This is a genomic window from Glycocaulis sp., from assembly GCF_050485565.1.
Taxonomy (GTDB): domain Bacteria; phylum Pseudomonadota; class Alphaproteobacteria; order Caulobacterales; family Maricaulaceae; genus Glycocaulis.
Genome location: NZ_JBJHBQ010000005.1, coordinates 163,421 through 217,696, shown reverse-complemented (window position 1 = coordinate 217,696; position 54,276 = coordinate 163,421). Strand labels below are relative to the sequence as shown.

Annotated in this window: 57 protein-coding genes and 2 tRNA genes (2 of these 59 only partly in view); 36 read left to right on the top strand and 23 right to left on the bottom strand. The window is 64.2% G+C overall.

Annotation, left to right across the window (positions count from 1 at the left end; all coding sequences use genetic code 11):
• Positions 1-1,036, top strand: partial view of a long-chain-fatty-acid--CoA ligase gene (locus tag ACQ5ID_RS07815; protein ID WP_429911890.1) — the 3' portion only. It extends 536 nt beyond the left edge of the window; the window shows 1,036 of its 1,572 coding nt (coding positions 537-1,572); its start codon lies beyond the left edge, outside the window; the stop codon is at positions 1,034-1,036.
• Here the strand turns inward: ACQ5ID_RS07815 and ACQ5ID_RS07810 are convergent.
• From ACQ5ID_RS07810 to ACQ5ID_RS07785, 6 genes are all read right to left on the bottom strand, one after another.
• Complete coding sequence (locus ACQ5ID_RS07810; protein WP_429911889.1) at positions 1,033-1,779, bottom strand: SDR family NAD(P)-dependent oxidoreductase; 747 nt, start codon at positions 1,777-1,779, stop codon at positions 1,033-1,035. The two genes, ACQ5ID_RS07815 and ACQ5ID_RS07810, sit on opposite strands and share 4 nt — an antisense overlap.
• 51 nt (positions 1,780-1,830) lie before the next feature.
• Positions 1,831-2,256: a response regulator gene (locus ACQ5ID_RS07805; RefSeq protein WP_429911888.1), complete on the bottom strand. Its 426-nt coding sequence runs from the start codon at positions 2,254-2,256 to the stop codon at positions 1,831-1,833.
• A 46-nt stretch (positions 2,257-2,302) separates the two neighbouring features.
• Positions 2,303-3,214, bottom strand: a complete 912-nt coding sequence (locus tag ACQ5ID_RS07800) for a bifunctional 5,10-methylenetetrahydrofolate dehydrogenase/5,10-methenyltetrahydrofolate cyclohydrolase (protein WP_429911887.1) — start codon at positions 3,212-3,214, stop codon at positions 2,303-2,305.
• Between the two features lie 5 nt (positions 3,215-3,219).
• Positions 3,220-3,525 (bottom strand): YggT family protein, encoded by a 306-nt coding sequence (locus ACQ5ID_RS07795; RefSeq protein ID WP_429911886.1) that lies wholly within the window; start codon positions 3,523-3,525, stop codon positions 3,220-3,222.
• 111 nt (positions 3,526-3,636) lie between these two features.
• Positions 3,637-4,047 (bottom strand): response regulator, encoded by a 411-nt coding sequence (locus tag ACQ5ID_RS07790; protein WP_429911885.1) that lies wholly within the window; start codon positions 4,045-4,047, stop codon positions 3,637-3,639.
• Positions 4,007-5,287, bottom strand: a complete 1,281-nt coding sequence (locus ACQ5ID_RS07785) for a sensor histidine kinase (protein ID WP_429911884.1) — start codon at positions 5,285-5,287, stop codon at positions 4,007-4,009. The genes ACQ5ID_RS07790 and ACQ5ID_RS07785 overlap by 41 nt, the downstream gene beginning before the upstream one ends.
• A 145-nt stretch (positions 5,288-5,432) precedes the next feature.
• Between ACQ5ID_RS07785 and ACQ5ID_RS07780 the strand changes: the two genes are divergently transcribed.
• From ACQ5ID_RS07780 to ACQ5ID_RS07760, 5 genes are all read left to right on the top strand, one after another.
• Positions 5,433-5,508: transfer RNA gene (locus ACQ5ID_RS07780), tRNA-Ala, on the top strand.
• Positions 5,509-5,852: 344 nt separating this feature from the next.
• On the top strand, positions 5,853-7,607 hold the full coding sequence (locus ACQ5ID_RS07775; protein ID WP_429911883.1) for a glycosyl transferase family protein: 1,755 nt from the start codon (positions 5,853-5,855) through the stop codon (positions 7,605-7,607).
• Positions 7,604-9,292 (top strand): NfrA family protein, encoded by a 1,689-nt coding sequence (locus ACQ5ID_RS07770; RefSeq protein ID WP_429911882.1) that lies wholly within the window; start codon positions 7,604-7,606, stop codon positions 9,290-9,292. The genes ACQ5ID_RS07775 and ACQ5ID_RS07770 overlap by 4 nt, the downstream gene beginning before the upstream one ends.
• Positions 9,293-9,391: 99 nt before the next feature.
• A complete protein-coding gene (locus ACQ5ID_RS07765; protein ID WP_429911881.1) occupies positions 9,392-10,246 on the top strand; it encodes a hypothetical protein in 855 nt (284 codons plus the stop codon).
• 50 nt (positions 10,247-10,296) lie between these two features.
• Positions 10,297-10,722 (top strand): hypothetical protein, encoded by a 426-nt coding sequence (locus ACQ5ID_RS07760; RefSeq protein WP_429911880.1) that lies wholly within the window; start codon positions 10,297-10,299, stop codon positions 10,720-10,722.
• A 19-nt stretch (positions 10,723-10,741) separates the two neighbouring features.
• Here ACQ5ID_RS07760 and ACQ5ID_RS07755 read toward each other — a convergent pair whose 3' ends face one another.
• The gene (locus ACQ5ID_RS07755) at positions 10,742-11,032 is read right to left on the bottom strand and encodes a 4a-hydroxytetrahydrobiopterin dehydratase (RefSeq protein WP_429911879.1); all 291 of its coding nucleotides are present in this window, start codon (positions 11,030-11,032) and stop codon (positions 10,742-10,744) included.
• A gap of 84 nt (positions 11,033-11,116) precedes the next feature.
• Here ACQ5ID_RS07755 and ACQ5ID_RS07750 point away from each other — a divergent pair, with 84 nt between their 5' ends.
• The 3 genes from ACQ5ID_RS07750 to ACQ5ID_RS07740 all read left to right on the top strand — a co-directional run bounded on the left by ACQ5ID_RS07750 (position 11,117) and on the right by ACQ5ID_RS07740 (position 13,057).
• Entirely contained in the window at positions 11,117-11,389 is a 273-nt protein-coding gene (locus ACQ5ID_RS07750) for a histidine kinase (RefSeq protein ID WP_429911878.1), read from the top strand.
• Positions 11,390-11,483: 94 nt separating this feature from the next.
• On the top strand, positions 11,484-12,623 hold the full coding sequence (locus ACQ5ID_RS07745) for an iron-containing alcohol dehydrogenase (RefSeq protein WP_429911877.1): 1,140 nt from the start codon (positions 11,484-11,486) through the stop codon (positions 12,621-12,623).
• Entirely contained in the window at positions 12,620-13,057 is a 438-nt protein-coding gene (locus ACQ5ID_RS07740) for an acyl-CoA thioesterase (protein WP_429911876.1), read from the top strand. Before ACQ5ID_RS07745 ends, ACQ5ID_RS07740 begins: the two co-directional genes overlap by 4 nt.
• Positions 13,058-13,063: 6 nt before the next feature.
• Here the strand turns inward: ACQ5ID_RS07740 and thpR are convergent, their stop codons facing one another.
• On the bottom strand, positions 13,064-13,606 hold the full coding sequence (gene thpR, locus ACQ5ID_RS07735) for an RNA 2',3'-cyclic phosphodiesterase (RefSeq protein ID WP_429911875.1): 543 nt from the start codon (positions 13,604-13,606) through the stop codon (positions 13,064-13,066).
• 189 nt (positions 13,607-13,795) lie between these two features.
• Between thpR and rimP the strand changes: the two genes are divergently transcribed.
• From rimP to pnp, 9 genes are all read left to right on the top strand, one after another.
• Positions 13,796-14,380 (top strand): ribosome maturation factor RimP, encoded by a 585-nt coding sequence (gene rimP / locus ACQ5ID_RS07730; protein WP_429911874.1) that lies wholly within the window; start codon positions 13,796-13,798, stop codon positions 14,378-14,380.
• 13 nt (positions 14,381-14,393) lie between these two features.
• Entirely contained in the window at positions 14,394-16,142 is a 1,749-nt protein-coding gene (gene nusA, locus ACQ5ID_RS07725) for a transcription termination factor NusA (RefSeq protein WP_429911873.1), read from the top strand.
• A 23-nt stretch (positions 16,143-16,165) separates the two neighbouring features.
• Positions 16,166-16,786, top strand: coding sequence for an RNA-binding protein (locus ACQ5ID_RS07720; protein ID WP_429911872.1), 621 nt, complete (start codon positions 16,166-16,168; stop codon positions 16,784-16,786).
• A 126-nt stretch (positions 16,787-16,912) separates the two neighbouring features.
• Positions 16,913-19,480, top strand: coding sequence for a translation initiation factor IF-2 (infB, locus tag ACQ5ID_RS07715; RefSeq protein ID WP_429911871.1), 2,568 nt, complete (start codon positions 16,913-16,915; stop codon positions 19,478-19,480).
• A 148-nt stretch (positions 19,481-19,628) separates the two neighbouring features.
• Positions 19,629-20,090: a DMT family transporter gene (locus ACQ5ID_RS07710; protein ID WP_429911870.1), complete on the top strand. Its 462-nt coding sequence runs from the start codon at positions 19,629-19,631 to the stop codon at positions 20,088-20,090.
• A 102-nt stretch (positions 20,091-20,192) separates the two neighbouring features.
• A complete protein-coding gene (rbfA, locus tag ACQ5ID_RS07705; protein ID WP_429911869.1) occupies positions 20,193-20,561 on the top strand; it encodes a 30S ribosome-binding factor RbfA in 369 nt (122 codons plus the stop codon).
• A 5-nt stretch (positions 20,562-20,566) separates the two neighbouring features.
• Positions 20,567-21,526, top strand: coding sequence for a tRNA pseudouridine(55) synthase TruB (gene truB / locus ACQ5ID_RS07700; RefSeq protein ID WP_429911868.1), 960 nt, complete (start codon positions 20,567-20,569; stop codon positions 21,524-21,526).
• Between the two features lie 145 nt (positions 21,527-21,671).
• On the top strand, positions 21,672-21,941 hold the full coding sequence (gene rpsO / locus ACQ5ID_RS07695; protein WP_188450554.1) for a 30S ribosomal protein S15: 270 nt from the start codon (positions 21,672-21,674) through the stop codon (positions 21,939-21,941).
• Positions 21,942-22,035: 94 nt separating this feature from the next.
• Entirely contained in the window at positions 22,036-24,165 is a 2,130-nt protein-coding gene (gene pnp / locus ACQ5ID_RS07690) for a polyribonucleotide nucleotidyltransferase (protein ID WP_429911867.1), read from the top strand.
• A 274-nt stretch (positions 24,166-24,439) separates the two neighbouring features.
• On the opposite strand, the gene acnA is transcribed toward pnp, so the two are convergent.
• Entirely contained in the window at positions 24,440-27,118 is a 2,679-nt protein-coding gene (gene acnA / locus ACQ5ID_RS07685; RefSeq protein WP_429911866.1) for an aconitate hydratase AcnA, read from the bottom strand.
• Positions 27,119-27,377: 259 nt separating this feature from the next.
• Between acnA and ccmA the strand changes: the two genes are divergently transcribed.
• The 5 genes from ccmA (at position 27,378) to ACQ5ID_RS07660 (ending at position 30,343) form a co-directional block, all read left to right on the top strand.
• Positions 27,378-27,971, top strand: a complete 594-nt coding sequence (gene ccmA, locus ACQ5ID_RS07680; protein ID WP_429911865.1) for a heme ABC exporter ATP-binding protein CcmA — start codon at positions 27,378-27,380, stop codon at positions 27,969-27,971.
• Positions 27,968-28,636 carry a heme exporter protein CcmB gene (locus ACQ5ID_RS07675; RefSeq protein ID WP_429911864.1) on the top strand — a complete coding sequence of 223 codons (669 nt, stop codon included), beginning with the start codon at positions 27,968-27,970 and terminating at the stop codon, positions 28,634-28,636. Before ccmA ends, ACQ5ID_RS07675 begins: the two co-directional genes overlap by 4 nt.
• Positions 28,637-28,917: 281 nt before the next feature.
• Complete coding sequence (locus tag ACQ5ID_RS07670; RefSeq protein ID WP_429911863.1) at positions 28,918-29,649, top strand: heme ABC transporter permease; 732 nt, start codon at positions 28,918-28,920, stop codon at positions 29,647-29,649.
• Positions 29,649-29,804, top strand: a complete 156-nt coding sequence (ccmD, locus tag ACQ5ID_RS07665; protein WP_429911862.1) for a heme exporter protein CcmD — start codon at positions 29,649-29,651, stop codon at positions 29,802-29,804. Before ACQ5ID_RS07670 ends, ccmD begins: the two co-directional genes overlap by 1 nt.
• On the top strand, positions 29,801-30,343 hold the full coding sequence (locus ACQ5ID_RS07660) for a DsbE family thiol:disulfide interchange protein (protein WP_429911861.1): 543 nt from the start codon (positions 29,801-29,803) through the stop codon (positions 30,341-30,343). Before ccmD ends, ACQ5ID_RS07660 begins: the two co-directional genes overlap by 4 nt.
• 66 nt (positions 30,344-30,409) lie before the next feature.
• Here ACQ5ID_RS07660 and ACQ5ID_RS07655 read toward each other — a convergent pair whose 3' ends face one another.
• Positions 30,410-30,934 carry a MarR family winged helix-turn-helix transcriptional regulator gene (locus tag ACQ5ID_RS07655; RefSeq protein ID WP_429911860.1) on the bottom strand — a complete coding sequence of 175 codons (525 nt, stop codon included), beginning with the start codon at positions 30,932-30,934 and terminating at the stop codon, positions 30,410-30,412.
• A gap of 128 nt (positions 30,935-31,062) precedes the next feature.
• On the opposite strand from ACQ5ID_RS07655, the gene ACQ5ID_RS07650 reads away from it, so the two are divergent.
• Positions 31,063-31,602 carry an NUDIX domain-containing protein gene (locus ACQ5ID_RS07650; RefSeq protein ID WP_429911859.1) on the top strand — a complete coding sequence of 180 codons (540 nt, stop codon included), beginning with the start codon at positions 31,063-31,065 and terminating at the stop codon, positions 31,600-31,602.
• 130 nt (positions 31,603-31,732) lie between these two features.
• On the opposite strand, the gene ACQ5ID_RS07645 is transcribed toward ACQ5ID_RS07650, so the two are convergent.
• The 4 genes from ACQ5ID_RS07645 to ACQ5ID_RS07630 all read right to left on the bottom strand — a co-directional run bounded on the left by ACQ5ID_RS07645 (position 31,733) and on the right by ACQ5ID_RS07630 (position 37,329).
• Positions 31,733-32,866, bottom strand: a complete 1,134-nt coding sequence (locus ACQ5ID_RS07645) for a serine hydrolase domain-containing protein (protein WP_429911858.1) — start codon at positions 32,864-32,866, stop codon at positions 31,733-31,735.
• A gap of 15 nt (positions 32,867-32,881) precedes the next feature.
• Positions 32,882-33,700 carry a PfkB family carbohydrate kinase gene (locus tag ACQ5ID_RS07640; RefSeq protein WP_429911857.1) on the bottom strand — a complete coding sequence of 273 codons (819 nt, stop codon included), beginning with the start codon at positions 33,698-33,700 and terminating at the stop codon, positions 32,882-32,884.
• A 9-nt stretch (positions 33,701-33,709) separates the two neighbouring features.
• Complete coding sequence (locus ACQ5ID_RS07635; RefSeq protein ID WP_429911856.1) at positions 33,710-35,254, bottom strand: hypothetical protein; 1,545 nt, start codon at positions 35,252-35,254, stop codon at positions 33,710-33,712.
• Positions 35,255-35,325: 71 nt separating this feature from the next.
• On the bottom strand, positions 35,326-37,329 hold the full coding sequence (locus ACQ5ID_RS07630) for a transglycosylase domain-containing protein (RefSeq protein WP_429911855.1): 2,004 nt from the start codon (positions 37,327-37,329) through the stop codon (positions 35,326-35,328).
• Positions 37,330-37,478: 149 nt separating this feature from the next.
• On the opposite strand from ACQ5ID_RS07630, the gene ACQ5ID_RS07625 reads away from it, so the two are divergent.
• The 5 genes from ACQ5ID_RS07625 (at position 37,479) to ACQ5ID_RS07605 (ending at position 41,111) form a co-directional block, all read left to right on the top strand.
• On the top strand, positions 37,479-37,697 hold the full coding sequence (locus ACQ5ID_RS07625) for a hypothetical protein (protein ID WP_429911854.1): 219 nt from the start codon (positions 37,479-37,481) through the stop codon (positions 37,695-37,697).
• 35 nt (positions 37,698-37,732) lie between these two features.
• Entirely contained in the window at positions 37,733-37,969 is a 237-nt protein-coding gene (locus tag ACQ5ID_RS07620; RefSeq protein ID WP_429911853.1) for a hypothetical protein, read from the top strand.
• A 129-nt stretch (positions 37,970-38,098) separates the two neighbouring features.
• Positions 38,099-39,340, top strand: coding sequence for a parallel beta-helix domain-containing protein (locus ACQ5ID_RS07615; RefSeq protein WP_429911852.1), 1,242 nt, complete (start codon positions 38,099-38,101; stop codon positions 39,338-39,340).
• Between the two features lie 9 nt (positions 39,341-39,349).
• On the top strand, positions 39,350-40,537 hold the full coding sequence (locus ACQ5ID_RS07610) for an SO2930 family diheme c-type cytochrome (RefSeq protein ID WP_429911851.1): 1,188 nt from the start codon (positions 39,350-39,352) through the stop codon (positions 40,535-40,537).
• A gap of 88 nt (positions 40,538-40,625) precedes the next feature.
• Positions 40,626-41,111 (top strand): hypothetical protein, encoded by a 486-nt coding sequence (locus tag ACQ5ID_RS07605; protein WP_429911850.1) that lies wholly within the window; start codon positions 40,626-40,628, stop codon positions 41,109-41,111.
• Here the strand turns inward: ACQ5ID_RS07605 and ACQ5ID_RS07600 are convergent.
• Together ACQ5ID_RS07600 and ACQ5ID_RS07595 are read right to left on the bottom strand one after the other, a co-directional pair.
• Entirely contained in the window at positions 41,108-42,568 is a 1,461-nt protein-coding gene (locus ACQ5ID_RS07600) for a methyl-accepting chemotaxis protein (RefSeq protein ID WP_429911849.1), read from the bottom strand. The two genes, ACQ5ID_RS07605 and ACQ5ID_RS07600, sit on opposite strands and share 4 nt — an antisense overlap.
• On the bottom strand, positions 42,565-42,882 hold the full coding sequence (locus ACQ5ID_RS07595; RefSeq protein WP_429911848.1) for a hypothetical protein: 318 nt from the start codon (positions 42,880-42,882) through the stop codon (positions 42,565-42,567). The genes ACQ5ID_RS07600 and ACQ5ID_RS07595 overlap by 4 nt, the downstream gene beginning before the upstream one ends.
• Positions 42,883-43,158: 276 nt before the next feature.
• Here ACQ5ID_RS07595 and ACQ5ID_RS07590 point away from each other — a divergent pair, with 276 nt between their 5' ends.
• Positions 43,159-43,728, top strand: coding sequence for a hypothetical protein (locus tag ACQ5ID_RS07590; RefSeq protein WP_429911847.1), 570 nt, complete (start codon positions 43,159-43,161; stop codon positions 43,726-43,728).
• Positions 43,729-43,904: 176 nt separating this feature from the next.
• On the opposite strand, the gene htpX is transcribed toward ACQ5ID_RS07590, so the two are convergent.
• Positions 43,905-44,861, bottom strand: a complete 957-nt coding sequence (gene htpX / locus ACQ5ID_RS07585) for a zinc metalloprotease HtpX (RefSeq protein WP_429911846.1) — start codon at positions 44,859-44,861, stop codon at positions 43,905-43,907.
• A gap of 65 nt (positions 44,862-44,926) precedes the next feature.
• Between htpX and ACQ5ID_RS07580 the strand changes: the two genes are divergently transcribed.
• Both ACQ5ID_RS07580 and ACQ5ID_RS07575 read left to right on the top strand, forming a co-directional pair.
• Entirely contained in the window at positions 44,927-45,124 is a 198-nt protein-coding gene (locus tag ACQ5ID_RS07580) for a DUF1674 domain-containing protein (protein ID WP_429911845.1), read from the top strand.
• A gap of 94 nt (positions 45,125-45,218) precedes the next feature.
• Positions 45,219-45,707 carry a thermonuclease family protein gene (locus tag ACQ5ID_RS07575; RefSeq protein ID WP_429911844.1) on the top strand — a complete coding sequence of 163 codons (489 nt, stop codon included), beginning with the start codon at positions 45,219-45,221 and terminating at the stop codon, positions 45,705-45,707.
• On the opposite strand, the gene ACQ5ID_RS07570 is transcribed toward ACQ5ID_RS07575, so the two are convergent.
• From ACQ5ID_RS07570 to aroA, 6 genes are all read right to left on the bottom strand, one after another.
• Positions 45,680-45,982 carry a DUF2061 domain-containing protein gene (locus tag ACQ5ID_RS07570; protein ID WP_429911843.1) on the bottom strand — a complete coding sequence of 101 codons (303 nt, stop codon included), beginning with the start codon at positions 45,980-45,982 and terminating at the stop codon, positions 45,680-45,682. The genes ACQ5ID_RS07575 and ACQ5ID_RS07570 overlap by 28 nt on opposite strands.
• 91 nt (positions 45,983-46,073) lie before the next feature.
• A complete protein-coding gene (locus tag ACQ5ID_RS07565; protein ID WP_429911842.1) occupies positions 46,074-47,381 on the bottom strand; it encodes a bifunctional folylpolyglutamate synthase/dihydrofolate synthase in 1,308 nt (435 codons plus the stop codon).
• Positions 47,382-47,385: 4 nt separating this feature from the next.
• Positions 47,386-48,264 (bottom strand): acetyl-CoA carboxylase, carboxyltransferase subunit beta, encoded by an 879-nt coding sequence (gene accD / locus ACQ5ID_RS07560; protein ID WP_429911841.1) that lies wholly within the window; start codon positions 48,262-48,264, stop codon positions 47,386-47,388.
• Between the two features lie 30 nt (positions 48,265-48,294).
• On the bottom strand, positions 48,295-49,089 hold the full coding sequence (gene trpA / locus ACQ5ID_RS07555) for a tryptophan synthase subunit alpha (protein WP_429911840.1): 795 nt from the start codon (positions 49,087-49,089) through the stop codon (positions 48,295-48,297).
• Complete coding sequence (trpB, locus tag ACQ5ID_RS07550; protein ID WP_429911839.1) at positions 49,089-50,300, bottom strand: tryptophan synthase subunit beta; 1,212 nt, start codon at positions 50,298-50,300, stop codon at positions 49,089-49,091. Before trpB ends, trpA begins: the two co-directional genes overlap by 1 nt.
• An 83-nt stretch (positions 50,301-50,383) precedes the next feature.
• Positions 50,384-51,715, bottom strand: coding sequence for a 3-phosphoshikimate 1-carboxyvinyltransferase (gene aroA, locus ACQ5ID_RS07545; protein WP_429911838.1), 1,332 nt, complete (start codon positions 51,713-51,715; stop codon positions 50,384-50,386).
• Between the two features lie 115 nt (positions 51,716-51,830).
• Between aroA and ACQ5ID_RS07540 the strand changes: the two genes are divergently transcribed.
• The 4 genes from ACQ5ID_RS07540 to ACQ5ID_RS07525 all read left to right on the top strand — a co-directional run.
• On the top strand, positions 51,831-52,343 hold the full coding sequence (locus tag ACQ5ID_RS07540) for a TIGR02300 family protein (RefSeq protein ID WP_429911837.1): 513 nt from the start codon (positions 51,831-51,833) through the stop codon (positions 52,341-52,343).
• 119 nt (positions 52,344-52,462) lie between these two features.
• Positions 52,463-52,538: transfer RNA gene (locus ACQ5ID_RS07535), tRNA-Ala, on the top strand.
• A gap of 135 nt (positions 52,539-52,673) precedes the next feature.
• Complete coding sequence (locus ACQ5ID_RS07530; RefSeq protein WP_429911836.1) at positions 52,674-53,681, top strand: SDR family oxidoreductase; 1,008 nt, start codon at positions 52,674-52,676, stop codon at positions 53,679-53,681.
• A gap of 101 nt (positions 53,682-53,782) precedes the next feature.
• A protein-coding gene (locus ACQ5ID_RS07525) for a DUF305 domain-containing protein (RefSeq protein ID WP_429911835.1) crosses the window boundary here: on the top strand, positions 53,783-54,276 show its 5' portion. It continues 256 nt past the right edge of the window; only the first 494 of its 750 coding nucleotides appear in the window; the start codon lies at positions 53,783-53,785; the stop codon falls past the right edge of the window.

The window sequence follows — 54,276 nt, the reverse complement described above, 5'->3', positions numbered from 1 at the left end:
CAAGGGCGTGGTGCTGTCGCACGGGGCGTATCTGTCGCTCTTCGAGCAGGGCCTGCATGACGGCTTCGTGACATGGGAGCCGGGCGATCCAAACCTGGTGGCCATGCCCTATTTCCACGTGGCGGGCACGAACTGGGCATTGCTGGGCTTCTATCAGGCGGCGACCAATATCATCGTGAAGGAAGTCGATCCGGTCGCTATCCTTGATCTCATAGAACAGCACAAGGTGCAGACCAGCTTCTTCGTGCCGGCGGTGATCCTGTTTCTGGTGCAGGCGAGCGCGGCGAAACCGCGTGATTTCTCCTCGCTCAGGCTTGTCGCCTATGGTGCCTCGCCGATTGCGGAAGAATTGCTGCTGAAAGCGGCGAAGATTTTCGATTGCGGGTTTTTGCAATTTTATGGTCTCACCGAGACCAATGGCGCGGCGGTGCATCTGCCCCCTGCCGACCATGATCCTGCGCGCGGCAAGCTGCGCGCTGCAGGCAAGCCGAATGCCGGTATCGAGATCCGCGTCGCGGGCGAGGATGGCAAGCCGGCCCCGCAAGGCGAGGTGGGCGAGGTGTGGATACGTGGCACCAGCCTGATGACAGGCTATTGGAACCGGCCTGATGCCACGGCAGAGGCGATCAATTCAGACGGTTGGTTCAAATCGGGCGATGCGGGGTATCTGGACGAGGATGGCTATCTCTTCATCCATGACCGGGTGAAGGACATGATCATCTCCGGGGGCGAGAACATCTATCCGGCAGAGGTGGAAAACGCGCTTTTCTCCCATCCGGGCGTGGCTGATGTCGCCGTGATCGGCGTGCCGGATGAGCGCTGGGGCGAGGCGGTGAAGGCCGTGGTGGTGAAAGCGCCGGGATCGGACGTGACGCCCGAAGCCCTGATCGCCCACGCAAGGGAGCGCATCGCGGCCTACAAGGTACCCAAGACGGTCGATTTCATCGATGCCCTGCCGCGCAATCCCACGGGCAAGATATTGAAGCGCGTTCTTCGCGAGCCCTACTGGAAGGGCCGCGACCGGGCGGTGAGCTAGGGCGCGACTTCTTCGCCTGCAAAATCGAAACAGCGTCCGGAGTGCTCAGGGCCAAGCGTGTCGATGACCTTGAGGAGGTGCCCGGCGCTGTATTCCGGCGTGAAGAGCTTTCCCTCTGGGACATTGCCCCGGAAGGGCTCTGACAGGGCCGTTTCCACGGTGCCGGGATGCAGGCCGACGATCAGCGCTTCCGGGCGTTTTCGGGCAAGCTCGATGGATAGTGTGCGGATGATCTGGTTCAGCGCGGCCTTGGATGCCCGGTAGGCGTGCCAGCCGCCCAGCCGGTTGTCCGATATCGAGCCGACGCGCGCCGAGAGGGCGGCAAAGACCGATTTGCCCTCGCGCGGCAGGGCGTCCAGCAGGGCGGCGGCCACGAGTGCCGGGCCTGTCGTGTTGATGGCGAACAGCCTGGCCATGCTGGCGGCGTTCAGATGACGCCATGTCTTCTCCGGCCCGAAATCCTCCCCGTGCAATACGCCGCTGGCGACGATCACCAGATGCACCGGGCCGCCGGCGCTTACAGGCACCAGCGCGCCCCTGATGCTCGCCGGGTCTTCCAGATCGATCCTGCCGGGTGTGATCTTCGCGCCCTGATATACGCGTCCTGAACGCGATAGGGCGATCACTTCACCGCAGCGCGGATCAGCGGCCAGATGGCGCACAAACGCGCCGCCAATGCCGCCGGACGCGCCGACGATCACCGCGCGATAGTTTTCAGGCAGGGACGACAAGGTATTGCTCATGTCGAGATGAGCTAGGGCGGCGATGCTTTGTGGAAAGGGCGGGCAGGCCGCCTAGAGACGCAGCGCGTCGTTGGCAGCATCCTGAACCTGGCGCATCAGGCGGAAGCTCGCCGTGCGGTCCTTGCCGTTGAAGAACTCGTTCTTGTCCAGAATGGTGAGATGCGGACCCAGCGTCTCGGCATCCACACGCGCCGAACCGGTCAGCACCAGAACCGGCGTGCCGCGCGCGATCTTTTCTGCCGTGCGCACCGTGTCGGCGGGGTCTATCGAGTCCGGCAGGCGCAGATCGACAATGATGAGATCAAACTGGCGCCGGGCCAGTTTGCGCTTGGCATCGGTCAGCGTGCGCACCACTTCCAGCTCGAATTCATAGCCGCCTGCATCGCACAATGCCTGCTGCAGCAGCATGGCATCTGCGAAGTCATCCTCGACATGCAGGACGCGCAGGGTCTGGGTTGTTTTTGCAACAGCGCTCATGCTTTCAAGCTAGTCCAGCGCGCTTAGCAAAGCGTAAAGACCTGCCCTATCCTGCGAGGGGATCGTCGATTGACTGTCCCGTGCGTGCAGCGGCAGCCTTCAGCGTATTGGCCAGCAGGACAGCAATGGTCATGGGGCCGATGCCGCCGGGAACGGGCGTGATATGGCCGGCAACGCGCTCGCTCGCCTCAAAGGCGACATCGCCAACCAGTCCGGTATCGGTGCGGTTGATGCCGACATCGAGCACACATGCGCCCGGCTTGATCCAGCCGCCCTGCACCATTTGCGCCCTGCCGACGGCAGCGACCAGAATATCGGCTGAACGGCACACGCCCGGCAGGTCGCGCGTGCGCGAATGGGCCAGCGTCACCGTGCAATTCTGTTCAAGAAAGAGCAGGCCGGCCGGCTTGCCGACCAGGATGGAGCGCCCGATCACCACTGTATGAAGCCCGGACAGATCGCCGAGCGCCTTTCGTGCCAGCCATACACAGCCCGATGGCGTGCACGGGCGCAAACCATCAGCGCCCAGTACAAGCCGGCCCGCGCTGGTGGCGGTCAGGCCATCGACATCCTTGGCAGGATCAATCGTTTCCACGACGCGCCGGGCATCGATATGGCCGGGCAGCGGCATCTGCACCAGAATGCCATCCACCGCCGGATCGGCGTTGAGCGTTTCAACCAGCGCGATCAGCTCTGCCTCGCCCAGATCATCGGGGCGGCGGAATTCCTGCGAGATCATGCCCGCCGCTTCAGTGCGGCGTACCTTGTTGCGTACATAGACATGGCTTGCCGGATCATCGCCCACCAGCACGACGGCGAGGCAGGGCTTGCGCCCGATACGGGCGGCCAGGCTGGCGGCCTGCGAGGCGACGGCCGCGTCCAGTGCTGCCGAGGCCAGCTTGCCGTCAATCAGGCTGGCAAGCCCTTCGCGATGCTGGATGAAATCAGATGTGGTCACGCGGGTTAGCCCAGAGCCGGGAATATCTGCCCCATAATCACCCATTCGCGCACGAAGAAGATGATGAGCAGCAAGACCAGCGGTGAAAGGTCAATCCCGCCCAGAGGCGGCAGGATGCGGCGGATCGGCCCAAGGACCGGCTCGGTCAGCGCGCTGGTCGCCCGCCAGATCGTGTTGACGAACTGGTTTTGCGGATTGACCACGTTGAAGGCGACGAGCCAGCTCAGCACCACGTTTACGAAGATGAGCAGTACCAGAATATTCAGTACCGGAATGATGAAATAGATAATCAGGGCCTGACCAAAGGTCATCGCTGTCTCCGTCTGGACGCACGCCGTGGCGTAGCAAGGGGTGGCGACTGTCTAGACGGGCAAAGCCTGGTCACGCAAGGGCGTGCCGCAAGCGTGCCATGTGCGGCGTGCTCAGTGCCGGCCGGGTATCTCGGCATGATCCCGCCAAAAGCGGCATACCGCGTCGGCCACCTGCTGGTAGCCGCCCAGGCTGTCGGGCTTGCGCACATAGGCGCTGGCCCCGGCCTCATAGGCCCTGTCGATATCGCCGGGATGGTTTGACGAGGTGAACACGATGATCGGCACCAGCTCCGGCTCCTCGCGTTCGCGCAGGGCCGTGATGACCTGGTGGCCAGAGAGGCCCGGCAGGTCCAGATCAAGCAGCATGATGTCAAACCGGCCCGATTGCAGCGCGTCCAGCGCCGCCTGTCCGCCCGGCACATGCATGAGATTGGTGCCTTTCATATCGGCGAAGGCACGCTTGGTCAGGAACGCGTCGCTCTCATCGTCCTCGACGAGCAGGAGACGGATATTTTTCGCCATTTTCTCCCCCCGAGCCCTCTGGCTCGCTGGCTTCCTGGGCAACACCGCCAGCGGGCGAAGAGCCGGGTGCTGGCAGGGTCAGGCAGAAGCGTGCGCCGTGAAGGTGGGTTTCGTCCAGCCAAATTTCGCCGCCATGGCTCTCGACGATCTCCTTGCAGAAGGCCAGACCGACTCCCATGCCGGGATAGCGGGTGTCGTCATGGAGGCGTTTCATCATCTGGAAAATGGTCTGGGCGTGAGCCGGATCGATCCCGATTCCATTGTCTGCAATGGAAATTTCGATCATGCCGTCATCGGCTTGCCTGCCGCGTACGGTAATGACCGGTGCCAGGGCGGAGCGGTACTTTATCGCGTTGGAAACCAGATTTTGAAAAAGTTGGGTCAGAAGGACGGTATCGCCCTCCACGGCGGGCAAGCCGTCAAAATCCAGGGACGCGCCGCTGGCTTCGATTTCGTCATCCAGTGACGAGCTCACGCTGGCAAGGATACGCGTCAGCTCCACCGTCTCGGCCTGCGGCAGCCGGTTCACCAGCTGCGCGTATTCCTGAAGCACGCCGATCAGGGTCTGCGCGCGCTGTGCGCCCTCGCGCACCTTGAGCAGGTGCTTTTGACCGTCCGCACTCATGGTGGCGGCTTCTTCCTGTTCGATGAGCTGGGAGAAGATATGGATGTGGCGCAAGGGTGCCTGGAGATCATGGGCGGCGGCGGCGGCAAACTGGCGCAGGGCTGCATTGGCACGTTCCAGATCGCGCGTGCGCTGGATGACGCGGTGTTCAAGCTGGCCTGTCACCGCCATCAGGCGCGCCTCGGCCTCGTCCCGGCGGCCGATCTCGGCCTGAAGGGCCTGGTTGGAGCGTTGCAGCTGGATATTGGAGGGCAGGGCCAGCGCGCGTGGCAGTAACGGCCATAGCGCGATGGCGGTTGCCAGCGACACCGCCGCTGTCATGGCCTTGAGCAGGCCCTCAATCTGATAATGCGGGTTCCAAACCGTCCAGATGGAGAACAAATGCGTCGTGCCGCATAGCAGGATGAACGCCACGAACAGCCACATGACCGGGCGGTAGACCAGATCCGGGCGCTTGACCGAGAAAAGCGCAAGAGCGGCGGGAATTGAGAAATAGGCCAGCGCGATGGCGGCGTCGGAGAGCACGTGGGTCCACAAAATGGAGGGTTCCCACAGATAGCACATGCCATGGGGCATGAAGCCGTGCGTGGACATTGAATGCGTCAAGGCTTCCATACGCGCCATGCCTCCCCCGATTGCCCGCACTATCTATGCGGCGTGGCGGGCGTCAAGCGGATGGCTAGCGATTTTCAAAGCCGCTCCATCCGCTGCTTGACAAGACGGCCTGCCCGGCACTACCTCCCTGACCTCTTCGAGAAGTGGGGCCGTAGCTCAGTTGGGAGAGCGCGTCGTTCGCAATGACGAGGTCAGCGGTTCGATCCCGCTCGGCTCCACCATTTCTTCCCGTTCTTCTTTGTGTTCGCTCTACCGGCCCCGCTCAGGCTTGCGGGCGCGCGGTCATGCCTTGCGAACCGTGCAGGCGCTTTCGGGCAGGCTTTGCCTAAAACGGCGGTAATGAGGCACTCGGCTTTCAGCGGACCTGTCGCCGGTGCCCGGTCCGGGGCGCATAATTTCAATGCGTTAATGGTGTTCACGCACCCAAGATGAACCGAAGATGAACCCGATCTGACTGTAATTGTTGGCCTTTTATCGCCTTAATCAGGATTAATTTTCAGCAAACTCCGCCCCTACCCCTAGAGCGTGCCCGGCAGATCCCGGGCATCAGACTAGCGGGGCGGGGATGGACTGGTTTTCTCTCATTGAGGTGGTTACGGGCCTGGTCGGGGGCTTCGGTGACTGGTTTGCCGACCCGGCAACCCGCGAAAGCCTGGGAGAAGCGGCGCGCCTCTACTGGATGGTGCTCTCCTGGGCGACGGTCTACGCCGCTTTGGTGATCTTCGTCTCCTCCATCGATGACACGTTTCTCGACCTCTATTACTGGGTGCTGACGGCGCAGAACCTCGTCTTGCGGCCCTTCCGGCGCATCCCTTCGGTCGAAAAACTGCGCGCCATGCCCGAAAAGCGCCTGGCCATACTCATTCCGGCCTGGCACGAGGCCGATGTCATCGCCCGCATGGTGGACCACACCATTCAGGAGCTTGATTACACCGCCTATGACATCTTCATCGGGGTCTACCCCAATGACGCGGACACGATCCGCGAGGCCGATGCGCTGGTGGCCCGTCATGGCAATGTCTACCGGGCCAATGTCGGCCATCCAGGACCGACCTCGAAAGCCGATTGCCTGAACTGGATCGTCCAGAACGCGATTGCGCGCGAGTCCCAGACCGGCAAGCGCTATGACGCGTTCGTCATGCATGACAGCGAGGATGTCATCCATCCCCTGTCCTTCAAGGTGATGAATGCGTGGCTGGACCGGGCCGACATGGTGCAATTGCCGGTCCTGTCCATGCCGCGCGCCTGGAACGCGCTGGTGGCGGGTCATTACATGGACGAGTTCGCCGAGTGGCATACCAAGGATCTGGTCGTACGCTCCCACATGACCGCGCAAGTGCCCTCTGCCGGGGTGGCAACCGCGCTGTCGCGCCGGGTCATTGATCTGCTCAATGCCGAGCGCGAGAACCTGCCTTTCAATACCGACAGCCTGACCGAGGACTATGATATCGGTCACCGCCTCTATGAGGCCGGGTTCAAGTCTGCCTTCGTGCGCTATTTTGCCCGCGTGCGGGTGACAACGCCCAAAGGCAAGCGCCGCACGCGCGTCGAGCTGGTGTGCACGCGCGAGTTCTTTCCCGACCAGATGAAGGTGTCGGTAAGGCAAAAATCACGCTGGATGCTGGGCATTTCCTATATGGGCTGGCGCCAGCTGGGATGGGTGGGGCCGCTCGTTCACCGCTATTTTCTCTATCGTGACCGCAAGGCGATCTGGACCGCGCCCACGGGCATGCTGGCCTATTTCATCACTGTCCAGTGGGCGCTGTACTGGTTAATCTCGGCCATCATTCCTGAAGCAGGCGGGCTGCCGCCGCTGATCGATCCGAAAAGCTGGGTGTGGTCGATCGTGCTGATCAATTTCTGGTTCCTGGTGAACCGGCTGGTCCACCGGCTGATCTTCACCGGCACCACACACGGGATCAAATACATGGTGCTGGTGCCGGTGCGCATGGTGGTTGCCAACTATATCGGCTTTCTCGCTGCGGCGCGGGCCAACCGGCGCTGGATCGTCCACCTGGTTACCGGCGTGGCGATCACCTGGGACAAGACCATGCACTCCTATCCCTCGCCCGAGGAGATACGCCGCACCCAGTCGAGCTTTGCCTCGCATGAGCGGCCAAGGGCTGCGCGCGCCCTGCCCGACACGCTCACGGCAAAGCTGGCAAACCCTGTGCCTGCAGCGGCTCGCGCCGCCCTGCCTCCCCCCTTGCAAGCACGCGTCAATTTCGATCTGGACAGGCGCGCCGGTGCCGTGAGGCAGGCAATGCCCGCCCCGCCGCCTGTGCCTGTTCCGGCGCGCATACTGGAGACAATGTCATGAGACACGCTCGCCCCCGCCTGACACGCCTGCGGTTCAATACCGCGCTCGGCCTTCTGGCTGCCGGTCTCCTGTTTGAGTCCGGTCCGGACCTGACGCGCGCCGTTACGGCCTTTGCCAGCGGCTCCGAGCCGGCCGCTTGCGGCTATGAGCATCTGCGCACGCAGGCCGTCAATGCCGGTACCGCGCAGGGCTGGATCATGGCCGGTGATTGCGCCGTGACGTTGGGTGATCCGGCCACGGCGCTGGAAGCCTATCTCTACGCCCACACGATTGGCGGCCTGGACTCAGACGCGCTGCTTTATGTGCTGCGCTCCATCGGCTTCCAGGCTGAAGCCGCCGGTGATCTGAACCGCTCGCGCTGGGCATGGGCGGAGGCGGCCAGCCTGTCGCAATCGGCCAGTGACCGTCTGCGGGCGGCGCGGGCCATGCGGCTGGCGGGCGAGGAGGGTGCAGCGCGCGCGCGACTGGCCACACTCGATGAAACGGCTTTTGACGGCAGCGAACGGGCGCTTCTTTTCGAGGAACGTGCGCGCGCGATTGCCACTGACCAGCCGCGTGAGGCGGCGATGTGGATGGATCGGGCCATTGCCATCGAACCGGCCGCTTTCCGGCATTTCGACAAGGGGCTCTGGCTGCAGGCGGCGGGCGATCATGCCGGGGCGCTCATGGCGCTGGAAGCGGCCTATAGCGCCGATCCGCACAGTCGCGAGATTGCGCTGGCCAATGCCTATGCCTATCGCCGGGCTGGCCGCCATGAGGATGCGGCGCTGATCTTTGCCGATGTGGCGGGCCGCGAGCAGCTGAACCTGACCGTGCGTGAGGAAGAGGGCTATGCCCGCGCGGCGGCCGGGCAGCGTAGCGCCGCGGCCATTGCTTTTCGCGATGCCATTGACCGTCATCACGTGGCGCAGACCGGCAATGAGGATCCGATGCGGGTTTACCGCCTGCGCCGCGAGGTGGAGACGCTGGAGCGGACCACATATTTCACCGGCTATCTGACCTATCGCGATGACGTGGCTCCGGGCGGGTTTGCCTTGCCGGAGCAGGGCAGTTTTGAAAGCCAGATCGGCATGGAGGCGGGCTGGCGGCCAGAGGGCCTGTACCGCGCAGGCCGGGGCCTGACCCTTTATGGCCGCGCCTATCAAAGCCTTGAGGCCGGATCGCTCTCCCTTGCCGATGATACGCTGCAGCTTGGTCTCGGCGTGCGCTGGAAGCCCTTTGCCAGCCATGATTTCAACCTGGCGGGCGAACGCCTGATCGCTGGCGGCGATCTGGCGCGCGATGCCTGGCTCTTGCGGGCCTCCTATGGCTGGACGCAAGGCGGTGACTGGAACCCGGTTGCCGACCGCTGGACCTATACCAGCCTCTATGGCGACCTGGCCTGGATACCGGACGATCCGCAGTTCACGTCCGCCTACGCCTCGGTGCGCCATGGCCTGCGCTTCCGGGCCGGCGAAGGCTGGGCCGTCACGCCCTACCTCACCGCCGTGGGCCAGATTTCCAATGACAGCCTGGTCACGCGTGAGCGGCTGGAAGCCGGTGCCGGGGTGATGGTTTCGCGCTGGTTTGGTGAGGATCAGTATCGCGCCTACCGCCACCGGGTTGATTTCGAGCTGGAATACCGGGCGGGCATGGGCGACACGCCCGGCCAGAGCGTAATCGGACGTGTGGTGGTCAATTTCTGACAGTTCATGATTTGTGCATTCCGCTTCGATTTCTCTGGAAGACAAGCGCCAGCAGGCGTATAAACCTTGCCGTCTTAGGGTTAAGGCCAGAGGCAGGACGTGGCGCTTCTCGCTTCCATTCACGCTGGCAGTGTTATCAAGACCGCGTTTGGCGCGGTGCTGGTGGCTGCTGGCCTGAGCGTATCGGGGCAGGTCGCCGAGGATTATGCCTTGCGCGAGCGCGCCTATGCGCTGGCAGCAGAGGGTCAGTGCCGGGCCGCCCATAGCGCCTTTGTGGAACTGGCCCGCACCAGCGGGGATGCGCACGACTGGCTGGCGGCGGCAACCTGCGCAATTGATATTGGCGATAATGACCGTGCGGTGACGGCTCTGCAGGCCGTGCTGGCCGAGCGCCACACGCTGAGCGTCGAAGAACAGCTTTTCGCCCTGCGCAGCTATGCCTATCGCGCCGAAGCGGCCGGTGACTGGAGCGGGACGCGGCATGCCTGGCGGGATGCGGCGATGCTATCGGGCGCTCCACAGGACCGGCTGATGGCAGCGCGCGGCGCACGCCTTGCCGGAGAGCATGGCGCGGCGCAGACAGAGCTGGCCGGCCTTAGCCCCGGTGCGCTGACACCGCAATTTGCCGCCATCTGGCATGACGAGCAGGCAAGCCATGCCCGCCGGGCGGGGCGCAATCGTGAAGCGCTGTCCCATATCGACCGGGCGATCGCGGCCGAAGACTCGCCATGGCGCCGGTATGAGCAGGGCCAGGTCATGACAGCGCTGGGCATGCACCATTCTGCGGCCCATGCGCTGGAACGCGCGCATCGCGGCGCGCCGGACAATGCCAGCATCCTTGTGTCACTGGCCTATGCCAGCCGGGCTTCGGGCGAGATTGCTTCCGCGCGCGGCTATTACCGGCAGGCCGTCATGCTTGATCCGTCCCTGTCGCGCCTCAGCGCTGATTTCTAGCCACGCCTCGCCAACCGCTTGTTTACCCGCTTGCCGGTAAGCTGACGGGCATGGAACAGCTCCTTGCCCTCATTCTGGCGTCTGCCGCCCTTGCCCTGTCAGGCCCGCCAGCGGACGAGTCCGAAGCGCACTCCGGGCCGTCGGACCGGGTTTTGTCCACATCGCCAAGCTATGTGCGCATGGAGCCGGTATCGGCCTCGGTGCGGGCGGGCGGCTATGTTGGCGGTGTGCTGGAGGTCCAGTTCTCGCTGGATATCCCCGACGAGGCGCTTCGCGAGCAGGCGCGCGACAGCATGTTGCGGCTGCGCGACGGCTATACCACTGTGCTGACCAGCTATGGGGGGCTGGGATACCGGGCCGGCGATGTACCTGATTTTGTCAGGATTACGCGCTTGTTGCAGCAATCGACCGACAGGACGCTCGGCACGCGGGGTGCCCAGGTCCTGATCCGCGCGATTGCGCTGCACGAGCCATAGGTTCGCGGCAAAGTCCGGTTCAGGCACCAGCAGCGGCGTTGATGAACCGGGCCATCTCCACGTCGAGGGCGCTGACGCCATCGCAGTCATGCGTGGTCAGAATAATCTCCACCTTATTGTAAACATTGAACCATTCAGGGTGATGGTCCATCTTGTCGGCTTTCAGCGCCACGCGCGTCATAAACCCGAAGGCGGCGTTGAAATCATCAAATTTCAGCGTGCGGGTAATGGCGTCGCGCGTGCCGTCAGCCCTGGTCCAGCCATCAAGCTGTTTCAGGGCGGCGTCCGCGCCGATCTTTTGCGGGGCCATATCATCGCTCCTATGCTGTTTACCGAAAAAAGACTCATCGCTGGCATAGTCGGTTCCGGTGTAACAAGAAAGGAGGCGGCGGAAATGACCCGCTTTCTCGTATCCGATACCAATCCCGGCGGCCGCAAGCTTGAGGATATCCTCATCCAGCTGCGGGCCGAAGTGCTGGCGCGCTCGACGAAAATCTCCGAAGACACGCGTCCCGAAGCCCTGCACGTCATGGGCAATAACATGAAGATACTGGAGCATCTGTCGGCAGCGATCGAGCTGGCGCAGGACTCCACCCATCTTCTGGACCGGGCGTTCGGGCCTTCAGAAGCCGCCCATGGCGGCCCGCCGCGTATCGGCGTGGCCTGAGCCAGCCCCGGCGCAGCTTAACCTTCTACTTGAACTGGACGCCGCAAGCGGCCAGCCTTGCTGAACTCGCACCGTTCAGCATCAGGGCCGCGCCATGACTCCTTTCCAGTTCAGAACTGTTCCCCACATCGTTTCCGCGCCCGGCGCAGCATCTGAGCTGGCGCGCCATGCCGCGCCTGCCCTGAAAGGTGCTAAGCGCCTGCTGGTCATCACCGACAAGGGTGTGATGGGGCTCGGCCTGCTCAATGGCGCGCTGGAGGGTCTCAAAGCCGACGGCTTTCAGGTGCATGTCTATGACAAGGTGGTGGCCGATCCGCCTGAAAGCGTCATCGAAGAAGCCGTGGCCGAGGGACGCGAGTTCGGAGCCGAGGCCGTGATCGGCTTTGGCGGGGGCAGTCCGATGGACACCGCCAAGGTGGTCGCGCTGCTGCTGGGTTCAGACCAGCCGCTTTCCGACATGTATGGCATGGACCGTGTGAAGGGCCCGCGCCTGCCGCTTATCCTCATCCCCACCACGGCCGGTACCGGCTCGGAGGTGACGAGCGTGGCTGTCATCACGACGGGGGCGACATCCAAGCGCGGTATTGCCGCTGCGCCGCTTTACGCGGACATGGCGGCGCTGGACGCCGATCTGACGCTGGGGCTTCCAAAGCATATCACAGCGGCGACCGGCATTGATGCCATGGTGCACGCCATCGAAGCCTTTACCGGCAAGCGCTTCAAGAATCCGGTCTCCGATGCGCTGGCGCTGGCGGCCCTGAAAATGCTCCATGCCAATCTGGAACGGGTGTGCAAGGACGGATCAGACCGCGAGGCAAGGGCGGGCATGCTGCTGGGTGCCATGCTGGCGGGGCAGGCGTTTTCCAACTCGCCCGTCGGCGGCGTGCATGCCATGGCCTATCCGCTGGGCGGCATGTTCCATGTGCCGCACGGGCTTTCCAACTCGGTCGTCCTGCCGCCCGTTCTGCGCTTCAACGCCAGCGCGGCTGAAAATCTCTATGCCGAAATCGCGGGCCATATCGGCTTGCAGGCCAGCTCTGCCGGGCTGATCTCCGAGATGGAGCGTATCGCCGATGCAGTAGGAATTGAGCGCCGCCTCTCCCAGCTGGGTATCAGCCATAATGATATTCCGGCCATGGCCGAGGATGTGGCGGCCAATGACCGCCTCCTGCCCAATAATCCCCGGCCCATGGCCTATGGCGATATCGTTGCCATGTATGAGGAAATCCTGTGAGCGGGCGCGAACCACCGGCCCGGCGGCCTGACTATGCCGCGTTTGAGCGTATCGAGACGCGCTGGGCCGATAACGATGTCTACGGCCACATCAACAATGTCACCTATTACGCCTATTTCGACACGGCGGTGAACCGCTGGCTGGTGAAGGCAGGATTGCTGGACATTGCCGCTGGCGATCCCATCGGCCTCGTGGTCGAAACCGGCTGCCGCTATCACGCGCCGGCGGCCTTCCCCGACCGGCTGGAGGCGGGCATACGCGTGGGGCGGCTGGGCAATTCCTCGGTGCGCTACGAGATCGCGATTTTCCACGAGGGCGGGGAGGAGGCCATCGCCGAGGGCCATTTCACCCATGTCTATGTGGACCGCAAAACCCGCCGCCCGGTCTCTCTGCCCGATAGCTGGCGCAAGGCGCTGGAAAAGCTGGCAGGTTAGGGGGCCTCACCCCTCCAGCGGATATTCCGCCTCGATCTCATAGGCGTTGGGTCCGCGCCCGCGCGCATGGCTGGAATAGAGGTGGAAGCGGTCGGCCAGGAAGGGTTCCGACTTCCACAAATTGAGCCGCTCTTCAAATCTCTGCACGCGCGCGATCTCGGCCATGTTCAGGTACGCCACCGTCAGGTGCGGCGTGTAATTGCGCTTTCCCATCTCCATGCCGGCCTTCATCCCCGCGCGGTGACACTGGCGGGCGAGGCGTTCGAGCGGCTCGCCGCCCTCCACCCCCAGCCAGAGCTGGGTGGGGCTGGCCTTGCCGAAATGCCCGGTGCCTTTCAGGCGCAGCTCGAACGGAGCAATGCGTATGAGGGACAGCTCGTGATCGAGCTCGGCGATTACGTCCTCTGGCCACTCGCCATAGAAGGCGAGGGTGATGTGGAAGTTTTCCTCCGGACGCCATTTCGCGCCCGGCACGCCTTTGAGGAGCGGGCTCACCCGCTCGGCGATCTCGTCAGGTATGGGCAGGGCGGCAAAGACACGAAGGGCCATGGCAGCAAATGCGCCACGCAGCGGGGGCAGGGGTCAAGGGCTGCCGCCCATCCCCATTGCATTTGGCGCGCCACAGGCGTATAAGCGCGCCCATCAGGTTCGATGTGCCGGATGGCACTATCGGGCGGCTCTCATCGGGGGCCGCCTTTTTCATTGCCTTTTCGGCCAGTTTGCCGCCCCGGAGCCGTTTTGAGAACACGCAACCGCCAGGACGAGATCATTGCCGCGCTCGCGGACCCGGTCGCTGACGCGATGGGCTATGAGATCGTGCGCATCCGCGTGCTGTCAGGCAAGCGCCAGACCGTGCAGATCATGGCCGAGAAGGCCGATGGCACGATGGATGTGGAAGATTGCGCAAAGCTGTCGCGCGCCCTGTCCGAAGTGTTTGAAACGAACGATCCGATTTCAGGCGAATATGTGCTGGAAGTTTCCTCGCCCGGCATTGACCGCCCGCTGACCATGCTCGCCCATTTTGAACGCTGGGACGGGTTTGAAGCGAAGATCGAACTCGACCGGCTGGTGGAGAACCGCAAGCGCTTCCGCGGCATTCTGGCCGGGATTGAGGGCGAGAACGTGCTGATCGACCTCGAGGGCGAGGACGAGACGGCCATGCTGCCGTTTGAATGGATTGCCGAGGCCCGCCTTGTGCTGACCGATGCGCTGATCGCCGAGAGCCTCAAAGGGCGCGGCGGGGAAGCCCCGGTCTGGACGGACGGGGCCAAAACCGTGAACGACGACACCCAAACCGACAAAACTTCAAAGACCAACAGATAACAGGATACTCATCATGGCCATCGGGGTCAGCGCCAACAGGCTGGAACTTCTGCAGATTGCCCGCGCGGTTGCGCAGGAGAAGATGATTGACGAGCCGCTGGTGCTCGCCGCCATCGAGGAGGCGATCCAGAAAGCGGCGCGCTCGCGCTATGGCAGCGAGCTGGACATACGCTGCTCGATTCATCCCAAGACCGGCGAGATGAAGCTGACGCGCCACACCACCGTGGTCGAGGAGGTCGAGAACGACTCCCAGGAGATCAGCTTGGAAGAAGCCAAGACCATGGACCCCAATGCCGAGATCGGCACCGTGTTCGAGGAAGAGCTGCCGCCGATCGAGTTTGGCCGTGTCGCTTCGCAGACCGCCAAGCAGGTGATCACGCAGAAAGTGCGCGAAGCTGAACGCGAGCGCCAGTACGAGGAATACAAGGACCGTATCGGCGAGATCATCAACGGCATCGTCAAGCGCGTCGAATACGGCAATGCCATTATCGATCTGGGCAAGGCCGAGGGCATTATCCGCCGCAATGACGCCATCCCGCGCGAAGCCCTGCAGCCCAATGACCGCGTGCGCGCCTATATCTACGATGTGCGCACCGAAGTGCGCGGGCCCCAGATTTTCCTGTCGCGTGCGCACCCGGACTTCATGGCCGCCCTGTTCGCGCAGGAAGTGCCGGAAGTCTATGAAGGCATTATCGAAATTCCGCGTGTGGCCCGTGATCCGGGCAGCCGCGCCAAGATTGCCGTCATTTCCAATGACAGCTCCATCGACCCGGTGGGCGCGTGCGTCGGCATGCGCGGCAGCCGCGTGCAGGCGGTCGTCAACGAGCTGGCGGGCGAGAAGATCGACATCATTCCGTGGAATCCCGATCCCGCGACCTTCATCGTCAACGCGCTGCAGCCGGCGGAAGTGGCCAAGGTGGTGCTGGACGAGGAAAACCAGCGCATCGAAGTGGTGGTGCCTGATGACCAGCTCTCGCTGGCCATTGGCCGCCGGGGTCAGAATGTGCGCCTCGCCAGCCAGCTGACCGGCTGGTCGATCGATATCCTGACCGAGGTTGAAGAGAGCGAGCGCCGCCAGAAAGAGTTTGCCGAGCGCACGGCGATCTTCATGGAAGCCCTTGATGTGGACGAGGTCATTGCCCAGCTTCTGGCAACAGAGGGCTTCACCGATGTGGAAGACCTCGCCTTTGTCGAGCTGGACGAAATTGCCGTCATCGAAGGCTTTGATGACGAGACGGCCGAGGAAATCCAGACCCGCGCCCGCGAATATCTCGACAAGCAGGCTGCCGAGCAGGATGCTCGCCGCAAGGAGCTGGGCGTCGAGGATGATGTCCTCGCCATCGAGGGCGTCACCCTGCCGATGGCGGTGAAGTTCGGCGAGAACGAGGTGTTCACGGTCGACGATCTGGCCGGCATGACGCCGGACGACCTGCGCGGCTGGTATGAGACCCGTGACGGTGAGCGTGTGCGCGAGCCGGGCATTCTTGACGGGTTCGATATCGATGCGGCTGAGGCCGAGCGCATGATCATGAAGGCACGCGTCGCGGCCGGGTGGATTTCCGAAGAGGATCTGCCGGTTGAAGAGGCTGACGAAGCTGATGCGGAGGCTGTCGAGGAAGCCGTCGAGGAGGCGCTGGCCGAGGATGGCGAGTTTGACCTTGCCGCGCTTGAGGCCGAAGCAGAACGTCTGGGTGTGGACCTTGAAACCCTCATCAATGCCGGTGAGGACGCTGAGACGGCGGAGGAAGACGAGACAAAGTGAGCCGAGGCGCACGGGAATCGCGCGTGAAGACGCCCCGGACACGGCGCTGTATCGCGAGCGGTGAGACCGCTCACGAAGCGAGCCTGATCCGCGTGGTGGCCGGTCCGGACGGCGTGATCGTGCCGGACATCGCGGCGAAACTGCCCGGACGCGGTGCCTGGATCAGTGCCAGCCGGGAAGCGGTTGCCATCGCGATCCGGCGCAAGGCGTTCCAGCGGGCGTTTGAAGGGCCGGTGACGGTGCCTGACGGGCTGGCAGACGAGATCGAAAGACAGCTGGCTGCACGCGCGCTGTCAATTTTGGGTCTCGCCAGGCGCGCAGGACGGCTCGCAATGGGGTATGATGGTGCCAGAGGTGCCATCACGGCATCGCCTTCGCCGGCCTGGCGCATCGAGGCCAGTGACGGCGCGGCGGACGGGCGGCGCAAGCTGGACCAGCTGGCGCATCGTGCGGCGCCGGACGTGCCTGTGGTGATGTGTTTCAGTGCTGCGGAACTTGGCGCGGCACTGGGACGCTCCGGCGTTGTGCACCTGGTGCTATCACCGGGACCGGAGGCGGCGGCGTTTGGCGTGCTGATGGGAAAACTGGGCGGGTTCCGGCCGGTTGGACCGCAAATGCCGGACGGCCCGGCAGGAGAGAGTTGAAACGGCAGGCAAGCCCGCTAGGTTAGCGGGCCTTTGGCCAGAGCCGGATGGACAAGGCAGTAGGCGTTGCTGCGGCGCAGCGCCTCGATATGCCTTTTTACGCAAGAGCCGCGATGAAAGACGTTTATGAGCGACGCTGACGAACGCAATCCTTCGGGCCGCAAGCCCCTCACCCTCGGCGCACGTACCGGATCGGGCACCGTGCAGCAGAGCTTTGCGCGCGGCCGTTCCAAGGCCGTTGTCGTGGAGAAAAAGCGCAAGCGGGTTGCTCCGGGCGCTGCCGGTGCGCCTGCGGGCAAGGATGCCGGGACACCGTCTGGCAAGCCTGCTGCCAGCGATGCCGACAAGGCCCGCGCGGCGCTGGCCGCCAAGGCCAAGCAGCTGGGTCTTTCCGAGGAAGAGCTGATCCGCCGTCAGCGCGCCATCGCGCGCGCCCGCGCCGAAGCGGACGAGCGTGACGCGAAGAAAAAGGCCGAAGAGGCCGAGCTTGCCCGCAAGGCCGATGAGGACCGCAAGGCGCTTGAAGACCAGCGCAAGCGCGAGGAAGAGGCCCGCAAGGAGGCCGAAGCCCGCAAGCAGGCGGAGGCGGAACGTGCCGCAGCGCCCGATCCGGCCGACATCCCTGTGCCTGTTGATCCCGACACCGCCAAGCCCCAGCGCAAGGTGGTCGACAAGGATGCGCGCGCCAAGGACGAGGCACGCGGCGGCGATAGCGATGATGATGAGGGCCGCGCCAAGAAGAAGCTGGCACCGGCTGCCAAGGCCGCGCCTTCGCGCTCCAAGGATTCCGGTGAGCGCCGCCATAAGGGCCGCCTGACTATTCAGAATCTGGTCGAGGATGATGAGGGCCGCCAGCGCTCGCTCGCCTCGATGCGCCGCGCCCGCGAACGCGAGAAGCAGCGCCGCACGCAAGGTGGCACCGAGCGCGAGAAAGTTGCGCGCGATGTCGTCGTGCCGGAAAGCATCACGGTGCAGGAGCTGGCCAACCGGATGGCGGAACGCGCCGCCGATGTGGTGAAATTCCTGATGAAGCAGGGCCAGATGGTCCGCGCTGTGGACTTCCTTGACGCCGATGATGCCGAGCTGATCGTTGAAGAGTTCGGCCACCGCGTGAAGCGCGTCTCGGACGCGGACGTGGAAGAGGGCTTCATCTCGGCCGATGATGCTGAAGAGACCAAGCAGCCGCGCCCGCCGGTCGTGACCATTATGGGCCACGTTGACCACGGCAAAACGTCGCTTCTCGACGCGCTGCGCTCTACCGACGTGGCAGGCGGTGAGGCCGGCGGCATCACCCAGCATATCGGTGCCTATCAGGTGCAGCTGAAATCTGGCGACAAGATCACCTTCCTGGATACGCCCGGTCACGCGGCCTTCTCCGCGATGCGTGCACGCGGCGCGCAAGCCACCGATATCGTGATCCTGGTGGTGGCCGCTGATGACGGCGTGATGCCGCAGACGGCAGAAGCCATCAATCACGCCAAGGCGGCAGGCGTACCGATGATCGTGGCGGTCAACAAGATCGACAAGCCCGATGCGACGCCGGACAAGGTGCTCAACGAGCTGCTGCAGCACGAGATCGTCACCGAATCCATGGGCGGCGATGTTCAGTTCGTGCCGGTCTCGGCGCTGAAGAAAATCGGCCTGGATGAGCTGACCGACGCGATTTCGCTGCAGGCAGAAATGCTGGAGCTGAAAGCCAATCCGGACCGCTCCGCCGAAGGCATCGTGATCGAGAGCCAGATCGACAAGGGCCGTGGCCCGGTCGCCACCGTTCTGGTCAAGCGCGGCACGCTGAAGCGCGCCGACATCGTTGTCGCCGGCGTGCAATGGGGCAAGGTGCGCGCGCTGACCAATGAGCGCGGCCAGCAGATGAGCGAAGCCGGTCCGTCACTGCCTGCCGAGATTCTCGGCCTGGATGGTGCGCCGGAGCCGGGCGAAGCCTTCTCGGTGGTTGAGAGCGAGGCGCGCGCCCGCGAGATCGTCGATTACCGCATGCGTCAACGCCGCGACAAATCGGGCGGCACGGGCGGCGGCGGCACGTCGCTGGAACAGATGATGGCGCGCCTGCAGCAGAACGAGGTGCAGGAACTGCCCGTCCTCATCAAGGCGGATGTGCAAGGCTCTGCCGAGGCGCTGACCGGCGCGCTGGAGAAAGTGGGCAATGAGGAAGTGCGCGCCCGCGTCATCCATGCGGCTCCGGGCGGTGTGTCAGAGGCCGATGTGCAGCTGGCGAAAGCTTCCGGCGCTCCGATCTTTGCCTTCAATGTGCGCGCCAACAAGCAGGCGCGAGACCTCGCCGAGCAGGAAAAGGTCGAAATCCGCTATTACTCGATCATCTATGATGTGATCGACGACGTGAAGAAGGCACTGGAAGGTCTTTTGGCGCCGGAGAAACGCGAAACCTTCATCGGTTACGCCGAGATTCTGGAAGTCTTCAACATCACCAAGCTGGGCAAGGTGGCTGGTTGCCGCGTGACCGAGGGCGTGGTGCGCCGCGGCTGCGGTGTGCGCCTGCTGCGCAATGACACCGTTATCCATGAAGGTGAGCTCTCCACGCTCAAGCGCTTCAAGGACGAGGTCAATGAAGTGCGTGCCGGTACCGAATGCGGCATGGGCTTTGTCGGCTATCAGGACCTGCAAAAGGGCGACCAGATCGAGTGCTTCACCGTGGAGGAGATCGAGCGCAAGCTCTGAGCCTTCCGGGTTTGACGGACGATTGGCAGACCCCGGCTGGCAACGGCCGGGGTTTTTCATTGGCGGCAGGGCGAACCCCGCTTTAAGGGAACGCCGGACCGCCAAGCCGTGTTGAAGACAGACCGCCGCAGAATACAGAGGAAGCCGCATGAACGCCTCTCTTGTTTTCCCGATTATCATGGTTGTTGTCGCTGGCGCGGCTGTGGCGACGCAGCCTGCCTTCAACGCCCAGCTTGCCGCCCTGCTGGGCTCGCCCCTGCGCGCCGCGCTGGTGAATTTTAGTGCCGGGGCGCTTGTCATGCTGGGCGCGGTAAGCGTGTTTGTGCTGAGAAATGGTCTGCCGAGCCGGGAAACCCTGGCCTCGGTCCCGCCCCATCTGTGGATCGCCGGAGGGGCGCTTGGCGCGCTGTTCGTGACAACCGCCATGTGGGCAACCCCGAAAATCGGGGTGGGCGCGTTCTTCGCGGTCCTTATCGCTGCCCAGCTGATTGCGGCGCTGGCCATGGATCATTTCGGGCTTCTGGACCTTGATGTGCGTCCGGCAAATCTGGTGCGTATCGGCGGCGTGCTCCTTCTGGTGGCCGGCGCTATCATGGTGGTGCGCGGCTGAGCGGCTTGCCAGCGCGCGCTTCTGCGCGTATCACCCGCCCCCTTCTCAAGGGTGCCCCGGTTCAATCCCGGCGCGTCCTGCGCGGAAACGAGGTGCAGACCCATGAAAGTCCAATCCCAGAGACAGCTGCGCGCCGGTGAACTGGTGCGCCGTGCGCTGGCCGATATCATCGCCGAAGGCGCGATCCATGATCCGGCCGTGGCAGGGTTGCCGGTGACCGTCACCGAGGCGCGCATGAGCCCTGATCTGCGCCATGCGACCGTGTTTGTTGCCGCCATGGGCCAGGCCGACCGGGTGAAGCTGGCAAAGGCGCTCGATCATGCGTCAGGCTATCTCCAGCGCGAGCTGGCCCGGCGTATCGATCTGCGCTTTACGCCGAAGCTGCGCTTTGAAGCCGATGACCGCTTCGACGAGGCCGCCCATGTCGACGAGGTGCTCGCGCGCCCGCACGTGAAGCGCGATCTGGACTGATAGGCATGGCACGCAGGAAAAAGGGTAATCCGGTCGATGGCTGGGTCTTGCTGGACAAGCCCGCCGAGATGACCTCGACGCAGGCCGTGTCTGCGGTGCGGCGCATTTTTGATGCCCGCAAGGCCGGCCATGCCGGCACGCTCGATCCGCTGGCGACGGGCCTGTTGCCGATTGCGCTGGGTGAAGCCACGAAGACCGTGCCGTTCGCGCAGGACGGCATGAAGACCTACCGCTTCACCATTCGCTGGGGCATTTCCACCGATACGCTGGACGCCGAAGGCGAGGAGACAGCCGCGAGCGATGTGCGCCCTGCGCGCGCGGCCATCGAGGCTGTCCTGCCGCGCTTTGTCGGCGAGATAGACCAGATACCGCCTGCCTTCTCGGCCATTCGTGTGGATGGCGCGCGCGCCTATGATCTGGCGCGCGCAGGCGAGACGGTAGAGCTGGAAGCGCGCAGGGTGCGCATTGATGCGGTATCCCTGCTCGATACCCCGTCGGCGGACCTGGCTGTTCTGGAAATGCAGTGTAGCAAAGGCACTTATGTGCGCTCGCTGGTGCGTGATATCGCGGCGGCGCTGGGGGCGGAGGGTCATGTCGCCGCGCTGCGCCGGGTGGCGGTTGGGCCGTTTGATATCGCGGATGCCATCACGCTGGCCGATCTCGATGGGCTGAAAGCTGAGGGGCGCGAGGCGCAAGCGCTCGAGCCGGTCCATGCCGCTGCCAGCGATCTGCCGGTACTGGATGTAACCCCTGATCAGGTGGCTTACTTACGCCAGGGCCGGGCCATTGTGGTGCCGCCGCGCCGGGTGGAAGCGCTGCGGGCGCTGCGCTGCGAGCGGATGATAGGTGACCGGGACTGTTCGCGCTCGGTACTGGCCATGGACGGCGATGAGCCGGTGGCCATTGGCGACCTTCAGGCAGGCAAGCTCTCGCCCTGGCGGGTATTCGCGGCGTCCGGTGCCTGATCCTCGCGCGGAGTTGACCAGCGAAATCCCCTTACACGCCTTGCTATCGGTACACTTTGCGTCCATAAGCACCGCGCATGACTGCCGACCTTGCTGGACGGTGCCCTGGCAAGGCCGGAAATGACCGGCACTGAGGAGATGACTTATGTCAATCACTGCAGAGCGCAAAGCTGCGCTCATCAAGGAATATGCCCGTGAGGCCAACGACACCGGTTCGCCGGAGGTTCAGGTGGCCGTGCTCTCCGAGCGCATCGCCAACCTCACCGAGCATTTCAAGACTCACAAGAAGGACAATCACTCGCGCCGGGGCCTGCTCAAGCTCGTCTCCCAGCGCCGCCGCCTTCTTGACTATCTGGCCCGCATTGACGAACCGCGTTACCGGGTCCTGATCGCAAAGCTGGGCCTGCGCCGCTAGGCTCTGCTTCCCTTCAACGCCGGTCACCTCTGGTGACCGGCGTTTCCTTAAGGGGCCATGATGGTCATGGTCCTGTCCGTACGTACGAGAGAACATGTTCAATATTCAAAAAGAGACGATCGACTGGGCTGGACGCCAGCTCACCATTGAAACCGGCCGTATGGCCCGCCAGGCGACCGGATCGGTTCTGGTCACTTACGGCGAGACAAGTGTGCTCGCGACCGCCGTGGCGATGAAACAGGTCAAGGACGGTATCGACTTCTTCCCGCTGACCGTGAACTACCAGGAAAAATACTTCGCAGCCGGCAAGATCCCCGGCGGCTTCTTCAAGCGCGAAGGCCGTCCGACCGATAAAGAGACGCTGACCTCGCGCCTCATCGACCGGCCGATCCGCCCGCTCTTCCCCAAAGGCTTCAAGAACGACACGCAGGTCATGCTGACCGTCCTGTCGCACGACATGGAAAACGATCCTGATATCGTGGCCATGGTCGGCGCGTCGGCGGCGCTGGTTCTGTCCGGCCTGCCCTTCCTCGGTCCCATCGGCGCTGCGCGCGTGGGTTACAAGGATGGCAGCTATGTCATCAACCCGACCATCGATGAGATGAAAGAGTCCGATCTTGATCTGGTTGTCGCCGGTACGGGCGACGCCGTGATGATGGTTGAGTCCGAAGCGAAAGAACTGACCGAAGAGGTCATGCTCGGCGCGGTGATGGCCGGCCACGAGGCTTTCCAGCCCGTGATCGACATGATCATCCGCCTGGCGGAAAAAGCGGCGAAAGAGCCGTGGGACTTCGTGCCGGAAGACCATTCCGAGCTGGAAGCCAAGGTCCAGAAGCTCGTCGGCAAGGACATCGCCAAGGCCTACACCATCAAGGACAAGACCGAGCGCTACGCGGCGGTCGGCGCCGCCAAGGAAAAGGCAATCGCGGAACTAGCCCTGTCGGAAGCCAATCCGGACGGTGTTGATCCGGCGGTGCTCAAAGGCGTGCTCAAAGACGTGGAAGCGTCTGTCGTGCGCGGCGGCATCATCAAGACAGGCAAGCGCATTGACGGCCGCAAGCTCGATGATGTGCGCGCCATCGTGTCGGAAGCGGGCATACTGCCGCGCACGCACGGGTCTGCCCTCTTTACCCGCGGTGAAACGCAGGCGCTGTGCGTTGCCACGCTCGGCACCGGCGAAGACGAGCAGATGATCGACGATCTGACGGGGATGTATAAGGAGCGCTTCATGCTCCACTACAACTTCCCGCCCTATTCGGTCGGTGAGACCTCGTTCCGTCTGGCTCCGGGCCGCCGCGAAATCGGCCATGGCAAGCTGGCCTGGCGGGCCATGCGCGCTGTTCTGCCGAGCGCGGAAGACTTCCCCTACACGATCCGTCTGGTCTCCGAGATCACCGAGTCCAATGGCTCGTCCTCGATGGCGACGGTGTGTGGTTCATCCCTCGCGCTGATGGATGCCGGTGTGCCGATCAAGCGTCCGGTTTCGGGCATAGCCATGGGTCTCATCAAGGACCCCGAAGGCATTGCCGTTCTCTCCGACATTCTCGGTGATGAAGACCATCTGGGCGATATGGACTTCAAGGTGGCCGGTACCGAAGTTGGTATCACCTCGCTGCAGATGGACATCAAGATCGCCGGCATCACCAAGGAGATCATGGAAACCGCGCTTAGCCAGGCTCATGCCGGGCGCGCCCATATCCTTGCCGAGATGAACAAGGCGCTCACCGGTGCCCGCGGCGAGCTGGCCGATACCGCGCCGCGCATCGAGCAGATGAAAATCCCGGTCGACAAGATCCGGGACGTCATCGGCACGGGCGGCAAGGTGATCCGCGAGATTGTGGAGAAAACCGGTGCCAAGGTGAATGTCGAAGACGATGGCACGATCAAGATTGCTTCGTCGGACGCAGGCTCCATCAAGGCGGCCCGCGACTGGATCCACTCGCTGACGGCTGAGCCGGAGCAGGGCGCGATCTATCAGGGCAAGGTGGTCAAGGTCATGGACTTTGGTGCCTTCGTGAACTTCTTTGGCGCGCGTGACGGCCTCGTGCACGTCTCGCAGCTGAAAGCCGAGCGCGTCAATCACCCCAACGATGTCGTCAAGGAAGGCGATTCTGTCTGGGTAAAGCTCATGGGCTTTGACGACCGGGGCAAGGTGAAACTGTCGATGAAGGTGGTGAACCAGGACACCGGCGAGGAAATTGCCGCCGAGGGCGACGCCGCGTAAGCGCTGTCACACCCTGCCTGAAACAAGAAAACCCCGGACGGAAACGTCCGGGGTTTTTTTGGTGTTCTGGCTCGACCCGCGTCCACCTTTTTGCAATCAGCTGCGCGGGTTTCTTTTGGATCCCCGGTCAAGCCGGGGAACCCGGTCTGGAGGTTCCGGCTCCACATTCCGGGGTCCCCGCCCCCGAGCGGGGACCCAGTACCCGCATGTTTGCAAAACAAAGCCCCGGACGTTTCCATCCGGGGCTTTGCATTCATATCACTACGGAAGGTCCCTACGCCGCGGCGCGCTGGCGCAGGACGTAGTGCAGGATGCCGCCGTTTTTGAAGTAGTCGAGCTCGTTTTCGGTATCGATGGCGGCGCGCAGCGTCACCGTCTTGGAGGTGCCGTCAGACGAGGTGATGACCGCCTTCACATCGGCGCGCGGGGTGATGGCCGACACGCCGTCCAGCGTCACCGTCTCATCGCCTTTGAGGCCCAGCGAAGACCAGCTCTGCCCGTCCTTGAAGACCAGCGGCAATACGCCCATGCCGATGAGGTTGGAGCGGTGAATACGCTCAAAGCTCTCGGTGATGACGGCGCGCACGCCCAGAAGGCGCGTGCCTTTGGCTGCCCAGTCGCGCGAGGAGCCGGTGCCGTATTCCTTGCCGCCAAAGACGACCAGCGGACGGTTTTCCTCGGCGTATTTCATCGCCGCGTCATAGATCGCCATCTGCTCGCCCGACGGATAGTGGATCGTCACGCCGCCTTCGACGCCCGGCACCATCTGGTTCTTGATGCGGATATTGGCAAATGTGCCGCGCATCATCACGTCATGATGGCCCCGGCGCGCGCCGTAGGAGTTGAACTCCAGCGGTTCGACGCCATTGGTCTGTAGCCATTTGCCTGCCGGGCTTGCCGCCTTGATGGAGCCGGCCGGCGAGATGTGGTCGGTGGTGATGGAATCGCCAAACAGGCCAAGGATGCGCGCATCCTTGATGTCAGACGGCGGGGTCACGTCCGTCGTCATGCCTTCAAAGAAGGGCGGGTTGGCGACATAGGTGGAGTCCGGCCAATCGTAAGTGAGGCCCGAACCGCTTTCGATGCCCTGCCAGTACTCATCACCCTTGAAGACGTCGGCATAGCGGCTGGCGAACATGTCCGGCGTGACGGCTGAGCGGACCACTTCGGCGATCTCGGCGGACGTCGGCCAGATGTCCTTCAGGTAAACCGGCTCATTGCCCTCATCATAGCCGATCGGGTCTTCGGTGAGGTTGATATTCATCGTGCCGGCGAGCGCATAGGCGACGACCAGAGGCGGGCTTGCCAGATAGTTGGCGCGCACGTCCGGATTCACCCGGCCTTCAAAGTTGCGGTTGCCCGACAGGACCGAGCACGCCACCAGATCGCCCTCGGCAATCGCCTTGGAGATCTTTTCAGGCAGCGGGCCGGAATTGCCGATACAGGTCGTGCAGCCATAGCCGACGAGATTGAAGCCCAGCGCATCGAGATCATCTTGCAGACCGGCGCGGGCGAGGTAGTCGGTGACGACCTGTGAACCCGGCGCCAGCGAGGTTTTCACCCAGGGCTGGACTTTCAGGCCGCGTTTGACCGCGTTGCGGGCGACAAGCCCTGCGCCCAGCATGACGGACGGGTTGGAGGTGTTGGTGCACGAGGTGATGGCCGCGATTACCACGCTGCCATGGCCGACCGAGTATTCCTCGCCCTCGACGCGCACCTGACGGCCGCCGTCCTCAAGTTTCTTGAATTCGCTATCGAGCACTTGCGCGAACTCGTCAGCGGCATCGGAGAGGGCCACGCGGTCCTGCGGGCGCTTCGGCCCGGCGAGCGACGGCTCGACGGACGCCAGATCAAGGTGGAGAGTGTCGGTATAGACCGGCTCGTCAGTGCGTTCCGGGCGGAACATGCCCTGAGCGCGCGAGTATTCCTTGACCAGCTTGACGCGCGAGGCATCGCGGCCCGTGGAGGCGAGATATTCGATCGTCTCGTTATCGACGGGGAAGAAGCCGCAGGTCGCGCCGTATTCGGGCGCCATATTGGCGATGGTGGCGGCGTCTTCCAGCGACAGATTGTCGATGCCCGCGCCGTAGAATTCCACGAATTTGCCGACCACGCCCTTCTTGCGCAGCATCTGCACGACGGTCAGCACCAGATCGGTGGCGGTCGCGCCTTCAGGCAGCTTGCCGGTCAGTTTGAAGCCGATGACTTCGGGGATCAGCATGGAGACAGGCTGGCCAAGCATGGCCGCTTCGGCCTCGATACCGCCCACGCCCCAGCCGAGCACCGCCATGCCGTTAACCATGGTGGTGTGGCTGTCGGTACCGACCAGCGTGTCCGGGAAGGCGTAGGTGACGCCGTCCTCATCCTTCGTCCAGACGGTCTGGGCGAGGTATTCGAGGTTCACCTGGTGGCAGATGCCGGTGCCGGGCGGAACGACGCGGAAATTGTCGAACGCGCTCGCGCCCCATTTGAGGAATTTGTAGCGCTCGCCATTGCGCTCATACTCGCGCTCCACATTGCGCTTGAAGCTGTCGGCGGTGCCGAACACGTCAACCATCACCGAATGGTCGATAACCAGATCAACCGGCACCAGCGGGTTGACGCTTTTCGGATCACCACCCAGCGCTTTGGTGGCGTCGCGCATGGCAGCCAGGTCCACAACGGCCGGAACGCCGGTGAAATCCTGCATCAGCACGCGCGCGGGGCGGTACTGGATTTCGTGACTGGATTTGCCGGTCTTCGTCCATTCGGCCACGGCCTGAATATCAGCCTTCGTAACGGTGGAGCCGTCTTCAAAGCGCAGCAGGTTCTCCAGCAACACTTTGAGCGTGTAGGGCAGTTTCGACGCGCCGGTAAGGCCGTTCTTCTCCGCCTCTTTCAGGTCGAAATACTGGTAGGATTTGCCGTCTACGATCATTTCGCGGCGGCATTTGAAGCTGTCCAGAGAAGCCATGTCACATCCTTAATCGCGGGTCTGCCCTGCCGATGGTGCGGGGAGAGGGATATCCCGCGATCCGGCTCGTCAGGCTTAAGAGGAGACGGTTTCCGGCGGGTTGCGCATGTCGATGAGCAAATCCGGCGCGAAAGCCGTCCTTGGCGCGCCTTTTAGCCCTGCTTCCCCTGCGCTGCAATGCATCAAGGCGCTATTTGATCGTCCTGTGGTCGATATTGCCCCATTCCGTGCGCGCACATATTGCGCTAGGGGCTTAACGATGAGCGTCTCCGCCCGTGACATCGCCGCCAATCTTGGCGTTCAGAGCCTCACCCTGTCGCGGGGCGGGCGCGCGCTGGTGCGTGATCTCTCCTTCACGCTCGCACCCGGCGAAGCGCTGGTGCTGACCGGACCCAATGGCACTGGCAAGACAACGCTATTGCGCGCGATTGCGGGCCTTGTCCGGCCTGATGCCGGCACGATCACTGCCCCGCCTCTGGCGTATCTTGGTCATGGCGATGCGCTCAAACCTGCCGAGACGGTGCGTGAGGCCATCCGCTTTGCTGCCCGCCTGCACGGGGCTGGCGATGGCGGTGCCGCGCTGGAGGCGATGGGGCTTTCAAAACTGGTGTTTCGCGCCTGCGGCCAGCTTTCTGCCGGGCAGAAGCGCCGCCTTGCCATCGCGCGGCTGACGCTGGAAGCAAAAGCCCGGCTCTGGCTGATGGATGAGCCGGCGGCACCGCTGGATGGTGACGGCAAGGCGCTGCTGGGAGCTCTGGTGGCGGATTTCCGTGCGGGCGGCGGCATGGTCATCGCCGCCACACACGCTGATCTGGGCTGGGGCGATGTGCGCATGATGGAGATGGGCGCATGAGCGCGTTTCTGGCTGTCTTCGTGCGCGAATGGCGACTGGCCGCTGCGGGCGGCGGCGGACCGGCCGGGCCTGCCGCCTTCATGCTGGCCGCGCTGGCCCTGGTGCCGCTGGCCATCGGGCCGGACGCGGACATATTGCGCGCGGCCGCTCCCGGGGTCATCGCCTTTGCGGCCCTCTTGGCGAGCCTGCAGGGGGCAGAGCGCCTGTTTGGCGATGATCTCTCCGATGGCACGCTGGAGCTTTATGCGCTCTCGCCGGTCTCTCTCACCGCGCTGTCGGCCATCAAGGCGGCAGCCTATGTCAGCGCCGTGCTGTGGCCTGCGCCCCTGATCGGGTTTGTCGCGGCTATGGCCTATGGCATGGACGGGGCCAGCGCGGCCGCGCTCAGTATCGGCCTTGTGCTGGCCTTGCCGGGCCTCGCGCTAGTGTCAGGCTTTGCCGGTGCGCTGGCGGCGGGGGTAAAGCGCTCAGGGCTTCTCATTGCGCTGATCGCCGCGCCGCTGCAGGTGCCGCTACTGGTGTTTGTGGCCGGTGCCGGCCGCGCCGCGCTGGAAGGGACGGGCCTTGCGGGCACGAACCTGATGCTGGCAGGCGCGTTCTCGCTGGCCGCGCTGGCGCTGGCTCCGTTCGGCATGGCGGCTGCGCTGAGAGGGCGGCTGGAGTAGGGAAGGTGTCATCCTCCGGTCGCGAAGCGATCCGGGGGACCCATGCCTCTATTAGGCCCGCAACGCATCCGCGTTGCGATGTTCCGCGAATACCCGCCTGCGCGGGCACAGGCAGTCGCGGGCGCGCGTTCGCGCTTTTCAGGCCGCCATGCGGCCCGTAAGGCCAAAGGCTGCCCGAGCCCGTGCGAGGACCAACCCCACGGATGTGGGGGAGGACAAACGAAAAGGTGCGGCGCTGCGTCCGCTTGCAGATGATTGATCCTCAGACTAGGTGAAGTCCCATGTGGAGCGCCTTTGCCAATCCGGAGCGTTTTGAGCGTCTCGCCGCGCGCCTTGTGCCGTGGTTCGGCTGGGGCGCAGCGATCCTGTTTGCCATCGGCCTGCCCTGGGCGCTGATCGTCTCCCCGCCGGACTATCAGCAGGGCGATACGGTGCGCATCATGTATGTGCACGTACCATCGGCCTGGCTCTCCATGGCGGCCTATGCGGGGCTTGGCGGGGCGAGCTTTGTCTACTTCATCTGGCGCCACAATATCGCAGACCTTGCCGCGCAGGCGCTGGCGCCCATCGGGGCGGTCTTTGCCTTCCTGACGCTAGTGACGGGATCGCTCTGGGGCCGGCCCATGTGGGGGACGTGGTGGGAGTGGGATGCGCGCCTTACCTCCATGCTGGTCCTGTTCCTTTTGTATCTGGGATACATGGCGCTGCGCGCAGCGATAGAGGATGAGCGCCTCGCCGCGCGCGCAGGGGCAATCCTGGCCATGGCCGGGCTCATCAATCTGCCCATCATCAAATTCTCCGTGGACTGGTGGAATACGCTGCATCAGCCGGCCAGCGTCATCCGGCTTGACGGCCCGACCATCCATGCCAGCCAGCTCTGGCCGCTATTGGTGATGGCACTGGCGTTTACGGCGCTGATGACCGCGCTCGTCTTCATGAATGTGCGCAATATGAGCCTTGCCAAACGCGCCGAGGCGCGCGCACGGCGCAAGATCGAAGGCGGGGACAGCTGATGGCGGAATTTCTCTCCATGGGCGGCCACGCAGTATGGGTGTGGAGCTGTTACGCCCTTACCGCTGGCGGCGTTGCGCTGCTGATCTGGCTCAGCTTTCGTCAGCGGGCGAAGGCGCGTGAATGGCAGAAGCTGTCCGGGGACCGCCAGCCATGAGCCGCATCGTGTTCTGGGCGCCGCTCGGTGCCATAGCCCTGCTGCTGGCCGTCTTTGCCATCGCGCTGACCGGGCGTGAAGGCACGCCGGGCGATGCCATGACGGGCCGGGCGCTGCCGGAGCTTCCGGTTACGGAATTTGGCGCAGGCTTTGCCCACTTTGACCCCGAAACAATCGAGGGGCCGTACCTGCTGAATTTCTGGGCGAGCTGGTGCGGGCCGTGCGAGATCGAGCATCCGCTGCTGGAAGAGCTGGCGGCAGGCGGCATTCCCATTCACGGCATCACTTATGCCGACCGGCCGGAAAACTCCCGCGCCTTCCTTGCCCGGCTGGGTAATCCGTTCACGACGCTGGCGGCGGACCATGAGCGCCGCGCAGCGCTGGAGCTGGGCGTGACCGGCGCGCCGGAAACCTTCATCATCGATGGTGAGGGCATTATCCGCGCGCGCTGGCGCGGGGCAATCACGCCGGAAATCTGGCAGCGCAGGCTGGAGCCTGTGTGGAATGCTGCGGTGAGAGAAGCCGAGCTAGGCGGGTAGCAGTTCTCAGGAACGCTTTTCCGAACCGCAAAACCGGTGTCCACTTTTGCTGGAAATGCTCCGGGTCTACTTCTTCTTTTTCTTCTTTTTCTTCTTGTCTTTGTCCTTGCCGTCCTTCTTGGCCGCCTTGTCCTTGGCCTTGGGATCGGCGTCCGGGTCCAGCGCGCGCGAAATGCGCACCAGCGCGTCAACAAAATTGGCACGCTTGTTCTTGGCCAGGACAGACAGGATTGCCTCGTCAGCGGCTTTCGCGCCATCAACCGCCGTCTGATGCAGGGCGCGGCCCTCATCGGTCAGTTTCACCGCATTGGCTCGCGCATCGCCGGGGGCTTTCTCGCGCGCCACAAGACCGCGCGTGGCCATGCGGCTGACCAGCTCTGCCAGCGTGGAACGGTCAATCCCGGTGCGCTGGACCAGCTGGGTCTGTGTCTGGCCATCCGCTTCTTTGAGCGCGCTCAAAACCGCGAACTGGCGCTGGGTGATTTCCACCCCGCCCGTAGCGGCCGAGAAGCGCTCGGCAGCAAATTGCTGTGCACGGTGGAGGAGCTGACCTGGCGAGGCGGTCAGGTCGAATTCTGCCTTGTCACCCATAATGCCCTCTTCATCCGATGACTGAGCTTTGGGTAGACTACACGCGAAATGTCACGGTTCAATGTCAGTTCCGTCCTGATACGGAAGAGAGCCGGACCTGCCATCGGCAAGGAGGCCAGCGCAGCATCATGCCCGACCAGCCCGTCAAGTTCGAACGCACTGTTCCTGAAGGCGATAACCGCACCCGCAATGTCTGCTCCACATGCGGATTTGTTGATTATGTGAACCCGAAAATCGTCGCTGGATCGGTGGTCTTCAACGCGGCCGGGGAGATATTGATGTGCCGCCGGGCGATTGAACCGCGCTCCGGCTTCTGGACGCTGCCTGCGGGCTTCATGGAGCAGGGCGAGAGTGTTGAGGAGGCCGCAAAACGCGAGGCGTATGAGGAGGCATTTGCCGTCATCGCCATTGAAGACCTGATCGGTGTCTATTCCGTCCCGCGGATTTCACAGGTGCAGATCTTCTTCCGCGCGCGGCTTGTCGAGCCGGATATCAGGCCCGGCCCGGAGAGTCTGGAGGTGCGCTTCTTCGCGCTCGATGATCTGCCGGAGGACGAGCTCGCTTTTCCGTCCGTGGGCTGGGCGGTCGATGATTATCTCGCCCGGCAGGGCAAGAGCGGCGTCGCGCCGGAAATGCGTACACAGGCCAAGGGGATAACGCCGTATTAGGGTGCGAGGTGTCATTCCCCGGTGGCGTAAGCCATCCGGGGAACCCATGCCTGAAAAGCAAATGCCAGCGGCGGCGTTGCAGGCATGGCTCACCCGCATGAAGCGGGTGATGACAGCGACGGAATAATTCTCAAAGCCCCTGATACGCCGCTTCAATAAGCCTTATCGCGCGCGGATCACCCGCCAGCACGTCCATCTGCCGGTTCATCACATAGGCGCCGGAGAGGCCCGTTGCCGGGTCGGCAAAGGTGCACGAACCGCCAAAGCCGTAATGGCCGACCGCGCGGGGTTCAGGCCCGAACCAGCCGGAATCCCTGTTCACATTCACGCCTGCCCCGAACGCGATGTCGAAGGGCAGGACGCGATCTTCTCCCGCCACGCGGATTTCCATCGCCTCGGCAGTGACGGTCTCGCTCAACAGGCGCTCAGCGCGTAATGCCCCCTTGTTGGCGAACACGCCCATCAGCTCGGCCAGGCCTCTGGCGGTGGCGTGCGTGTTGGCGGCGGGAAATTCAGCCGAGCGCCACTCAGCTGCGCCCCGGCGTCCGGGGGAAGACCAGGCTTTGAGGAAAGCGGCCTGTTTTTCGGCGTTCATCTTGCCCAGATGCGGCGGGCGGGGCGGCAGCACGTGCTCGCCCGCGCGGGCATGTTCCGCTTCGGGCAGGCCGATATGGACATCAATGCCGCGCGGGCCTGCGATGACCTCGCGAAGCAGGCCGCCAATCGTGCGGCCCTTTGGGTCAGCGCGGCGGATGGCGGCATCGGCGAGGAAGCCGAACGTGATCGGGTGATAGCCGCTGCCCTCTCCCAGCGGCCACATCGGCGCCATGGCAGCAAGGCGCGCCTCGATCAGTTCGCGGTTGAACCAGTCCGACGGCTCCATCGCTTCAGTGAAGCCCGGCAGCCCCGCCTGATGGGAGAGCGCATCGCCGAAACTGACCGCCTCTTTGCCGTTCGCGGCAAATTCCGGCCAGAGATCGGCCAGTTTTGTATCGTAGGAGAGCCAGCCTTGGTCGACGGCATAGGCGGCCACAATCGCGCTGATCGCCTTGCCGGTGGAGAAAACCGGGATGAGGGTGTCCTCCTGCCAGTCCTTCGTTCGCGCGCGGTCGGCATGGCCGGCCCAGATATCGACGCGCTTTTCACCCTTTTCGTAAAGGGCGAAGGCTGCGCCGATCTCCTCGCCGGCCTCGAAACTGTCGCGCATGGCGTCGGCGACGGCTTCAAAGCCGGGCGCGACATGTCCGTGTATCGTGATGCTCATGGGGCAAGGTCTTTCTTATGAAGGCTTCGCGTGTTCAAGCGCGCCGAGCAGCAGGTCGTGGCTGCGGGCTTCGAGGCTGGCGCGGATCACCCGTTCGCAGACTTCTGTGACGTGCTGGCAAAGTTCGCTGCCGGTCTCGCCTTCCAGACGCGCCACCAGCGCCAGCGCGGCCAGCAGATCGCCTGTGCCGTGTGGCACGCCCTCCAGCCGCTCAACGGCGGCAGAGCAGCTTGTCCGGCCGTCTGTCAGCAGGACCGCCAGCCGGTCTGCTCCCTCCGGCACGGAGGTGACGAGGACGGGTCTTGCGAGCGTGTTTGCGGCGCTTCTGGCCGAGGCTGTATCCGTCACGGGCCGTCCTGTCAGGAAGGCGAGCTCGAACGCGTTGGGGGTGATGAGGTCTGCCAGCGGGACCAGCCGCGCGGCAATCGCCTCTGCCGTTTCGCGCCTCACGTAGAGCCCGTCTGCCGTGCCGTCGGCGATGCCATCGCCGCAGATCGGGTCCACCAGTACGAAGATGTCAGGGTTTGCCGTTTTGGCAGCCTGGATAAAGACGGCGGCCGCGCGCACCTGCTCCGCGCTGGCAAAATAGCCGGTCAGAATGGCGCGTGCGCGGGAGTGAGCGCCATGGGCCAGCAGGCCGTCGAGCGCGCCTTGGAACACGCCGTCTGGCACCGCTCCGCCGCCCGGCGCGCCAAGGCCGGGGTGGCGGCCGAAAATGACTGTAGGCACGTGCTCAGGCGTGTATCCTGCGCGCGTCAGCACGGCGGCACCGACGCCGCCGCCCACCCGGCTGCCCGCCACCAGCGAGCTTAAAATGATGATGCTGCGGTCCAAGGGGCTGACTTATTCCTGTCCGGGCCGTTCCACGTTCACCGCCAGGCCCAGCCGGTCAATGTCAAACTCGCCCGAGGGGCTGACCAGCGCAGGCAGCGGCACCGGCTCTGGCGGATCCAGCGTGATGACCAGCGTGCCGCCATCGCGCACAAAGTCGGACAAGGGGCGGGATATCGCATTGATGAAGGGCCGGGGGATTTCAGCTGGCAGCGCCGACAGGCCAAGCGCGATCAGGGCGGAAGCCTGCACGCGCATCTGCGCCGGGGTGACACCGCTCATCATTGCATAAGCGGAAAAGCTGCGGTCCAGCAGGGAATGGTCTTCCAGGCGGATTTCCAGCCGGTGCAGGCGCAGCTGGTTCTCATAGGCGGCCAGCATGTCGGGGTCTGTTGTCCCGGCTGCGCGCATCGCCGCCACGGCATCGCCATAGGCTTGTACGCCGGAAATCTGCTGTTGTGCGGAGAGCGTCAGCCCGTCTTCCCAGACAAAGCGGTTATTGTTCTGCGTCTGAAGCGTGTCGGTCGCGGGATCGTAGATCGTATCGGTCTCGAAACGCAGCACCACCTCCTCATAGCCGAGGAAGCCCAGCACGTTGTGGACATGTTCGCCCGGATCGCTGCCGCGCTCGGCGGAAAGGCGCAAAGCCGGCATGGAGCCCGTCGTGCGCAGGCGCTCGCCTTCGGGTGTCACCTGCGCAGTAAAGCTGTCCATCTCATAGACCACGCCGCTCGCCACGCCCGACAGGCCCGTCACGGAGAGGTTGCGGTAGTAATCGGCGGGGTTGCCGGAAATGGCAGTCTGGAGCAGCGACGCGGCCTCGTCATCAAACAGGGAGGCGAGGAAGCGCGCGCCTACCCCCTCCATTTCAACCCTTTCAATCTCGAAGCGCGTGGCGGGGCCGTCAAAGCTGATGCTTTCCACGCGCGCCAGTTCCAGCCCGGTCTCGTCCAGACCGCGCAAGCTAACATTTGCGGCCTGCAGCGTGCCGTCTCCCTCCGGGAGGGACACCGACAGGCCCGCCAGGGACATTTCCCGGAAGCTGTAAGCGGCGAGGTTGGCGGCCAGATCAGGCAGATCATCTGTCTCGCCGGTGAAGGAGGCCGCGATGGAGCGTGAGAGGGCCGGGCCGGGCCGGTCGATGACGAGGCGCTCAAAGCGGGTTTCACCGCCTTCAAGGTCCGTCAGCACGGCGTTTTCCAGCGTCAGCCGGTCAAAGCGGACCACATCCTCTTCAAGGCGCGGGGCGGCAATCTCCATGATCTCCGCGTTCAGCCGGCTCTCTACCAGCGTGTCTTCTTCGTCTTCCCCGCCTTCTGTCTCCACTTGCGCCAGCAGCAGGGTGAAGTTCTCAAAGCGGAAGACGCCATTGGCAAACTCGCGGTTCTCCCAGTCCGCCCGGCCCGGCTCTTCCAGTCCCAGCACGCGCGCAGCCTCGGCGGCGTCATCGGAGGTGACGCGGGTTGCAGGCGGCTCGCGTCCCTCATTCCCGTCGCCGCAGGCGGCAAGCAGCAGGGCGGACGCAAGCAGGACGGTCAGGGCGCGCAATACGGACATGGCAAGGGCTTTCAGGCTGGCAGCGGGGTAAGGCGCCAGCCTAGTGCCTCAATAGCGTCAGAGCTAGCCGCTCAGTCCCGTGGCAGGCGCGCCAGCAGTCCGGCAATCGGATCCTCGGCCGGCTCGCTGGCGGGCGGCGCAGGGGGAGGGGGTTCCTCGTAGGCCGTGCTGACAAGGTTTTCATCCTCAAGCGCGCTTAATAGGCGCGCCAGCCTGTCCGGGTCAGTGGCCGGGGTGGCGGGCATGTCGTCCGGCAGGGCGATCACCGGCGCGGCGGCGACCATGGAGGCGAAAATGCGCGCCGGGCCGGTGCCGCCTGATCCGGCATCGGTGGGCGCGTTGGAATCATTGCCGGTCCAGACCACGGTGACGAGGCCATCGGCCCAGCCGGCAAACCAGGCATCGCGGAAACCATTGGTGGTGCCGGTCTTGCCGCGCACTTCACGGCCCTGAACAGCCGCCGAGCGGCCTGTGCCATAGCGCACTGTGGCGGCAAAGAGCTGGTCCATCTCGCGCACGACCCGGTCGGCCAGAACGATGGGGCCAGGCCCGGTTTCGCGCGTCCAGAGAACTTCGCCTGAAGGGGTTTCGAGCCGGATCACGGCGTGAGTTTCCACTGCCCGCCCGCCATTCATGAACGGCACATAGGCGCGCGCCAGCTCCAGCGGCGTCACCTCATAGGCACCCAGAGACAGCGAATGTGTGTTCTCCATCGGGCTTTCAATGCCCATCCGGCGGGCGAGGCGCAGCGTGTAGGCGCGCCCGGTGGCTTCGGCGAGCTGGACCGCGATGGAGTTGGACGAGCGGGCAAAGGCGCGCTCCAGCGTCATCTCGCCCTCATAGCGGTTTTCCCAATTGGCCGGGGACCAGCTGCCATAGCTGACCGGCTCGTCCATCATGTGATCAGCCGGAGACCACCCGGCCTCGAATGCGGATGCGTAGATGAAGGGTTTGAAGGCCGAACCCGGCTGGCGGCGCGCTGATACGGCCCGGTTGAAGGGCGAGCGGGCATAGTCGGTTCCGCCGCTCATGGCGGCGACCGCGCCTGCCGCGTCGAGCGCGATAATGGCCCCGTTGGCGGCCCCGCGTGCGATGTCCGGATCGGCAAGACCGCGCGTCAGGGCGCTGTCAGCGGCGCGCTGCACCTCGATATCAAGCGTGGTGCGTACCACCACATCGCCCTCCCACGCGGGCGCATGCAGGGCGAGCAGGGTGCGCGCCTCGCTGGCGGCAAAATCGGCAAACCAGCCCGCGCCGGGGCTGGAGGAACCGCGCGAGACACGGATCGGCGCAGAGGCGGCGGCCAGCCTTTCCTCTTCGGTGATCCGGCCGGTGGCCAGCATCAGGTCCAGAACAACGGTGGCGCGCACCGCCGCGCGTGTGGTGTCATTGGCCGGGGAGTAGCGCGACGGGGCTTTCAGCAGGCCCGCCAGCAGCGCTGCCTCGCCGATATCCAGCTCATGCGGGCCGCGCCCGAAATAGCGGCGCGAGGCGTTTTCGGCGCCCCAGGCTCCGGCCCCGAAATAGACCCGGTTCAGATAGAGGGCGAGAATCTCGTCCTTGGTGAAACGCGTTTCCAGCCAGAAGGCGAGCATCATTTCCTGCGCCTTGCGCCGGAAAGTGCGGTCTGGCGTCAGAAAGAGGTTCTTCGCCAGCTGCTGGGTAATGGTCGAGCCGCCCTGCACGACGCGCCCGGCGCGCAGGTTTGCCAGTGCGGCGCGTGTGGTGCCGATCAGGTCAATGCCGAAATGGTGATAGAAGCGCCGGTCTTCCACGGCCAGCACCGCGTCGACGAGGTGATGGGGCAGGGCATCGGCGCTTATCGTCGTGCCGGAACTGTCCCCACGCCGGGCGATGACCCGGCCATGCCGGTCCAGAAACGTCATGGCGGTGCCGGTGGGCGCTGCCGCCAGCGAGGAGGTGTCAGGCAGATCGCGCGCAAGACTGACCAGATACATGGTGCCCAGCAGGATTGTGACGGTGGCCAGCGCCGTCAGCGCACGCGCCAGCAGCATCCAGCCCTTCGGGCGGCGCTTGTGTGTACCGACGGGAACGCGGATGGAGGTGCGGGTCACGGGTGTTTCGTATTGCCTTGATTGAACAGCCACCAGCTAACGCCAACAGCGTTAAGGCGCCGTGAACCCTGAAAGCTGATGCAAAACGCCTTGCCAGCCAGCCGGGCAGGGGTGATCATCAGCCCAGCCAGAGGGAGCCCGTTGAACACATGTCCTTGACGCCACGCCTACGGCGCTCAGCCCTGCTTGCGGGCTTTGCTACGACGCTTTTCATGCTGGCGGCCTGCGCCAATGTGCCGGGCGAAACTGTCTGCCCGGAGCGCGGGCAGAATACCGGCAGCTGGCCCTATTGCGCACCGTCCGACCCCGGCGGCGGGGGCGGCATCATGCGTGACGACCGGATCAACCCGTCAGGCGGACAAAACTAGGAAACGCCGCCTGCCTTTTTGAGGAAAAGAAGGTTATGGCGGAAATTCCTTATGAAATACAGATATTTGCTGTCGCCCTAGTGGCCAGCCTCGTCATTGGCCTGCCGGTGCGCATTGCCGGATGGCGCGCCAGCGTCATTGCGGTTCGCGGTGTCTGGCGGCTGACCCGGCGCTATCGCATCTGGATATTCCTGATCGCGCTTGCCGGCATGCTGGCAGGTCTGTGGAGCTTTGAGAGCATTCGCGGGCTTGTCTTTGGCTGGTGGAACTAGCGTTTCTGGTGCGCCGGGACAGGTGCGCGGCAAACACCCCTTTCCTTTGCTGAAATAAACTCGCAAACTGATCACTCAGTGAAACGCGGAAACACGCGTATCGATACCATGCCTGGGGAGGACTATCCGATGAGAGCTATCTGGCGCGCCGGACTGGCGGCTTTTTCTGCGCTGGCAGTGTTGCAGGCTTGTGGCCAGCAGACCGGCCAGACACGCGATGTTTCAGATGCCGACCGTGAATACCAGAACGTGCTGTTGGAGGCGCTGCTGGACGCTGCGCCCGGCAGCGTGATCGAGATACCGGCTGGCGTGTTCGTCATCGAGCGCGGGCTTTCACTGGCCAATGTCGATGGCGTGACGATCCGCGGCGCGGGCATGGACGAGACAATCCTCTCCTTCGCCGAGCAGCGCGCAGGCTCTGAGGGGCTTCTGGTGACGGGCTCCAACAATTTCACCATTGAAGACCTCGCTATCGAGGACACGATCGGTGATGCGCTGAAGGTTACGGGCGGAGAGAATGTCATCATCCGCCGGGTGCGCACCGAGTGGACCAGGGGCGTCTCCACCGATAACGGCGCCTACGGCATCTATCCGGTGCTGACGCGCAATGTGCTGATCGAGGAATCGGTGGCGATTGGCGCATCGGACGCGGGCATTTATGTCGGCCAGTCGGACAATATCGTCGTGCGCAATAACCGCGCCGAATACAATGTGGCCGGTATCGAGATCGAAAACTCGATGGACGCGGACGTGTACGGCAATGTGGCGACCAATAATACGGGCGGGATTCTGGTCTTCAACATGCCGAACCTGCCCCGCCCCGGTCATGGGACGCGCGTGTTCGACAATGATGTCTATGAGAACAATACCCGCAATTTCGGCCATGACGGCACGCCGGTGGCGAGCGTTCCCGCCGGTACGGGCATTCTCGTCAACTCCAATGATGATGTGGAGATTTTCAATAATCGCGTGTCGCGCAACCGCACGGCCAATGTGATCATCTCCTCGCTGCACTCGGCCGGCTTCTCCGAGCTGGGCGTGGAGAGCGATTTCGATCCCTATCCTGAGCGCATCCACATCCATGGGAACACGTTTGAGGGCGGCGGGAACAATCCGGACGGGATGGATCTGCAGGCCCTGCGCATTGCCCTGTTCGGCCCGACGGGCCGTATTCCGGACGTGCTCTGGGACGGGTATGTGGACGAAGCCAAGATGGTCGATGGCGCGCTGCCGGATGATCTGCGTATCTGCGTTTCGGGCGCTGAGGTGCTCAATGCCGATGGTCCTGGCGGGTATGGTAATCCGCGCATCGCGACGGCAGAGCATGATTGCAGCCACGAGCCGCGTGCAGCGGTAGAACTGCCCTTCTAGGCTGGCCCGATGAAGCACATCCTCACCTTGCTGGCGGCAGGCTTCGTGCTTGCCGCGTGCGGAAATGATGCCGGAGAGGCAGGTGCACCTGCCTCTCCGGCTGACATCGCCGCGTGGGAGACCGCCACGGCCTTCCACGCCAGCGGCAATCCCGCCACGCTGGAGGAATGGGGCCAGTTCCGCATCGAGGGGGAGCGTCTGGTGCTGGCCGAGGGGGTTGTACCCTATGGTCTCAATACGGCGCTGTTTTCCGACTATGCGGCGAAGCTGCGCACGGTCTGGCTGCCAGAAGGGGCCGAGCCTGCCGTCTGGCATGATGAGGAGGCGTTCGAGTTTCCCGTTGGCACCGTCATCACCAAGACCTTCTACTATCCGCGCGGTGGAGAAGGCTTTGACGAGGTGGCGCTCGACCTTGATCCCAACGTGCATTTTGACGGGCGCGCGCTGGATCTGTCTGCCGTGCGGGTGATCGAGACGCGCATTCTGGTGCGCCGGGAGGCGGGCTGGGCGGCCATTCCCTACGCCTGGAATGAGGATCAGCGCTCCACGCGCCTTGCCCGTACCGGCGCGTTTGTGGACCTGACCCTGATTGCTGCCGGCGGGCGTTCGCAGGCCCTCAACTACCAGATCCCGGACGTGAACCAGTGCGCACAGTGCCACATCACCAATGCCGCGGACGCGCAGCTGCGCCCCATTGGTCCGCGCGCGCGTCACCTTAATGGCAACTACCCTTACGCGCACGGTGAGCAGAACCAGCTCGCCTTCTGGCGCGAGGCCGGGCTTCTCGCTGGAGGGCCGGAAGAGCGCGATGCCGCCCCGCGCAGCGCGGTCTGGCACGGCGAGACCACGCTTTCGGGCATGGCGCTGGACGCCGCCGCACGGGCCTATATCGATATCAATTGCGCGCATTGTCATTCGCGCACCGGCCATGCGCGCACCTCAGGGCTCTATCTGGAGCCATCAGAAATGACAGGACCGGCCTTTGGTGTATGCAAGCCGCCGATTGCTGCCGGGCGCGGCACGGGCAACCGGCTCTATTCCATTGTGCCGGGCGACAGCGACGCCTCCATCTTCACTTTCCGTATGGAAACGACGCGGCCCGATGCCATGATGCCGGAGCTGGGACGCAGCGTGGCCCACAGTGAAGGGCTGGCACTGGTTGCGCGCTGGATCGATGCGATGGCGGGCGGGTGCTGACTGGCAGGGCCATGCTACGGCGCGCTTGGCGAAGACTGCCGGGTAAGGCATTGTCTCCGGTAACAAATGAACGGAGTTGATCTGCGCCATGAAACGCCTTGCCCTTGTAACCGCTCTTTGCGGTCTTGCCGTCAGCGCCTGCGCCACAACAACCTGCCGGGAGGCGGACGCCGCTGAACGCGCCGCGTTTGGCCAGATCGTTGCCGGGCATGCGGCCGGGCTGGCCGACAGTCTTCCGCCCGAGAGCGCTGCGCTGGCCGCGCGCCTGCGCAGTGAGGATCCGGCGCTGCGCAACCAGATATTCGGCCAGCGCATGGGCGATCATTCGGTGCGCACCGTGCTGATGCAGCCGCCCTTGTGCGTGCTTGAGGAGAGAGTGTCGTCGAGCGAGCGGATTTCCTATGTCTTCCCCGACGGGCGTTTCCAGACGCTTAACCCGCAAGGGACAGGCTCGGCCAATCTGGGTATGCCGGCGCGCGATCACGCACGCTGTCATTTCCGCCTGATTGACGGGCAGTGGCGCCTGACCGATGCCTGCACCTCGACCTTCCAGACGCCGGTTCCGGTCGGCTAGGACGCCTCGCGCAGGGCGTTGCGAAAGCCAGACAGTTCGGCATCGAGGTGCTCTGCGGCCTGACCCAGTGCCCTGGATGAGCCCGTAAACCTGTCTGCCGCATCGTGCGTGCGTTCAGCCGCTGCGTTCACGCCGTCGATACGCTCGTTTATCCCGCTCGTGGAGGCTGCAGCGCGTTCTGCCAGCTGGGCAATCTCGCTGGTCGCGCCAGATTGTTCGCCAAATGCCCCGCGCGCGCTGGCCGAGGTCGTGCGTACTTCCTCGATGATCTGCGCGATACGCGACAGGGCTTCGCCAGCACCGCTGGAGGCTTCGCTGATCGCCTCGACGCGCGCGCGGATATCGGCTGTGGCCTTCGAGGTCTGTTCGGCCAGCGCCTTTACTTCGCTGGCCACAACCGCGAACCCTTTACCCGCCTCGCCTGCGCGCGCGGCCTCGATGGTGGCATTCAGCGCCAGAAGATTGGTCTGCTCGGCAATGTCGGCCACCAGTCCGGCGATGGTCTCCACCTCGCGCCCTGCCCTGTCCAGTTCGCGCATGGAGGTGCTGGCTCTGGCCGCCTCGTCTGTTGCCCTTGCCGATACGGTGTCTGCATTCTCCATGATCCGCGACACTTCGCCGATGGAGGCTGCAAGTTCCTGCGCAGCGGCGGCGACCGCCTCAAAATGAGCGGATGTTTCTGCCGATTTTCCGGCCGCATCGCGTGCGCCCTGCCGCGTCGAACCGGCATCATCGCGCAGCTCGGCGGCGAGCTGGTCCATTTCACCAGACACGTTGCGCAGCTCGCGCAGTACGTCGGCGACAGAGCGCTCAAATCCGCTGGCCAGCATGTTTACCGCTTCGCGGCTGGCCTCGATTTCCTGTGAACGCTCACGGTCTGCTTCGGCAAGCTGGCGCGCCTGGATATTGGCGGCTTCAGCCTCTGCAATGGCGATACCGGCATTGTCCAGCGCGCTGGTGATGCGATGACAGAGCCAGACAAGCGCTCCGGTCTGGACGATCACGACGGCGGCGTGCAGCAGGACGCGGCTGAAATTGGCACCATCGGGAAACACGGCGAAGGGCAGGGCGAAGTTCAGGACGAGGTGATGGACGGCGGTTACAGCCGCTGCGGCGAGCACCGCGCGCCAGTCGCATAGCAGCGTTGCAGCGGCCAGCACGGCGAAGAATATCATGTGCATGTCCAGCTGCAGGGCGGTGCCTGACGCCATCCAGGTCAACGCCGCCGGGAAGGCGATCAGGCCCGATGCAATCGTGATCCGGGTCGAGACCGACTGGGGGGCACTGCGCCAGGCGGCAAACGCGCCGGCCGCTACAATCGCCAGAAAAAGGGTGCCCGCCACCAGCTTGTCCGGGGCAAAGAAGGCAGCGCTGAGCCCATACACCAGTGTGAATATCGCCAGCACGACAAGCAGTACGCGTTGGGACTGGTCCCTCACGGCATCAATACGGGTCATTGGCTGATCTCCCTGGATACGGGCAGGCCGGGCGTACAGGTCCAGCCGGATATGGGGGCAATAACGAGGATGGCACCGCGCGCACGCAGAGCTGCTGCGCCGCTTTGCCGGTCCGGCGGGGCGGGCATCTGGGCTCTGACGAACAAGCCGGTGCCAATCGGCTCGGCAGCCAGCGCGCCTGCCGAAGAGGCCGCGACAAGCGCCTGACTTGACGAGGTTCCCGGCGCGTAGACCGCCAGCATGGCACCGCTGGAAGGCGGGGCCAGCATGAGGGCGGGCGGCGTCAGGCATACCAATGCCAGCGTCGCCGCCATTATCCAGCCTGCTCTATTCCTGTGACGCCTGGTCAAGGGATCATGCCCCGGTTGCGGCCCGCGCGCATTCGCGTTCCACGCTAACTCCAAGCCATCGTATTTCCCTGTTCTGGCTAACAAACTGTTAGCCGGGCGGGCGCGCTGAAAGGCGAGCTGCATTTTTTCTGCATCGCGATCGGGAACGATTCAGATGGCGATCGCATTGATCCCATGTCTGGCCGGTCTGCCCCCGCTTCCCCCGCTTCGATGGACCGGCGCAACAGAGGAATGACAGACATGAAGACGTTTCTGATTTCTGGCGTTTCGGCTCTCGCGCTGGCCGGCATGGCTCTCGCGGTTCCGTTTGAGGAAGCCGATACCGATGGTGATGGCCGCGTAAGCCTTGAAGAGCTGCAGGCGATCGACCCGGCCACCACTGAAGCCGAATTCACGCTGTATGATGTGGATCTGGATGGCGGTCTGGATGAAGACGAGTACGCCGCATGGCGCGTTGCCACGCAGGGCGATGCTCAACCCGACCCCTTCTCGGACCCGATGACGGACGATCCGCTGCAGGACGATCCGATGGCCGATGAAGATCCGGTCGATCTGGAAGAAGTTCCCGCTGATCCGTACGGCCCGTCGCTCAACAAGTCGCTCGACGAGCATGACGACAAGGATGAGTACGGTGACGAAGAGCGCGATGAGCATGCGGACGACGCCTACAGCGTCCCGGACGCCGCCTTTGACCGCGATGATGTCGACTATGACCGCGATGCGGACGAAGACGACATCACCGATGAGCTCAATGAAGAGCAAGCCGACGCGCTTGAAGAAGACGGTGACGAGAGCGATCCCTGGAAATAGGGATTAGCTCCTGACACCGGCCTGCCCTCCGCCACCCGTCTCCTCCCCGCCCAATCCCCGGAGGCGGACTGGCGGAGGGCCAGGCACTTCAGGGTGAGGAAGTGCGTCCCGCCGCTTCCCCCTGGACGAAGAGCCGCTCAGATGAGCGGCTCTTTGCGTTTGTCAGCACAGGGACCTTACCCCCACGGGCCGCCATGACCGGCTGATCCGCCGGTGGTGTCCTGTCCGCCCGGTCCGCGCGACCACGGCCCTTCCTCGCCCCATGGACCGCCGGGATATCGTCCGGCACCGGCCATCTGGCGCAGGCGGGCTATGCGGTTGGCGGTCGAAGGGTGGGTGGAGAACAGATTGTCTGCGCCCTGACCGTTCAGCGGATTGATGATGAACATGTGCGCGGTTGCCGGATTGCGCTCGGCAGCCGGGTTCAGCGTGGCGCGTGCGCCGCGCTCGATCTTTTCCAGCGCAGCGGCGAGCGACATCGGATTGCCGGCAATCTCTGCGCCCACCCGGTCGGCCTCGTACTCGCGTGAGCGCGATATCGCCATCTGCACAAGTCCGGCGGCCATGGGCGCAAAGATGGCCAGCGCTATCGCGCCGATCAGCCCGCCGGGCCCGCGATTGCCCCCGAAGAACAGCGCAAAATTGGCCAGAAAGCCGATGGCCCCCGCGAGCGTTGCGGTGACCGTCATGGTCAGCGTGTCGCGGTTTTTCACATGGGCGAGCTCATGGGCCATCACGCCGGCCACTTCCTCGCGCGTCAGACGGGAAAGCAACCCGGTCGTGGCGGCTACGGCGGCATTGTTCGGGTCGCGCCCGGTGGCAAAGGCGTTGGGCTGGGGCGTGTCGATCACATAGACGCGCGGGCGCGGCATGCCTGCCCGGTCGGCCAGCGCGATAGTGTCCTGCGCATAGCGGCGAAGGTTTAGGTCACGCTCATCGGGCGTGATCTCGCGCGCGCCATGCATGCGCAGCACCATCTTGTCGGAATTCCACCAGGCAAACACGTTCATCGCGGCAGCAATGAAGAAGGCGATGGCTGCGCCGCCGGGCCCGCCAATGAGATAGCCCACGCCGATGAACAGCGCGGTGAGAGCCGCTAGCAGCATGAAGGTACGCAGCGTGTTGAATGTCATCGCAATTGCCTCGTGACATGCGGGGAGGATTGGCCTTGCGGCCTGTTTGTTCCTAGATATCTGGTATGAACCCGCCCGCCCCGCAAGACAGATCTGAAAAACCGCTCAGCGAGGCGGCAAAACGCGCGCTTGCCGAAGCCGAGGCACGCCGCAAGGCGGCGGACGGCGCTGCCCCCCTGCCTGAAGAGCTGGGCGGGCGTAAAGGGCCTGAACCCACCCGCTATGGGGACTGGGAAAAGAACGGCATCACCCACGATTTTTGAAGGTTTGGGTGCGGGGGTTGCAGGACCCTGAGATAGAGCCGCTCCTGCTGCACCTCCTCGTTGGCGCAGGAATATATTCCGATATAATCGCAAAATGCGGATTATTATCGTATTGTTAAGCATGCTGATCGCGCCCATGGCGGCGGCCCAACGGGTCATTCCCGGCCCTGTCGAGGCGCAGGTTCTGCGCGTGATAGACGGGGATACGGTGGAGGTGCGTGCCTTTATCTGGCCGGGCCATAGCGTGGAGACGCGTGTGCGGCTGGCCGATGTGGACGCGCCGGAAATCCGCCGTGTGGCCTGCGAGGAAGAGCGCGAGGCCGGGCACAGGGCGAAGGCGTTTGTCGAAGCCCTGCTGGCACCGGAGGGTCAGCAGGAGGCGCGTGTTTCCATCCGCGATATAAGGCTTGGCAGTTTTGCCGGGCGGGTGATTGCCGCGATGGAACTGCCTGACGGGCGCGATCTTGGGGCTGTGCTGCTGGAGGCGGGCCTTGCCACGCCCTACAATGCGCGCGGCGGCTGGTGCCCCTCGCTTGAATCCTCGCTTGAGAGCGCTCAGGAGGCTTCGGCGAGCCGTTCCTGACGCTTCTTCTCTGCCTTCGCCCACGCCTTCTCATGGAAATAATAGGCCACCGTCTGCACGGCCGGTTCAATCAGGCCGATGGCGAGCGCGGCGCGCCAGTTCCAGGTCAGCGCGAAGGCAACCGACATGGCCACGACAAGGTGCATGATGGCGTAGGTGACGGCCTTGGCCGTATTGCGCGAGGGGCGGAACAGGGCAAGGAAGCCGGGCGCGGACGGACGACCATCCTCCATTCGGTCAGGCCGGTGCAGGAGCATTCTGAAAAATTCGGCCATGGCCCGTTTCCTTGCGCGACAAGAGGCAGGATATGGCCTTAATAACGCCGCGCACAATGGATAGTTTCTATCGAAGCCATTTGATGGCCACTCAGCCCGGCGTGACGAGGGGCGCATCGCCGCCCAGACTCAAGGCATGGCCAGCCAGATAAAGCGAGCCGCAAATGACCACGCGCGGACGCTCCACCAGATGGCAGGCATCGGTCAGCGCTTCGATCAGGCCCGCACTGGTCTGCACCATGTGGCCCGCCTTGCGCGCGGCTTCGGCGGCCTCCTGCGCGCTCATCGCGCCTTCACGCGCGGCAAAGCCGGACACGGTGATGACAAGACTGGCGAGCCCCGCAAACGGTTTGAGGAAGCTTTGTGCATCCCGCCCGGCGGAAAAGCCGCAGATCAGCACCAGCGAGCGCTCTTCGCGCGATTCCAGCTCGCCCATGGCTTGAGCCAGCACCTCGCCGGCGGCCGGGTTATGCCCGCCATCCAGCCACAACTCGGCCTCGCCGGCTCTGGCTATATCGGCGAGCGGACCGCTGGTCAGGCGCTGCATGCGCGCGCGCCAGCGTGCCTTTGGCAGGCCTTCGCGTACAGCCTCCTCAGACAGGCCGAGCTTGCGGGCAATCGCGATGGCGCCGGCAGCATTGGCGGTCTGGTGTGATCCGAAAAGGCCGGGCAGCGGCAAATCCCAGACGAGGTTCTCTTCCTCATAGACCAGCCGGTCATGCTCCACATAGGCGCGGTAATCGCGCTCATGGAGGGTCAGCGGCGCGCTCAGGCGCATGGCGGCGCGCTCGATTGCCATCAATGCCTCAGGGACTTGTGGCCCCACCACGCACGGCACGCCGCGCTTGAGGATACCGGCCTTTTCGCCAGCGATCTTCTCCAGAGTATCACCCAGATATGCCTGATGGTCGAAGCTGACTGGCGTGATGAGGGTGATGGCGGGATTGTCGATGACATTGGTGGCGTCCAGCCGTCCGCCAAGCCCCACTTCCAGTATCAGACGGTCTGCTTGCGTCTCGCTGAACAGGAGGAAGGCGGCGGCTGTGGTCGCCTCAAAGAAGGTGAGCGGCTGGCCCCCGTTGGCCAGCTCTACCCGCTCCAGCGCCGCCAGCAGAGGGGCGTCCTCCACCTCTTTGCCCGCCAGCACGATACGCTCATTGAAACGCACCAGATGGGGCGAGGTGTAGACATGCACGCGCTCGCCCGCGGCCTCGCAGATGGCTTTCAGGAAGGCCGCGCTGGAGCCTTTGCCATTGGTCCCGGCGATATGGATGGTGGGGGGCAGGCGGTCTTGCGGCTTGCCCAGCGTTTCCAGCAGGCGCGTTAGCCGGTCCAGCGACAGATCCATGCTGGCCGGATGCAGATTGGCAAGCCGGGCCAGCGCGTCAGCTATGCTCATCGGATCAGGCGGCGGGCGCAGGCACGTTGGCGCTGGCGGGCGGGCGCTTCATCAGCGTACGCAGCACATTGCCCAGCACGCGCGGCAGGTCGCGGCGGTGGACGACGCGGTCCACCATGCCTTTTTCCAGCAGGTATTCGGCGCGCTGGAAGCCTTCGGGCAGTTTTTCGCGGATGGTCTGCTCGATCACGCGCTGTCCGGCAAAGCCGATCAATGCGCCGGGTTCGGCCAGGTGCACATCGCCCAGCATGGCGTAGGAGGCGGTGACCCCGCCTGTCGTGGGGTCGGTCAGCACCACCACGTAAGGCAGCTTGGCTTCACGCAGCATTTCCACGCCGATGGTCGTGCGCGGCATCTGCATCAGGGAGAGGCAGCCCTCCTGCATGCGCGCACCGCCCGCAGCCGTGAACACGACCAGAGGCGTGCGGCGCTCGACTGCGGTCTCGGCGGCTTTGAGGAAGGATTCGCCCGCCGCCATGCCCAGCGACCCGCCCATGAAGGAGAAGTCCTGCACCAGAACGGTCGTCTCAATGCCCTGAATGCGCCCGACAGCGATCACCATCGCGTCTTCGCGGCCCGTCTTCTTGCGGGCGGCGGCGAGGCGCGAGGCATAGGGCTTGTCGTCGCGGAATTTCAGCGGGTCTTTCGCCACTTCGGGAAGCGCGATCTCCTCCCATGTGGCGTCGAACGTGTAGCGCAGGCGCACGTCCGGCCCGATGCGCACATGATGGCCTGCCGGCGTGACGTGCAGGGCCGCTTCGAGATCCTTGTGGAACACCATCTCGCCCGAGACCGGGCATTTCATCCAGAGATTTTCCGGCGTGTCGCGCTTGTCGAACATGCGCGTAACACCCGGAGGGGTAAGCTTGGAAAGCCAGTTCATATGATTGTCCCAGGCTGCCTGTTGGTGCGATTATCGCGCATTATGGGTGGCGGAGGCCAGTTCTTTGGCCAGTTTGACCGCGCCTTCTACCCCTGTGTCCGCCAGCGCGTCCACAATCGCCGAGCCGACGACGACCGCATCGGCGACTTTCGCGATCTCTGCGGCGCGTTCCGCCGTCTTCACGCCAAAGCCCACGGCTACGGGTAAGCCGGACGCCTTGCGCACACGGTCCACCGCCCCTGAAACCACCGCGGTCTGGCCGATGCCTGCGCCTGTGACCCCTGTGGTGGAAACGTAATAGACAAAGCCGGATGTGTTCTTCACCACTTGCGGCAGGCGGTCATGGTCGGTGGTGGGGGTGGCGAGGCGGATGAGTGAGAGCCCTGCCCGCTCCATCGGCTCGCGAAGCGGCGCGTCCTCTTCCGGCGGCAGGTCAACGCAGATCACGCCGTCGGCTCCGGCAGCGCTCGCCGCGTCCACGAACGCCTGATAGCCAAAAGCATGGAAGGGGTTGGCATAGCCCATGATGACAACGGGCGTCGCCGCATTGGTCTTCCTGAACTCCGCGATCAGCTGCAGCACGCCGCGAAGCGTCATGCCGCTGTCGAGCGCGCGCAACGCCGCACGCTGGATGGGCGGGCCATCGGCCATCGGATCGGTAAACGGCGCGCCGAGCTCGATCACATCGGCCCCGGCCTCGGCGAGGCCATGCATGACTTTCAGCGTTGTGGCGGCATCAGGATCACCGGCCATCACATAGGCGACGAACCCGGCCTGCCCGTCAGATTTCAGGCGCGCAAACGTGTCGGAAAGGCGTGTCATCATTACAGCTCCACCCCCAGCGCACCCGCGACCGAGAACACGTCCTTGTCACCGCGCCCGCACATATTCATCAGGATCACGCCGTCCGGGCCGAGTTCCTTTGCGAGGTCGCGCACACGGGCGAGCGCGTGGGCGGGTTCCAGCGCCGGAATGATGCCTTCAAGCTTGGAGCAGAGCTGGAACATGTCCAGCGCCTCGGCATCGGTGGCGTGGCGGTATTCGGCGCGCCCCACATCGTGCAGGAAGGCGTGTTCCGGCCCGATACCGGGATAGTCGAGACCGGCAGAGATGGAGTGGCCCTCCACGATCTGGCCGTCCTCGTCCTGCAAGAGATAAGTACGGTTGCCATGAAGAATGCCCGGCTTGCCGCCATTGAGGCTGGCGGCGTGGTCTGGCGTATCAACGCCCTTGCCGGCGGCCTCGACACCGATCAGGCGCACAGCTTCATCTTCCAGGAAGGGATAGAACAGCCCCATCGCGTTGGAGCCGCCGCCAATGCAGGCGACGGCCGCGTCCGGCAGGCGGCCAATGCGCTCGAGCATCTGCGCGCGCGCCTCGCGGCCGATCACGCTCTGGAAGTCACGCACCATGGCCGGATAGGGGTGGGGGCCAGCCACCGTGCCGATCACGTAGAAGGTGTCGTCGGGATTGGTGACCCAGTCGCGCAGCGCCTCGTTCATCGCGTCTTTGAGCGTGCCGCGCCCTGATGTGACGGCGTGGACCTTCGCGCCGAGGAGCTTCATGCGGAACACGTTGGGCTTCTGACGCTCCACGTCGGTGGCGCCCATATAGACCTCGCAGGGCAAGCCGAAGCGGGCGGCCACGGTGGCGGTTGCCACGCCATGCTGGCCTGCGCCGGTTTCTGCGATGATGCGGGTCTTCCCCATCAGGCGGGCGAGCAGCACCTGGCCCAGGCAGTTATTGATCTTGTGCGCGCCGGTATGGTTGAGCTCGTCGCGCTTGAACCACACTTGCGCCCCGCCAAACTCTTCGGTCAGGCGCTCGGCGAAATAGAGCGGGCTCGGACGGCCGACGAAATCGCGCGCGAAATCCTCCAACTCCTTCACAAACGCCGGATCGTCCTTCCACTTCGCATAGGCCTTTTCCAGCGCCAGCACGTTGGGCATCAGCGTCTCGGCGACAAAGCGCCCGCCATACTCGCCAAAGAGGCCGTTGGCATCGGGATAGTGGGAAAAGGCGTTGGGCTGGGTCATCAGATCAATCACGGGCTGGGAAGGTATGAGGGCCTGATCTAGAGCGTCAGGACAGGGGAGGGAAGCGGTGAGTGCGGCCCTGTTCAGGCTATGTCCGCGCCAAGCGCGGCCATGTCGTCAAAAAAGCCCGGATAGGAGGTCGCGATCATGGCCACATCATCAACCGTCACGGGCTCTTTCGCGCCAAGGCCCAGCACCAGCCCCGCCATGGCGAGGCGGTGATCGTGCAGCGTCTTGACCAGACCGCCGCCCGGCACGCCGCCGGGGCCCATGCCATGTACGGTCAGGCTGTCCTCGCCCAGCTCCACCTTCACGCCATTGGCGGCAAGCAGCGCGGCAGAGGCGGCCAGCCGGTCGCTTTCCTTGGCGCGCAGCTCGGCGAGGCCCGTCATGTGCGTCACGCCCTCTGCGAATGCCGCGATGACAGACAGGATCGGGTATTCGTCAATCATGGAGGGCGCGATTTCGGGCGGCACCTCGACGCCCTTCAGCTTGCCCGGCCGCACACTGATGTCGGCCAGTGCCTCGCCCGCGCGGGTGCCGGCGGGGGTAAGGGTCATGTCCGCGCCCATCATTTTCAGCACCTCGTAGAGGCCGAAACGGGCCGGACTGGTCATCACGCCTGTCACACTGACAGGGCCGGTGCCGGCCACCAGCCCGGCCGCCAGCGGGAAGGCGGCAGAGGAGGGATCGCCCGGCACATGCACATTGGCGCTGTGCAGCGCCTTGCCGCCGCGCACGCGCGCGATGAGGCCCGGCCCGTCACGCTCCATGGACATGTCTGCGCCAAACAGGGGCGCCAGCGTCTCGGTATGGGCGCGTGTGGCCTCCGGCTCGATGACCACCGTCTCGCCCTCCGCCCCTAGGCCCGCCAGCAGGACGGCACTCTTGATCTGTGCGGAGGCCACGGGTGGGGTGTAGGTGATCGCGTTGAGCCGGGCAGAGCCGGTAAGCGTGACCGGCAGGTGTCCGCCGTCGGCTGCGCTGGCGGTGACGCCCATCAGGCGCAAGGGTGCCAGCACGCGCTCCATGGGCCTTGAGGACAGGCTCTCATCGCCGGTAAAGCGGGCCGTCAGGTCAAAGCGCGCCGCCGCGCCCATCAGCAGGCGCACGCCGGTGCCGGAATTGCCCAGATCGAGATCGGTCTCAGGCGAGCGCCATTGCGGCGCGCCTGTTACCTGCCAATGCCCGTCCCCTGTACGCTCGACACTGGCCCCCAGCGCGCGTACGGCCCCGGCGGTTGCCAGCACATCCGCGCTTTCCAGCAGACCCTCGATCTGGCTGGTTCCGCTTGCCATGCCCGCCAGCATGATGGCCCGGTGCGAGATCGACTTGTCGGGCGATGCCGCGCGCCGGCCTTCAATCGCGCTGCCCTGGCGCGCTGTGCGCGGACCGGCTTTATCGTTGGAAACCATGGGTTTGACTTTCGGGCTTGTAACGGGCTGAAAATCGGGTTTTGACAGCGCGGCGCAGACGTGGCAACAGGCGCGCCGCCTCAAAGACCAATCCAGCGCTGAAGGATCCAGTCCCGTGCCCAAACCAGACCTTGGCGTCAAGCGAATCTGCCCGGAAACCGGCAAGAAATTCTATGACCTTGGCAAAGACCCGATTGTCTCGCCGTTCACCGGCAAGGAATACCCGGTCTCGTTCTTTGCCGAGATACTGGTGAAGCCTGCCCGCAAGGCACCCAAGCCGAAGGACGATGACGACAAGGAAGACGCCGCGCTGGAGGATGATGAGGAGCTGGAAGCGGCAGATGATGCTGCCGACAGCGATGACGATGATGATGACGACGCGGATGATGACGCGCCGGAGCTTGACGAAGAACCCATCGATCTGGGTGATGACGAGGACGAGGACGACGATGTCGCTCCGGTGAAGGGCAAGAAGGCCCCCGTCGATGACGATCTGGACGGTTTTTCCGACGAAGAGGCTGATCTCGACGACGAAGACGAGGATGACGGCATCCTGCTAGATGATGATGAGGATGATGCGTTTGACGCCGATATCGGCGTCGAAGACGATGATGACGATACCCCGTAAGCGGGTGCTGCAGGACACCGGGGTGGCGATTGCGTTTGCCACTTGATCGGGGCGCGCAAGCTGACTAGTTTCCGCGCTCCAAATCCGGCGGGTCCCAACCCGGCGCGTAACGAGATACCGGGGCCATAGCTCAGTTGGGAGAGCGCTTGAATGGCATTCAAGAGGTCGGCGGTTCGATTCCGCCTGGCTCCACCATCACACCGAAGACCCCGCCTGCGCGATGCAGGCGGGGTTTTTGTTTTCCGGCCTATGCTTCTTTGCTGATCTGATTGTCTTCCCGCCTGTTTCGCCTATCCTCGTGGCCGGACAGATCATCGGGGGAAGCCAGATATGGCCAGACAGGGTATCAGCAGGCGCAACCTGCTTGGCGGCACGGCGGTGGCAGCAGCGGCGGTGAGCGCCGCCGGAGCAAGTTCTGCAGCGCTGGGCAAGGCGTTGGGTTCCGAGCCTTCTCTTGAAGGCAAGACCATCCTGATCACCGGATCATCGTCGGGCTTCGGGCGGCTTGGCGCCGAGCATTATGCGCGGCTTGGCGCGCGGGTGTTCGCCTCGATGCGCAACCTGCCCCGCGCCGAAGCCGATGAGCTGACAGCTCTGGCAGAGGCAGAGGGTCTCGCCATCGAGGTGGTGGAGATTGATGTCACCTCTGATGACAGTGTGGCGCGCGGCGTGGCGGAAGTGCTGGAGGCGACGGGCGGCACGCTGGATGTGCTGGTGAATAATGCCGGGATCGCGCTCGCCGGTCCGGTAGAGCTGCAGGACATGGAGGCGACGCGCCTCATTTTCGAGACCAATACGTTTGGCCCTCACCGCATGGCGCGGGCCGTCCTGCCGGCCATGCGCGCGGCGGGCAGCGGCCTGATCGTGCAGATATCCTCACAGCTCGGCCGGGTGATCGTGCCGGGCCTGGGGCATTACTCTCCGGTCAAGTTTGCATTGGAAGCCATGAGCGAGGCGATGGCCTATGAGCTGGCACCGCAGGGCATCGACGTGACCATCATCCAGCCGGGCGGCTATCCGACGCAGATCTGGAATAATGCCAGCGTCCTGACAACTGCACTGCTGGAGCGTACACCGGAAGAGCGGCTGGCGGCCTATCCGGAGCTGATCGCGGGCATGGGCGCAGGCGGCGGGGGCGGCAGCACCGACCCGATGGATATACCCGATGCCATTGCCCAGCTGATTGCCAGCCCTGGCGGGACAAGGCCCCTGCGCGTGGCCCTGCACCCCGATGCCCGGCCCCAGCTGGGCATCAACGAGGTCAGCCGCGAGACCCAGCTGGCCATGCTGGGCGCTTCGCCCTACGGGCCGTGGGTGCGCGACGTGCTGGAACGCTGAGCAGTACCGGTCAATCGCACCCGATCACGCGTTTGCGACTTGCCCCCAGCCTGCCTGAGGCTAGGGTTCAGGCCAATGGTCACAAGAACCCGGGGAATTAATTGATAGCTGTCAGCACCTTACTGGCACTGGCGATGGTCATTGCGGCGGATGGTCCGCCCATATTGCAGCCCGGCGCGCCCGGAGAGCCGACGCGCGAGATCAGCGTGGAACGTTCACGCGCGCTCAGCCAGACGCGCCACACACCCGCCGATACGCGCTTCATGCAGCACATGATCGTCCATCACCAGCAGGCGGTGGACATGGTCGCGCTGATCGAGGGGCGCACGTCCAACCCGTCCATCATCGCCATAGGCGGGCGCATTGCGCGGTCGCAGGACGATGAGATTGCCCTGATGCGCGACTGGCTGATGCGGCGCGGCGAGACGCTGGAAGCCGATGATCTGCACGAACATCACGTGGCTGGCGGGCATGACCACCACCACGCCCACCACGCCCATCACGCCCATCACGCCCATCACGCGTCTGATGATCCTGATGATATTCCCCTGATGACCGGCATGCTGTCCGTCAACCAGATGCGCGCGCTCGCCGC

What these genes read in the sequence shown, in the direction of transcription:
- ACQ5ID_RS07810 (WP_429911889.1), bottom strand. Translation starts at nt 1,779, where the DNA reads ATGAGCAATACCTTGTCGTCCCTGCCTGAAAACTATCGCGCGGTGATC.
- ACQ5ID_RS07805 (WP_429911888.1), bottom strand. Translation starts at nt 2,256, where the DNA reads ATGAGCGCTGTTGCAAAAACAACCCAGACCCTGCGCGTCCTGCATGTC.
- ACQ5ID_RS07795 (WP_429911886.1), bottom strand. Translation starts at nt 3,525, where the DNA reads ATGACCTTTGGTCAGGCCCTGATTATCTATTTCATCATTCCGGTACTG.
- ACQ5ID_RS07790 (WP_429911885.1), bottom strand. Translation starts at nt 4,047, where the DNA reads ATGGCGAAAAATATCCGTCTCCTGCTCGTCGAGGACGATGAGAGCGAC.
- ACQ5ID_RS07785 (WP_429911884.1), bottom strand. Translation starts at nt 5,287, where the DNA reads ATGGAAGCCTTGACGCATTCAATGTCCACGCACGGCTTCATGCCCCAT.
- ACQ5ID_RS07775 (WP_429911883.1), top strand. Translation starts at nt 5,853, where the DNA reads ATGGACTGGTTTTCTCTCATTGAGGTGGTTACGGGCCTGGTCGGGGGC.
- ACQ5ID_RS07770 (WP_429911882.1), top strand. Translation starts at nt 7,604, where the DNA reads ATGAGACACGCTCGCCCCCGCCTGACACGCCTGCGGTTCAATACCGCG.
- ACQ5ID_RS07760 (WP_429911880.1), top strand. Translation starts at nt 10,297, where the DNA reads ATGGAACAGCTCCTTGCCCTCATTCTGGCGTCTGCCGCCCTTGCCCTG.
- ACQ5ID_RS07755 (WP_429911879.1), bottom strand. Translation starts at nt 11,032, where the DNA reads ATGGCCCCGCAAAAGATCGGCGCGGACGCCGCCCTGAAACAGCTTGAT.
- ACQ5ID_RS07750 (WP_429911878.1), top strand. Translation starts at nt 11,117, where the DNA reads ATGACCCGCTTTCTCGTATCCGATACCAATCCCGGCGGCCGCAAGCTT.
- ACQ5ID_RS07745 (WP_429911877.1), top strand. Translation starts at nt 11,484, where the DNA reads ATGACTCCTTTCCAGTTCAGAACTGTTCCCCACATCGTTTCCGCGCCC.
- thpR (WP_429911875.1), bottom strand. Translation starts at nt 13,606, where the DNA reads ATGGCCCTTCGTGTCTTTGCCGCCCTGCCCATACCTGACGAGATCGCC.
- nusA (WP_429911873.1), top strand. Translation starts at nt 14,394, where the DNA reads ATGGCCATCGGGGTCAGCGCCAACAGGCTGGAACTTCTGCAGATTGCC.
- infB (WP_429911871.1), top strand. Translation starts at nt 16,913, where the DNA reads ATGAGCGACGCTGACGAACGCAATCCTTCGGGCCGCAAGCCCCTCACC.
- ACQ5ID_RS07710 (WP_429911870.1), top strand. Translation starts at nt 19,629, where the DNA reads ATGAACGCCTCTCTTGTTTTCCCGATTATCATGGTTGTTGTCGCTGGC.
- rbfA (WP_429911869.1), top strand. Translation starts at nt 20,193, where the DNA reads ATGAAAGTCCAATCCCAGAGACAGCTGCGCGCCGGTGAACTGGTGCGC.
- truB (WP_429911868.1), top strand. Translation starts at nt 20,567, where the DNA reads ATGGCACGCAGGAAAAAGGGTAATCCGGTCGATGGCTGGGTCTTGCTG.
- rpsO (WP_188450554.1), top strand. Translation starts at nt 21,672, where the DNA reads ATGTCAATCACTGCAGAGCGCAAAGCTGCGCTCATCAAGGAATATGCC.
- pnp (WP_429911867.1), top strand. Translation starts at nt 22,036, where the DNA reads ATGTTCAATATTCAAAAAGAGACGATCGACTGGGCTGGACGCCAGCTC.
- acnA (WP_429911866.1), bottom strand. Translation starts at nt 27,118, where the DNA reads ATGGCTTCTCTGGACAGCTTCAAATGCCGCCGCGAAATGATCGTAGAC.
- ccmA (WP_429911865.1), top strand. Translation starts at nt 27,378, where the DNA reads ATGAGCGTCTCCGCCCGTGACATCGCCGCCAATCTTGGCGTTCAGAGC.
- ACQ5ID_RS07675 (WP_429911864.1), top strand. Translation starts at nt 27,968, where the DNA reads ATGAGCGCGTTTCTGGCTGTCTTCGTGCGCGAATGGCGACTGGCCGCT.
- ACQ5ID_RS07670 (WP_429911863.1), top strand. Translation starts at nt 28,918, where the DNA reads ATGTGGAGCGCCTTTGCCAATCCGGAGCGTTTTGAGCGTCTCGCCGCG.
- ccmD (WP_429911862.1), top strand. Translation starts at nt 29,649, where the DNA reads ATGGCGGAATTTCTCTCCATGGGCGGCCACGCAGTATGGGTGTGGAGC.
- ACQ5ID_RS07660 (WP_429911861.1), top strand. Translation starts at nt 29,801, where the DNA reads ATGAGCCGCATCGTGTTCTGGGCGCCGCTCGGTGCCATAGCCCTGCTG.
- ACQ5ID_RS07655 (WP_429911860.1), bottom strand. Translation starts at nt 30,934, where the DNA reads ATGGGTGACAAGGCAGAATTCGACCTGACCGCCTCGCCAGGTCAGCTC.
- ACQ5ID_RS07650 (WP_429911859.1), top strand. Translation starts at nt 31,063, where the DNA reads ATGCCCGACCAGCCCGTCAAGTTCGAACGCACTGTTCCTGAAGGCGAT.
- ACQ5ID_RS07645 (WP_429911858.1), bottom strand. Translation starts at nt 32,866, where the DNA reads ATGAGCATCACGATACACGGACATGTCGCGCCCGGCTTTGAAGCCGTC.
- ACQ5ID_RS07635 (WP_429911856.1), bottom strand. Translation starts at nt 35,254, where the DNA reads ATGTCCGTATTGCGCGCCCTGACCGTCCTGCTTGCGTCCGCCCTGCTG.
- ACQ5ID_RS07625 (WP_429911854.1), top strand. Translation starts at nt 37,479, where the DNA reads ATGTCCTTGACGCCACGCCTACGGCGCTCAGCCCTGCTTGCGGGCTTT.
- ACQ5ID_RS07620 (WP_429911853.1), top strand. Translation starts at nt 37,733, where the DNA reads ATGGCGGAAATTCCTTATGAAATACAGATATTTGCTGTCGCCCTAGTG.
- ACQ5ID_RS07615 (WP_429911852.1), top strand. Translation starts at nt 38,099, where the DNA reads ATGAGAGCTATCTGGCGCGCCGGACTGGCGGCTTTTTCTGCGCTGGCA.
- ACQ5ID_RS07610 (WP_429911851.1), top strand. Translation starts at nt 39,350, where the DNA reads ATGAAGCACATCCTCACCTTGCTGGCGGCAGGCTTCGTGCTTGCCGCG.
- ACQ5ID_RS07605 (WP_429911850.1), top strand. Translation starts at nt 40,626, where the DNA reads ATGAAACGCCTTGCCCTTGTAACCGCTCTTTGCGGTCTTGCCGTCAGC.
- ACQ5ID_RS07600 (WP_429911849.1), bottom strand. Translation starts at nt 42,568, where the DNA reads ATGACCCGTATTGATGCCGTGAGGGACCAGTCCCAACGCGTACTGCTT.
- ACQ5ID_RS07595 (WP_429911848.1), bottom strand. Translation starts at nt 42,882, where the DNA reads ATGGCGGCGACGCTGGCATTGGTATGCCTGACGCCGCCCGCCCTCATG.
- ACQ5ID_RS07590 (WP_429911847.1), top strand. Translation starts at nt 43,159, where the DNA reads ATGAAGACGTTTCTGATTTCTGGCGTTTCGGCTCTCGCGCTGGCCGGC.
- htpX (WP_429911846.1), bottom strand. Translation starts at nt 44,861, where the DNA reads ATGACATTCAACACGCTGCGTACCTTCATGCTGCTAGCGGCTCTCACC.
- ACQ5ID_RS07580 (WP_429911845.1), top strand. Translation starts at nt 44,927, where the DNA reads ATGAACCCGCCCGCCCCGCAAGACAGATCTGAAAAACCGCTCAGCGAG.
- ACQ5ID_RS07575 (WP_429911844.1), top strand. Translation starts at nt 45,219, where the DNA reads ATGCGGATTATTATCGTATTGTTAAGCATGCTGATCGCGCCCATGGCG.
- ACQ5ID_RS07570 (WP_429911843.1), bottom strand. Translation starts at nt 45,982, where the DNA reads ATGGCCGAATTTTTCAGAATGCTCCTGCACCGGCCTGACCGAATGGAG.
- ACQ5ID_RS07565 (WP_429911842.1), bottom strand. Translation starts at nt 47,381, where the DNA reads ATGAGCATAGCTGACGCGCTGGCCCGGCTTGCCAATCTGCATCCGGCC.
- accD (WP_429911841.1), bottom strand. Translation starts at nt 48,264, where the DNA reads ATGAACTGGCTTTCCAAGCTTACCCCTCCGGGTGTTACGCGCATGTTC.
- trpA (WP_429911840.1), bottom strand. Translation starts at nt 49,089, where the DNA reads ATGATGACACGCCTTTCCGACACGTTTGCGCGCCTGAAATCTGACGGG.
- trpB (WP_429911839.1), bottom strand. Translation starts at nt 50,300, where the DNA reads ATGACCCAGCCCAACGCCTTTTCCCACTATCCCGATGCCAACGGCCTC.
- aroA (WP_429911838.1), bottom strand. Translation starts at nt 51,715, where the DNA reads ATGGTTTCCAACGATAAAGCCGGTCCGCGCACAGCGCGCCAGGGCAGC.
- ACQ5ID_RS07530 (WP_429911836.1), top strand. Translation starts at nt 52,674, where the DNA reads ATGGCCAGACAGGGTATCAGCAGGCGCAACCTGCTTGGCGGCACGGCG.